This is a genomic window from Mycoplasma putrefaciens KS1, assembly GCF_000224105.1.
Taxonomy (GTDB): domain Bacteria; phylum Bacillota_I; class Bacilli_A; order Mycoplasmatales; family Mycoplasmataceae; genus Mycoplasma; species Mycoplasma putrefaciens.
Genome location: NC_015946.1, coordinates 1 through 57,671, shown reverse-complemented (window position 1 = coordinate 57,671; position 57,671 = coordinate 1). Strand labels below are relative to the sequence as shown.

Here is a 57,671-nt window from a genome sequence, read left to right as displayed (position 1 = left end):
CTGATCCATAAACAAGTTTAAGTTTTAATGTATCTGATTGCTTTTTAGTATCCATGTAATAAAAATTGTATTTTGATGATCATTTTAAGGTTTTATTTTCATTTAGATTTATATTGAATTTAAAGATATCATCTAACATTGTTTTTTCTGACACATTAAAATTCATATTTTCTTGTTTTATGTCATTACTAGAGTAAGTTATTGTTGGTTTAAATGCTTTGACGTCTGCTCCATTATTGCCAATAACATTTACTCCATAAGGATCTCTTAATGGATTTGTTCCAAAAATATATTCATCGTTATTATTATTTTTAAGAAGTTCTCCAAGGACATCTTTATCCGATTCTTTTAAATCTATTTTTTGTCCTTGAGTCGTTGGACTCGTATTTATATTTTGATCAAAAGTTAGAAATTTAGAGTTTGTTTGTTTAATATCTGAATCTAATGCAACTGATTTATAGTAAATATCGTGGGTTGAATTTATTATATCTTTAAGACCATTGGTTAAACCATCATTATCTCATTTTTCAACTTTTTCCAAATCAGTTTTTAAAGATCGTGTTCATTTCTTAGAGACTTCTTTATTTTCTGGTTTTTCAACAAATTCCTTTAATTGCAATAATCCTTTAATTGAAGAAATGTGGGTTTGAGAGTTGTCCATTTCATTATAAAAATCTGCTAAAGATGCATATTCATCTTTTGATCCCATCCATTGACCTGTAACAGTGGTTTTATTGGTTTTTCCTTTAAAAATACTATAAGCTGTTTTACTATCAGTTCCTGAAGTAGTATTAAAGTTTAATAATGTCAAGATCTTATTTATTAAATCACCATACCCTGGAGTTGAATCTAAAACGTACTTGTGCCAGTTTTTATCAGAAGCTTCTATTTTAGAAGAATTAAATTTACTTCCATTCCATTTCATTCTATTAATAGTAACTTTGTTGCTATCAAATTTTAATTCAACATCTCTAGTAACAGTTCCACAAGAAATTACACTCAAACTAGGAATTGTTGTTAAGCTAACTGACATAATTGCAGTTAATAATTTTTTCATTATTTTTCCTCTTTCATAAACGCTATGACACATCCTACTAATTATATCAAAAAGTAAAAATTGATAAAATTTATTAATTTCAGTCCATAAATCTACCAAAGTCTTTGGTAAATCTTAATTCAATAGTTCCAGTTGAACCATTTCTGTGTTTTGCAATTATTAATTCAGTTTTTTCTTTTTCAATCTCATTTAAGTCTTTATTATAATAATCTTCACGATATAAAAATGCCACTAAATCAGCATCTTGTTCAATTGCTCCTGAATCTCTTAAATCTGACATCATTGGTCTTTTGTCTTCTCTAGTTTCAGCACGTCGGCTTAATTGTGATAAACAAATGATTGGAATTTGAGTTTCTCTTGCAATTTGTTTTAGTTGTCTTGAAATTTCACTAACTTCATTTTGTCTATCTTTATGTTGAGATCCAACAATTAATTGTAAATAATCAACAATACATAACCTAATATTATGATCTCTTTTCATTTTATAAAGTTTTGATCTAATCTGTTGAACTGTAATTCCTGGAGTAGGATCAATAAAGATTGGGGTTCTATTCAATTTTTCTTTAGCAATGTATAAATTTTCTCAACCTTGCTTGTCTAAGCCTTTTCCGCTTCTTAAAATTATAGAATTAATTGATGATACTCTAGATAAAAGACGTTGAGTTAGTTGTTCAGCTGGCATTTCAAGTGAAAAAAATGCTACAGGATAACCTTTAGTTGCTGCATTATAAGCCAAATTTAAAGAAAAAGCAGTTTTTCCAACACTTGGTCTTGCAGCCAAAATAATAAAATCTGATGCTTGTCATCCACTAGTATAATTATCTAATCATAAAAAACCACTTGGTACACCTGTTAACATGTCAGGTCTTGTTTCTAGTTCTCTAATCTTGTTAACAACTTTATTAGCAGTTAATCCCACTGATTCAATTTCAAATTGTTTGGTTTGTAAATCAAGGTCTAATAATTTAGTTTGTGCTAGTTTTAACAATTCTTCAACATCAAGTTCACCACTAGCTCTTTTTTGGTCTAATTCTTTAATTACTGAATTTAGTTTTCTATCAATACTTGCTCTGTGAATTCTATCAATATATGATTCTAATCCCTGATCTGATCAGTGTTCAGCAGCAATTTGATAAATATTATTTTCACCACCAGCTTTATCTAACATATTCTTAAAATTCAAATAATCAATAATAGAAATTGGAGAAATCTCTTTTTGTCTTAAATTTAGTTCGATAATAGCTTGATAAATTAGTTTGTTAGCAGCAAAGAAAAAGTCTTCAACTTCTAGTCTACTAGTAATATCAGCTAGTGTATTAGGATTGCTAATTGCTGCAGATAACACAAATTTTTCAGCATCTAATAATTGTTGATTAGTTAATTCTTTTTTCATATTAAGATTCTCTAACTTCTACTTTGATCAAAGCTTCAATACCAAAATCTAATTTTAGTTTTATATAACTTAATCCAATACTATTAATGTTTTTAAAATTAACAAACTTTTTCTTATCGATCTCAAGTTTAAAAAGATCTTTTAGCTGGTTAACAATATCTTGATTTGAAATGCTTCCAAAAACCTTACCATCATTTGTTTGAAGTTTAAAATGTAAAGTTATTTCTTCTAAAGATTTTTTTAAAGCAAGATTTTGAGCTTTTAATAATTGTGCTTCTTCTTGTTGAGCTTTTAATTTAGTATTTAATGTATTAACACTGCTATCAGTTGCTATTTTAACTAACTTTCTAGGTAATAAAAAGTTTTTAGCATAACCATCGCTCACTTCTTTTATTTCATCTTTTTTACCTTGACCTTTAACATCTTGTAAAAAAATTACTTTCATATTAATTCCTCCATTGATTTAATTATATCAATTGTAATTATTGTTTTATAAGGCTTTAAAATATTAAGATTACTGAGTTATTAATATTAATAATTACTAATAAATGCAGTTTTAATAATAAAATTGTCATTAGTTTTTTAAAAAAATTGGTAAACAAAAATGATCGCTAGTCTCCGATCATTTTTAAAATGCTATAAACCTATCCTATTAAATCAATTATTATTCGATAACATATGGCAATAAAGCCATTTGACGTGCTCTTTTAATTGCTGTAGCTAGTTGTCTTTGGTCTTTAGGAGAAGTTCCAGTAACTCTTCTTGGTAGAATTTGTCCGTTAGGTGAAATAAATTTTTTTAATAATTCAACATCTTTATAATCTATGTATTTAATGTTGTTTTTTTGAAAGAAATTAACTTTTTTTCTTTTTTTAAATTTTTTAACTGCCATGATTGTTCCTTTCTGCTTGTTTGTTATTCTCATAAAATTGAAAAATCATCATCAGATTGATTTTGTTCTTGAACTTCTTCTGATGAATTAGAAGCTTGAACAGAGTCGTTTGTATGAAATTCATTAGAAATGGTGCTATCAAAATCATATGAATTTTTATTAACATTATTTTTAGCTGGTTCTAAAAAACTAACTCGATCAGCTGTGATGTTGACAATAGTTTCAATTCTACCATCAAGAGTTTTGTTACTTCTTGTTGTGACTCTTCCTTCAAGAGAAATTAAACTTCCTTTTGAAAGATATTTCGCCATATTTTCAGCCAGTTTATTAAAAGCTGAACAGGGAATAAAGTTAGTTCTTTCTTCACCATTTGACCCATATTCAGAAACTGCTACTGTAAAAAAAACAAACTTAGCGTCATTTTTAGTAGCCGTTCTTAGTTCTAAATCGCGTGTTAATCTGCCTACTATACAAACTCTATTCATAATTACTTTCCTATAAATTATTTAACTTCTTTAGCTGTTGGTTCTTCTTTTTTGAACGCAACTTTTTTGAAGTTTCTTTTTTCACGTTGTTCTTCTTCGAATTTTGACATATCAGTTTTTGACAATTCAACTGATTCTTCGTAATTTTTATTATTTTCAGTATTTAAAACTAAAGTTCTAACAACATTTTTATCAATTTTAGCAACACGTTCAAATTCTTTAATTGCTTCAGCTGTTGTTTCAACAATAACTACACGATAGAAACCTTTTTTCTTATGATTAATTTCATAAGCAAAGTCAATTAATCCTAAGTCTTTAGAATTAATCATTTTTCCACCTTCAGTTAAAATGTTATCTAATTTAGTTGTTAGTTCTTTTGTATCTTTTAAATCTTGATCCAAAATATACATTACTTCGTATTTTCTAATCATTTAGATAAAATCCTCCTTATGGTCTTTTGGGCTTGATTAAGCCAAGGAGCTAATTCGATTAAATTAACTCATATGGATTATATAAAAAAACAGTAATTTTTACAACTTAAAAAACATAGTTATCTATAAATCTTTAAAGAATAAATTTGCTTAAATTTTTAGTTAATTATTTTAATAAAAAGAATAAGTGATTGAAATCTTTTACAAATTTAGAATTACTATCAAGAAATTAAAAAAATATAATAAAAATGAAGATATCATGTTACCAACTAACAGATATCTATCAAGGAGATTGATATGAAAAAAATCATTAATAGTGTAGAAAATATTGTTGAAGAAATGTTACAAGGACTAGTTAAAACTTATCCTGATAAACTAAAAAGAATCACAGGTTTTGATGTAATCACAAGATCTGATGTACCAATTAAAAATAAAGTTGCGCTTGTTAGTGGCGGAGGTTCAGGACATGAACCAGCGCACGCTGGCTATGTTGGCAAAGGAATGTTAGATGCAGCAGTAGCTGGTTCTGTGTTCACTTCTCCAACTCCTGATCAAATTTATCAGGCTATTAAAGCAGTTGATGCTAAAAAAGGTGTTTTATTAATTATCAAAAACTACACTGGAGATCTTTTGAACTTTGAAATGGCTCAAGACATGGCTAGAACTGAAGGAATTGAAGTTGAAGCAGTTGTAGTAAATGATGATGTTGCTGTTGAAAATAGTTTATACACTGCAGGAAGAAGAGGAATTGCAGGAACTGTTTTTGTTCATAAAATCACAGGAGCAAAAGCTGAATTAGGTGCAGATTTACAAGAAGTTAAAAGAGTTGCTCAAAAAGTTATTGATAACACAAAAAGTATCGGTATGGCACTTAGTCCATGTATTGTTCCAGCAGTTCAAAAACCAAACTTTGAATTAAAAGACGATGAAATAGAAATTGGAATCGGAATTCACGGTGAACCTGGAACACATAAACAAAAATTAGTATCAGCTAATGAGATTGTTGAAATATTAATTTCAAAAATTTTAGAAAATATCGAAATTAAAAAAGACGATCAAGTAGCTGTTATGATTAACGGAATGGGTGCAACTCCAGAAATGGAATTATATATAACAAATAACCATTTAAATAATCTTTTAACTAAAAAAGAAATCAAAATTTATAAATCATTTGTTGGTAATTTTATGACTTCAATTGAAATGGCTGGATTTTCAATTTCACTTTTAAAATTAGATGATGAACTAAAGCAATTACTAGACCAACCATCAGATACTATTGCTTTAAAAATAATTAACTAGGAGTACTAATGAGTGTAGATATCAAAAAAGTCACAAATATTTTAATAAAAATTAGTGACAAAATAGAGCAAAATAAGCAATATTTATCACAACTAGATGCTTTAATTGGAGATGCGGATCACGGTCATAATTTAACTAAAGGATTTTTAAAAATTAAAAAAGATCTACAAACTAATTCTTATGCTGATTTAGCTAGTTTATTTAAAAGTTCTGGTATGTTATTAGTTTCTAATGTAGGTGGGGCTTCAGGTCCATTGTATGGTACAGCATTTTTAAAAGCATCGACAGTTTTAGTAGATAAACAAGAAATTGATATAAATGATTTTTCAAATTGCTTAATTCAAGCTGTTGAAGGAATTAAACTACGTGGTAAGGCCCAATTAAATGACAAAACAATATTAGATGTTTTAATTCCAGTTAGTGAGCTAATTCAAGAATTAATTAAAACAAGACTTGATGCAAAAGAAATCTTAACTAAAGCTGTTGATTTAGCTTATAAGCAAGCACTTTATACTAAAACAATTATTGCTAAAAAAGGGCGAGCTAGTTATTTAGGTCAAAGAAGTATTGATCATATTGATCCTGGGTGCTGATCAGCTTTTCTAATTTTAGAAACTATTAAGGAAAATATTTAAATATGGTTAGTATAGTTATTATTTCTCACAGTAAAAAAATTGCTGAAGGTGTTGTAGAGCTAGCAAAACAAATGGCTAGTCAAGTTCAAATTACTAGTTGTGGTGGAACTAAAGATAATCAAATTGGAACAGATTTAGATCTTATTTTAAAAGCTATTAATAAGGTTTGAAGCCAGGATGGTGTTCTAATTTTGTTTGATTTAGGTTCAGCTTTAATGAATGCTGAAATGGCTGTAGAAATGCTAGATAACAATAAAAAAGCTAATGTAAAAATTATTGATGTAGCCTTAGTTGAGGGGGCTATTTTAGCAGCAGTTAATAGTTCGATGAATAAATCTTTAGATGAAATTATCAAAGAATTAGAAGTCTTAAAACTAAACAAATTCTAAATTTATTAATTAATTTGTCTCATGAAATTTGAGACATTTTTTATTTTAATTAATAAAAAAGTATTCTATTAAAATACGGAATACTTACAATATTAATCTCTTGGTTTCATTTGTGGAAATAATAAAACATCTTTAATTGATTCGCTATTTGTTAGTAACATAACTAATCTGTCAATTCCAATCCCAATTCCTGCAGTTGGTGGCATGGCATGTTCCAAAGCTTCAATAAAATCAAGATCCATATCTGTTGCTTCACTATTTCCTTGTGCTTCTTCTTTTATTTGAACTTTAAATCTTTCGTATTGATCAATTGGATCGTTTAGTTCACTAAAAGCATTGGCATACTCGCGACCAATAATAAATAATTCAAATCGATCAGTAAATCTTGGATCTTCAAAGTTTAATTTTGCTAATGGTGAAATTTCTTTTGGATGACCATAAACAAAGGTTGGCTCAACAATGCTAGATTCAACAAATTCTTCAAAAAATAAGTTAATAATATGTCCAACACTTTCTTGGTGTTTTTCAACATGGATGTTATGTTGTTTTGCTAAACTTAATGCTTGATTAACACTCATTGGTTGTCAAAAATCAATACCTGTAATTTCTTTAATCCCATCAACCATATGCAATCTTTTAAAAGGCTTAGACAAATCTAAACTAACATCTCCATATTTAATGATTGGTGAGTCATTTACACTAGCATTACATACTCTAAAGATTTGCTCAGTTAAATCCATTAAAAAGAACATATCTTCATAAGCAACATACAATTCAATACTTGTAAATTCCGGGTTATGTCTTGTGCTCATTCCTTCGTTTCTAAAAATTCTTCCGATTTCATAAACACCTTCAAATCCACCAATTATCAAACGTTTTAAGTGTAATTCTGTAGCAATTCTTAAATAAACATCAATATCTAGTGCATTGTAATGAGTGATAAATGGTTTAGCTGCAGCTCCACCTTTTAATGAATGTAAAATTGGGGTTTCAACTTCGATATATCCTTTTTGATCTAAAAAATTTTGTAAAGTTCTAATTATTTTTGTTCTAGATTGAAATATCTTTCTAACTTCATGATTCATAATTAGATCAACATATCTTCTACGATATTTTTCTTCAATATCTTGAATTCCTGCGTGCTTATCTGGAAGTGGTCTTAAAGCTTTAGATAATAAAATTACTTTTTTACATCTAATTGATAATTGGCCGTGATCAGTTCTCATCATCACACCTTCAACACCAATGATATCTCCTAGATCTAAATTTCTAAAATCTGCAAATAACTCTTCGCCAATTTCATCTTGTCTAACATATAATTGGATGCTTGAATCTTGATCATCAATATTTACAAAAACCGCCTTTTTTCCTGCTTCACGATACAATTTAATTCTTCCAGCAACACTAATAATTTCTTGATCTTTTGATAATAATTCTTCTTTTGAATATTTTTCAAACTTAGTGTTTAATTCTTTTAATGAATTAGTTCTTTTAAACTTAGTAATTTTGTATGGATCTTTGTTTTTACTTACTAAATCGGCATGCTTTTGTCTTCTAACTAATTCTTGTTCAGTAAATTTTCTACCACTTATCATTTGCTTACTCTCTTTCATATTCTTTTATAATTTCTTTCACATCCTGTAAAGTTTGAATTTTATTTGCTTTTTCTTTTAATGAATTTAAATTTGGTTTTTTATCTAAAACATCTAAATATCAAACTAAATGTTTTCTAAATTCACGCATTGCAAATTGTTCATCTTTTAAATCTATAAACATCTCAGCATGTTGTAAAACAGTTTTTGATCATTGTTTAAAATTTGGTTTTGAAAGTTCTTGACCAGTTTCTAAAAAATAGTTGATTTGTTCAAATATTCAAGGATTACCTTGACAAGATCTTGAGACCATCACAGCATCACAACCAGTTAAATCTAACATTGCTTTTGCTGAAGGTCCGTCAACAATATCACCATTTCCTATTACAGGAATTTTTACTGCATCTTTAACTTCTTTAATTTTTTCTCAATCAGCACGACCAGTATAAAAATCACTTCTTGTTCTTCCATGTACTGCAATTGCACTTGCCCCTGCTTTTTCAATTAATCTAGCAACTTCAACCGCATTAACACTATCTTTATCTCATCCTAGTCTTATTTTTGCAGTAACTGGTTTGTTGGTATTTGCAACAACGGCTCTAACAATTTCATAAATTAGCTCAGGTGTTTTTAATAAAGCAGAACCACTAGCAGATCTTAAAGCAACTTTAGGTGCTGGACACCCCAAATTTAAATCAATAATGTCACAATCAACATGTTTATCTATTCACTTAGTGGCGTTAATAAATTCATCAACATCGTTTCCAAAAATTTGCATACTAATTGGGTGTTCATCTTTATTTACTTGTAACATACTAAAAGTTTTTTTATTTTCGTGAGCCATACCAGCAACCGAAACCATTTCAGCATAAACTAAACTAGCTCCATGCTGTTTTGAAATCACTCTAAAAGGTTCGTTGCTAACTCCAGCCATCGGACCTTGCACAACTTTACCTTTAATTTCAATATTTCCTATTTTCATTTTTAACCGACTTTTTTAGTGTGTGCGTATAGTTTAGCATTAACATCTGTAAAAAAGACTCAAACTTTAGAAGACTGATCTTTAAAAAAGTCAACAATATATTCTGCAAATATTTGCTCTTTATCTGGTCTTGCAATTCATTCTACAGTTACATAAATTGGGTTTTGATCTTGTTTTAACTGAAAAACTTTAGAATTATCATAAATAAACATAATTTTTTCAGGATCAGCTACAACAAGTTCTGCTATTTCATTAACTTTTTTACTAAAATCTAAAACTTTTTGTTCTGAAACTCCACTAAATCTAATAATTGGCATATTGATTATCTCTCCTAAGTATTCTGAGTTATATTTTATTATAATTTAAAGATAAGTAAAATGTCATTGATTGCTAGACTAGAACCAAATTACACTTGCTTTTAAAATTAAAAAACAACTTCTTTTGAAGTTGTTATCAAGATTAATTTAATTCTTGTAATAGTTCATGCACATGAGTAATATGATCAACATTTCGCATTTCTTTAATTATATTTAAATCTCTATCTAAAACAAATGTTGAACGTTCATATTTCTTTCATGGTTTTCCGTCTAATTCAATTTCAACAAATGTTAATTTAAATTGATCTGTTAATTCTTTATTTACATCTGATAATAGCGGGAATGTTAATTCTTGTTCACAACAAAATTCATTATTGTATTCTGGTTGATCTTGACTTACGCCAACAACATTATAGCCCTTGTTTTTAAAATCAGCTAAATGCTTTTGGTATTCTAATGCTTCAAGAGTACATAATCCTGTTTTAGCTTTAGGATAGAAAAATACTATTAATCCTTTTTCTGCTACTAAATCAGCTAAACTTACTAAATTGTTGTTGTTGTCTTGTAATTTAATCTTTTGCATAATTTATTCTTCTTTCTAGTTTTATCAGTGCTATTAAATTATTATTTAATTCTAACAAATAAAACTCTTTTGTCACCTAGTTTGTTAAATTTAAGATCTTTAAAGGTTTTTAAATTATTGAAGTCAAGCTTAACATTTTTTAATCCACACTGTTCAATCATATCGTCATATTTTTCTACTAAAATGGGTTTTAGTAAATAACTAATAATTGACATAGATCTTTGAAGTGTAGCCAAAACATTTTTTAATTGATAAGTGTTTTGTTCTTTTGCTAGATTTCAAGGTGCCTGATCTTCAATAAACTTATTACATGCTGCAGATAAATTTAAAACATTTCTAACTGCACTACTTATTTTATATTGATCCATATTTTCAATGTATTGATCAATTGTTCGCATACTTAGATTAATTAACTCGCTATCATATTCAACATCAGTTAGATCTATATAACCATCAAAATACTTAGTAATCATATTGTGAGTTCTGCTTATTAAGTTGCCAACATTATTAGCAAGATGTGCATTAAATGATTCTAAAAATAACTCTAGACTAAAGTTACCATCTTTTTCGGTTGGTAAATCATTGGCAATGTAAAATCTTAATGCGTCTGATGAATAAAGTTCAATAATTTTCATTGGGTCAATTACATTTCCTAGTGACTTACTCATCTTGGTATTTTTATTTAAAATTCATCCGTGACCTAGCAAATGAGTTGGTTGTCTTAAATCTAAGGCTTTTAATATTACTGGTCAATATATCGAGTGAAATCTAATAATTTCTTTACCCGCTAATTGTAAAATTTCTGTCTCTGGATCTGCTCAAAATTTTTTAAATGAATGATCATCATCTTGTAAGTAACCTAAAGCAGTTATATAGTTGCTTAAAGCATCTAATCACACATAAATAATGTGATTTGGGTCTTGATCAATTGGAATACCTCACTTAAAACTTACTCTTGTTACTGAAAGATCTTTTAAACCTGGTTTAACAAAATTTTTTAACATTTCGTTTCTTCTATAATCAGGAATTAAAAATTCTGTTTTTAATAACTCTTCAACAAAATTTTGAAACTCACTAACCTTTAAAAAATAAGTATCTTCATTAACTTTTTGGGGTTGAGTATTTGAAATTTTACAAAACCCATTTTCATCTACTTGTTCAGCTGTTAAGAATTCTTCACAACTAACACAATAAATACCTTCGTATTGACCCTTATAAATTAAACCTTTTTCATATAACTTAGTAAAAAGTTTTTTAACGGCCTGTTCATGATAATCATCAGTTGTTCTTATAAATTTGTCATAAACAATATTTAATTTTGTTCATAATTGTTTAAAATTCTCAACTTTAGGATTTAGATACTCTAAGGGGGTAAGTTTTGCTTCTTTTGCTTTGGCTTCAATTTTTTGTCCGTGTTCATCACTTCCAGTTAAAAAGTAAGTTTCATATCCTTGTTCTTTTTTATACCTATTTAAAATGTCAGCTAGTGTTGTTGTATAAGCGTGTCCTAGATGTAAATTACCACTAGGATAATAAATTGGTGTGGTTACATAAAATTTTTTACTCATGTTTTTCTTCTCCGAAAAGCAATTTAAATTATTATACTAATTTAAAAGTTTTATTTAACTCTTTAATTATAAAACTAGATTGTGAATTTTGTTTTTATGTCAAATAGTATTGACTAGTTATTTTTAATTTTTAGAATACTTTTTATTTTAAATATCTCTATATTTTTAATAATTACTAAACACCAGTACTATTGAAATATCTATTAGAATAAAAACTAAAAAAGAGTCTTTTTTGACTCAATTTTAAAATTTATTTAAATATTTCTTTCATTTCATTAATTAAATTATTTAAAGAACTTCCACCATTTTTAAATTCTTTTAATAAATCTTTTTTAAATATTAAATCAAGTTTTTCTCTTGCTTCTTTTATTTGTTTATCATCTAAAGAACCAATTTTACTATTATATTTTTCGTATAATTCGTCTATTTCTTTTGTCGAAATTTCACCATTTGGAGTCTTGACTGATTTATCTCCTATAAAGTCTCTAAGAGATTTTATTCTTTGTTCGATAGCTTGTTTGTTTTCTTCTTTAGTAGGTTCTTTTTCTTGTGGTTTTGGAAATAAAGGTTTAGATAATACACTACAACTAGTTGTAAAATATCCTGTAAAACCAATACCTAAAGCTAGTAAGAATGGTGTTAAAATTTTTTTCATCATAACTTTACTTAATTATATTTTCTTAGTTTGTTTTGCTTTTTTTCTTCTTACTGCTCATTTACTAATTAAAACAATGTATCAAACAATTCCTACTAAAACACCAATTGGAATAGCATATAAAATTATTCCAATACCGATTTTTTGATTTAGTAATTCCACTTTAAATGTTAATAGATCAGTTAATGTTTTTCCGCTTACAGCACTAGTAGCACTGTTTCAGAAAAAATTAAAATCAGAAGTTTTTAAAGCTTGTTGAAGGTTGGTTATGTAATCTAAATCTGCTTTAAATCCTATTAAAAAGACTGCAAAAGCAAATAAAACGACACCAATTAAAATTCAAAATAATGTTTTTAAAACGTGTCCAAGAATTCTTAGCATTTTTTATACCTTTCTATTTTTACACTTTTATTTGATTTGATCTACGAAATAATTTTATATCAACAAAAATAAAAGTTCAAAGCAAGAAATTAAACAAAATCTTTTAGAATTTGTCAATTAGACGATCTTTTTTATACTAAGCTGTTAAGCTTAAACTTAAAAATATAAAAAAACGAACTGTATTTAAACAATCCGTTTTTAGCTATTAGACCATTTGATTTGTGTGAGTAATCATTAATTCTTTGATACAAACATCTTGTGGTAGTTGATAAACATATAAAATGGTTTTTGCAATTTGTTCAGGTTTTAGACCACCATTAATTCTATCAACTGCTTTCATATAATTATCTAAAATATCTTTTCTAGTAGTTGATGATAATAAGTTAGTTTTAACTATTGCAGGCTCAATTAAAGTAAATCTAATATTACTATGTGCTAACTCTCGTCTTACTTGTTGAGTAATGGCATTTACCGCAAACTTAGAACCGTTGTAGATTGCAAGATTTTCATAAGTATATCTTCCTGCAACACTTGAAATATTAACAACAGTTCCATGGTTTTGTTTTAACATCGATGGTAAAACTGCATCCATCCCATTAATAACACCTTTAATGTTGGTATCTAAGATATCGTATTTTTGTTCAAGTGGTTGATCAACATATTTATCTAAAGGCATAATTCCTGCATTATTGATCATTAAATCAACTGGTCCAAATTGTTGTTCAGCTAGACTAATAGCTTGTTTGATCTCTTCAATATTTTTAACATCAACTTTAGCAGTTAAGCAGTTTGGCAAGTTTAAATCATCTAAAATTTCTTTTCTTCTTGCCATAATTAGTAAAGGATGACCATTTTTTGAAAATAATTTAGCACATTCTAGTCCAATTCCTGAACTAGCCCCAGTAATTGCCACTAATTTTTTCATATTTTCACCTCTCTTGATATCCTAATTTATTATACTACTGTGACTTTATTCAATCTTTTAGTGCTTTTGATAAAAACTAGCAACTATCACAATAAACTTTTTTATTTATAAATATTTATTTAATCTGAACTAAACAAAAAAAGACCTTATGTAGTTAACATAAAGCCTTCTATTTTAAATATTAATTATTTTTGATTAATAATGTCTTTAACTGAATCTATAGTTTTTGCTAATGTTTCACATGAACTATCAAATCTTTGTTGTTCTTTTTCATTTAAATCCCATTCAATGATTTGTTCTCAACCATTTGCTCCAATGACTGCTGGAACTCCAGTGTATAGTCCTTTATTTTTGTATTCACCGTTTAATCTAGCACCAACCATTAAACAAGCTTTTTCATCTTTTAAAACTGCACGTACAATTCTAGTCAAACATGCACCAATTCCATAGAATGTAGCACGTTTTAGGTTAATAATCTTATACGCCATCATAATAGCTTCTTTTTCAATTTCTTCTAAATCTTGTTGTGTAATTTGTTTAGTTTCTAGATAGTAAGAAATTGGTTGACCCATAACATTTGCTTTTGATCAAATAGCAACTGATGAATCTCCGTGTTCTCCAGCTAAATAAGCATTAACACTTGAAACTTGAACATTCAATTTAGCAGCTAATAATCTTCTTAGTCTTGCTGAGTCTAAAGTTGTTCCTGAACCAATAACTTTGTGTTGATCAAATCCTGTAATTTGTTGATAAACGTGGGTAATAACATCTACTGGGTTTGAAGCAATTACAGTAATTCCGTCAAATCCTGACTTTTTAACTTCTAAAGCGATATTTCTCATGATTTCAGCATTTCCTGCAACCATTTCTAATCTTGTTTCACCTGGTTTTTGAGGTCTTCCAGCTGTAATAACAATAATATCAGCATCTTTACAATCTTCATAACTTCCGGCTTTAATTGAACTAAATGATTGAGGTAATACAGCTAAAGTATCAGCTAAATCTAAAGCGTTTCCTTGTGCAGGTTCAGCAAAAGCATCGATTAATACGTATTCTTCAGCAATTCCTTGATTAATAGCTGCATATAAAAATGATGTTCCAACAGCTCCAGCACCTATTAAAACTACTTTATTTGTTGTTTTTTTCATATTTTATAATTCTCCTTATTTATTTAACTTTTATCAAAGTTAAATTTTGTTAGTTTATTCTAATTTTACTCTTATATTACTCTAATTTGTCAAATTTATTGACAAAACAGGATCAGAAAACCTACACTAAAGAACTTAATTTTTTGTCTAAAAAATTAGAAAAATTTAAGTAAATAAAGAACTTAATTATATTTATTCATTATGTATAAAAAGCTCTTATTTTCGACAAAATCAATGACAAAATCTGATTTTTGCTGAACAAGATTTTTGATTGATAAAAGATCGTTATCACTAAATTTAGATAAAACTCAATCAATGATTTTTCATCCATCTCTAGGACTATCGATTCCGATCCTTAACCTATAAAAATCTTGAGTTGAAAGGTGTTGAATAATAGATTTAATCCCATTGTGACCAGCAGCAGATCCAGTCTTTTTAAATTGAAGTCTTGAAATGCTTAAATCTTTGTCATCATGAATCACAATTAAATCATTAATATTGATCTTGTAGTAATTCATAATTTGAAAAATTGCAATTCCGGAGTTATTCATAAAAGTTAAAGGTTTAACAAACAATACTTTTTCATTACCAACTAAACTTGTATAAATTTCTGAATTAAATTCTTGTCTAACAGAGTTATAACCATATCTTTCAAGCAAAATATCAAGAACTATCCAACCAGCGTTATGTCTTGTTGATTGGTACTGTTTACCGGGATTACCTAATCCAACAATTAATTTCATTAATTGGCCTTTTCAATAAATTTTTCAATTTTGCTTCTAATCTGATCTTTATTTTTGTTATAAACTTCTGTTAATGAATTATGATCTTGAGAAGTTTTTATCATATCAGCTAATAAACTAGCAACTGAGACTATTTTTAAACCATCGAATTTTTTTTCTTCTGAAATTTCAATTGTGTTAGTTACCACAACATTTTTAACAATCCCCTGTTTGATAGCTTGAACCATTCTTTCTCTAGCTGGACCATTAAATAAACCATGACAAGCAAAGATATAAACATCTTTAGCACCATTATCTTTTAATGCTTTAGCACCACTAATAATAGTTCCTCCAGTGTCAATCATATCATCAATAATAAAACAAATTTTATCTTGAATATCTCCTAAAATAAATTCAATTTCTGCTTTATTTGGCTCTGGTCTTCTCTTTCCAATTACAGCAATACCATTAGTCATATTAGTTGTGTATGAATCAACTTTATGCACTCTATTTAATCCTCCATAATCAGGTGAAACTAGAATACATTTTTCACGATCAAAACCTTCATTAATAATTGTATCTACAATTTCATTTGCAAGAATTTGTGATGTTTGAAAGTTATCCATTGGTATATCAAAAAATCCCATAGTTTGTGGAGAGTGAATATCAAACACAATTACTCGATCTGCTCCGGCTTTAGTTAGTAAATCGGCAACTAGTTTTGAAGTAATAGGTTGACGACCTTTTGCTTTTCTATCTTGACGAGCATATCCATAATAAGGAATTACAACATTAATTTTTTCTGCACTTCCTCTTTTAAAAGCATCAATTGCAATTAATAATTCCATTAAGTTTTCATTTACAGGAGTGCTTGTTGACTGAATTACATAAATTTCTTTACCTCTGACTGAGTCAACTGATTCAACGATAATTTCTCCATCAGCAAATTTAGTTGTTTTAGCTTGCTTTTGTTCAATTCCTAAAATGTCACAAACTTCTTTAGCTAGTTTTTGACCCGCAGAAAGACCAAATATATAAATATCTTTATTGTTCATTGTTTATTAAACCTCACTATAAAATAATGATAACAAAAAACAGTATCTTTTCATGTCTGATCATTGTTGTTAATTTTGTAAAATTTCTAATAACTTATAGAGTTTAAAACTAATCGTTTTGACAAAAATTAATAGTTTGAAAATAATTTAAATCTTGGTTATATAATTATAATTTGTATATTGTTGGAGGTAAAAAATGAGTTTAATAGTTTTAGAAAATATCTCTCATCAAAATGGAGCTAAAATTTTATATAAAAATTCTGAAATGAGAATTAATAAAAATGAGCATGTTGCATTAGTAGGTCCTAATGGTGTTGGAAAGACTACTTTGTTAAACATCATTGCTCAAAAAATAACTCCAGATCACGGCACAATTGAATGACACCCTAAAGCAAAAATTGGCTATTTAGATCAACATCAAGAAGTTGACATGAATATTACTAGTCAAGATTATCTAAAAGATGCTTTTAAAGATTTATATGAAATTGAAGCTAAAATTAATCAAATCTATGAAAATATGGCTGTGGAATACAAAGAAGAAGATTTAATAAAAGCATTAGAATTGCAAGATTATCTATCTAGTCATGGTTTTGATACAATTGATAAAACTATTGGAAATTTAGTTGCTGGATTAGGAATCAATCCTGAAAATATGTCAAAAAAATTGGGTCAATTATCAGGTGGACAAAGAGGAAAGATTTTACTAGCTAAATTACTGTTAAAAAATGATGATTTTATTTTACTAGATGAGCCAACTAACTTTTTAGATGTTGATCAAGTAGAATGATTAGCTAACTTTTTAAATAACTATGAACACGCATTTTTAATAGTAAGTCATGATGTTGATTTTATTAATAAAGTTTCTAAAATCATTTTTGCTATTGAAAACCAACAAATTAATCGTTATGTAGGGGATTACAACAAATATTTAGAACTATCAGCACTAAAAGCTGAACAATATGATAAAGCAAGAGAGTCTCAACAGCAACAAATTGCAAAATTAAAAGATTATATTTCTCGAAACGCAGCAAGAGCATCAACAGCACGTAGCGCCCAATCTCGTCAGAAACAATTAGAAAAAATTGATGTTATGAATCAACGTCAAAAACTAGTGAAACCAAAAATGAGTTTTAAATATAAAAGACCTAATTCAGCAATTGTTGTTAAAGCTCAAAATTTAACAATTGGTTATGGTTTTGCTTTAACTGAACCTTTAACTTTTGAATTACGAGAAGGACAAAAATGTATTGTTAAAGGTTATAACGGTATTGGTAAAACTACCTTTTTAAAAACTGTTGCAAATGAAATTTCACCAATTAGTGGTTCAGTGAAACTAGGTGAAGGTGTTGAAATTAGATACTTTCACCAAACTGAAGATTTTGCTAATCAAGAAACACCTATATCTTATCTAATGACTAGACATCCAAAAATGTTAGAACCAGAAATAAGAGCAACAATCTCAAGATTTGGAGTTAAATCAGAGTTAATGTTAAATCCCTTAAAACAACTTTCTGGAGGAGAACAAACAAAAGTAAGACTAGCTTCACTCAGTTTAGAACCAGCCAGTTTATTAATACTAGATGAACCAACTAATCACATTGATGTTTTAGCAAAAGAATCATTACTAGAAGCAATTCAACAATTTCAAGGAACTGTATTAATAACTACTCATGATATTAACTTTGAAACAAATTGAGCCGATAAAGTACTAAACTTTGAAAACTTAGTAGAATAAAAAAGACGTTCGGATGAACGTCTTTCTTTATTTTTATAACGCACTCTAAAAGATAAGCGGTTCTAAAAATAGTTGGTCGTTTTTAGAAAATAAGAAAGGAGACAAATCTATATCGAGATAATATAGATGAAATCTATGTAGACATAATAAATAAAAAGTAATTTAAATGTATTATAAAAAGAATTTGGAATAATAGAATTTTTAAAATTATGTATAAAAAACGACCTTTGCAAATGTCATATACATATATCCAAAATGAATAATGATTTAAAAAATATAACTATAAGAAATATTTAGAGTATTTAAAATATATTCAAATATATAAGAATTTTTGTGAGGAATCCGGTTAGGGCTTCCTCAAAATTAATTATATATAAAGATTAAAATTAACACAATATCAAATTTCACATCAAAATCATAAAACTTTAGACAACTTTTATACTACTAGTTAAGTTAATGATAATAAGTTTGATGCTATTAACTATTAACCTTGTCTTTTAAAAATAACTTTTTGGCATTTGATCTGGTAGTTTGAGCAACTACTAGTTCAGAAACCTTTTTTAATCTAGCAACATATTTAACAGTTAGTGGTAAAAACTTTGGATAATTTAAACTATTTTTATAAGGAGTAGGCAAATAATAAGGAGCATCAGATTCAACAACTAAACTATTTAATGAAATTTCACTAATCACTGACTGAACTTTTTTATTGTGAGTAACAATCCCACTTACTGAAATTAAAAATCCTAATTTAACAAATTTTTTAGCTCATTCTAAAGGCCCTTCATATGAATGAATGACAGCTTTTTTGACTTGTTTTTCCTTTAATAATTTATATGCCAATTCATAAACTTTGACTTGTTCTGAATGATCTTTTAAATGTATCATTAAAGGTAAATCTAATTTTTTAGCTAGATCAATTTGTCTTTCAAATGCTTCTAATTGTTGTTTTTGATACTTATCAGTCTTAGAAAAATCTAAACCAGTTTCACCTATTCCAACAACTTCATTAGACTGAGCTAGTTCTTCAATTATTTCATAAGCTTCATGGGTAAATAAATGAGCATAATTTGGATGAATCCCAACTACGGCAAAAACACTTGATGATAAATTTGCTTGAATCACTGCAGTTTTAGATGATTTAACATCATAACCAATATTGTTAATAAAATCCACACCTGCTTCTTTTGCTTCCAATATTATCTCAGTTGAAGTCATATCTAAGTCAAAATACTTAGGATCGTTCAAATGACAGTGAACATCATAAAGTCCAGATATTGTCATAAAGTTCACCACCTCTACTTATAATTATAGATGATATGTAACTACATTTTGAACCTCTAAAAATATTTTGTCACTACTACGATTACTATAATCAAAATGAAAAGTAGAAAGGCAAAAAAACATAAATGACTACAAAACAAAACTCATTTAAAAAGTTTTTTGACAATACTTTAAAAGTACTAGATAAAGAAACCTTATTTATCATTTTATTAATAGCTGTTACTGATGCATTAGTTTATGTTTTTCCATCATATCTAAGAAATGTTATGAGTCCAGAAATAATTTCATTATATTTAGGTGTTAAAACAGAGTATTTATTACAAGCAAGTGCAATTTATGGTTATATTTTCATTGTAATTTATTTTCTTGGAAGTATTTTAGGAGATAAATTCAGTGTTAAATGACTAACGATTTCTGGGCTATCTACATTTGGTATTTAAGGAATTTGGTGCGGTTCAATTGGACTAACAGCTGATGGAGCGTTGATTCATACTACTAATAGTGTCCAGCTAAATCTGATTAGAGTAGAGTCTAGATATACTCATCTATGTATAATTTATTCAATTTAAGCTTTTGCTAAGATCATTTTTTAAGTACCGCTATCAAAATCACTCGCTCAACAAGGAAAACCAGAACAAAACGAATTTTAAATGGAATTCACAGAAGTTTTAATGAATTCACAGGTGCAGTTTTAGTATTTTTTGGATACTTAGTATTATGATTTATATTTTTTGTGGGCTAATTGCTTTAACTGTTTTACTATTAACTATCTTTGCTAAAGAAGACAAAAATGAAAAATTAGAAAATAAGAGTTTTAATTTAAAAGATATCTTAAGAGTTCTTAAAAATTACAAAATTTGATTAGTCTCATTAGCTGTGATGGGAGTTTATATGTATCAAATGGAACTAAGTATTTTAGTTTCATATCTTGAAATTTCACTAGCTGTAGCAGCTGGAGCTATTTTTTAGGGGTTTTAGAACTTATCTATTTAGATTTATATTTTCAGCTCCTGCATGATAAAACTAAAAAATACATTAGATTCTTAATGATCGGTATTTTTAATTGGAATAGTTTTATTAACTATAGTTATGTTATTGCTTGGATTTAAAGTTGGGTGACTTTTACATCAAGCCCCTAGATGATACTTTAGATTTGTTCAAGTGGTTATTTATCTATTTTTTATGTTTAGAAGCGTTGTGTTAAGCAATGATAACTAATCGTTGAGCAACATTATTTAAAATAGGAATTTCTAAAAATACTATGCGATTGCAGTTGATTTAGTATCAGTGATGGCTTTTACTCCAGATGCCTAATTTCAACAACTACAAAGCTATTTAGTGAAACAATATAAAGTAATTGATCCTAATCTGCCAAAAGCAAAAAACAATCAAACAGCATATCAAATACTTATGTTTACCATCATCATTTTTGGTTCAATTAGTATGGGTGCTGGATTTTTATTAACATATTTAAACAACAGACAAAAATTACAAATTAATACAAAAATTGTTAAAACTACTTAATACTAAGAAAAAGTGATGAACCTTTTTATTATTAATTTATAAATTTCTAAAATCTTATAAAAAATCCTTATTAATAAAACTTCTCAGTTTCAACAGATAAGACTATATAATAATTTTGATGATAGCTTACTAATAAACTTTCATCAATCATTCAAGACATATTCGATTAAGATTAAAATATCAAAATCATAAGTAAATAAAATATATCAAAGTAGAAAATTAAAGGTGAAATAATATGATTTTAGTGGCTCATCGTGGTTTTAGAGGTTTATATGGAGAAAACAGAGTCTATGATTTTAAAAATGCCTTAAAAATCACTAAAGCTGTAGAATTTGATATCAGACTAACAAGAGACGATAAAATTATCATTTTTCATGATCATCATTTTAAAAGAATTGGAAACTTAGATAAAACTGTTAAATCTTTAACCTACAATGAAATTAAACAAATTCCTTTTTTTGTTGAAAACCCTGATTCATTACCCGCCTTATTTGAAGAATTTATGGATCAATACTTTAAACAATATCAAATGATCAACATAGAAATTAAGCCTGATAACTTCACTGATAAACAATTAGATATCGTATTTAACGCAATTAAAAAATATACTAATCAGGGTGTTGAAATTATTGTTTCTTCATTTTCAACAAATGTTTTACACGAGATTTTAAAAAGAAGCAGTAATGATGGCTTTAAAACAGGATACTTATTTGAAAAAATGTCTTTATTTGATATTGAATTAGCTAAAAAATTTGACTTTCTACATCCACCAATCAGCTTATTAAAAAAACCAAAAAATCAAGAGTTATTTTTAAACTTAAACATTCCTTTAAATGTTTGAACTTTTAAAAAAATGAGTGATGTAGAAAAAATGCATTCAATGTATAAACAATTAATTAATGGTTACATATCAGATTATCCTGATTTATATCCAAGAGATTAGTAAATATTCGAAGAGATTAAACCGACTTTATTCGGTTTTTATTTATGTTTTATTAACTAGCTTACTTCTAATTTAACTAGTAAATAATATAAAATTAGATTAAGCACCGTCGGTGTTAAAAGAAATTAAAAAAATAGAATTTACTAGGAGAGAAAATGGAATTAAAAAGACAGCAGAAAAAGTCGTTAATTGTTTTAATAGTTTTCTGAATACTTGTTGGAGTCACATCTTCAATGATTTATGATCTTGAATGATTTGTTCAAAAAGTCGTTTTATTTAATGGCTGATTAAAAGCAGATTTGACAAAAGAATCAGTAAATATTTCCGGAATTGAATCTTTTAGTTTTAAAAAAATAGGAATTAATAGTATTGATCAATTCTACAAAATTTTAACTAGCAATCAGAATCAAACAGATCATACTTTTAAAATTGTAAATCAGTATTATAACAATAACATTGACAGTGCTTTTAAAATAGAAGGAATACTATTTGCTGCAGCAGGTCTTGCCGCTTCTTTTATTTCTGGACCTTTATTAGTTTTTGCTATTACTAAAAAGAAAAAGTATAAGATTTTTATTCTTCCGCTTCTTCTTGCTTTTTCATTAGTAATGTTTGTAGTTATGCCTGTTATTTCTACACTTTCATTATTAATTTTTATCTTTACTCCACTATTTGCATTACTATATTCATATCGAACAGCTTTAGATCCATGAGCAACTTCAATTGCAAGAAGAACAAATGTTAAAATTGCATTTGTTAGAAACTTCTATGCTGTTGGAGCTTCACTGGGTTCATTTGGATTAACTCAAATGCTATTTAGGTTAAATTCATACAAATCAACTATTAGCTGATCAACTGCTTATCCTTATTACTTGGTAGGAGTTTTTATTCTAATTTTAGCTATATTTTTAGCAATTTTTATGCCTGACAATGCTTTTCAAGAACTACATGTTAATCAAGATCAAGTTAGTGAAAAGAAATTTAAAGAAGTTAATCAAACAATAGAAAAAAATAAACAGTTTACATTAAAAGATATTGTTAAAAATAAAAATTTTATTGTAGGGATTGTTGTGTTTTTAATTCTAATTGGTGGTGTTCAAGCGTTTAACTCAATTTGAATTAATACAGTTGAAAACTTAACTAGTTCACAAAAACAAGTTAATGCCCCAGATCAATTAGGATATCAAAAAATGTTTTCTTTAGGTCCTCAATTACTATTAACTTTTTTAATACTAAAAATTATTTCTAAAATTAGTTTGAAAAAATTCTTAATTTTAGCCGCCTTTCTAGCTTCAATAAGCTTTTTGTCAATAGGAATAGTGGCTTATGTTGTTAAACCAGATCAAGTAATAATCAACAGTTTAATTGGTGGAATTGGTGGAGGAATTACTGGGACATTGTCAGTAGCTTTAGGCTATGAATTTATTTCAAGAGTTACCACCCCAAACACTAGACCAGCAACTTTTGTTGTCTTTAACTCAATTACTTATGGTTTTGGTGGAATTATCTTTGTACTTATTAACTCATTTTTATCACGTGTTGCATTTTTTGGTATTGATGGAACACAAGGTTTATGAGTTTGAATAATCTGTTCAATTTCTATGCTTGTAGCTATGTTGATTCTAATCTTTATGTTTAAAGAACCTGAATTTATAACAAGAGAAATTGATGATCACACATTTAATGAAAAGCACCAAAAAACTAAAAAAGGAAAAATAAAATAACATTATAGAAAATAGGTGATTAGAAATGATCTCATTTTATATTTGAAAACGCGTAAGTGAAAAATTAAATACAAAAGTAACTTATCAAGACTCAATTGATTTTGAAAACAGAATTGCAAAAGAAAATGGTTATAACTTTGATCATTTAGACTTATCAGGATTAGATAAACCTTATAAGACAATTAAAACTCGTTTTGGTGACTTAAATCTTTTTAAACATGGAAATAGTAAAAAAGTAGTTGTTTACTGTCATGGAGTTTTATCAAATAACCGTAATGCAATTAAGCTTTTAGATTATTTCATACCAAGAGGATATTCAGTAATTGCTTATGATAATTTTGGTTGAGGAGAATCTGAAAAATTTGGTAAATGTACATTAGGTGTTAAAGAAGCAGATCTTTTAAAAGATGTAATTGATGCTGTTAAAACTAACCTAAATCCAAAAGAATTAGTTGTTTATGGAGAATCAATGGGTGGAGGAACTGTATATAATTATTTACACAAATACTCAAACCAAGGTGTTGACAAATTTATTGTTGATGCCGGGTATAACTCATTTTTTGAAAATATAGTTAATGATTCATTTCCTATGTTTTGATACTTTATGTATCTATCTTATCTATTCTTACCATTGTTCTGTCTTGCATCAAAATGACCAATTAAAAGATTCAATCGTTTAGAAGACTTTGAAAAATGAGACAATGTTTTGCACATTCATTCTAAACAAGACGAATTAGTTTCATATAGACATGCTAAAACATTCATTGAGCATTTAAAAAATACTCACATATATGAACAACCAACTGTTCATTGCTTAGGAATTTATTATGCAAGAGATGAACATTATAAAGTTTTAGATTCATGATTAAATGTTCAAAGAATTGAGCCAAAAGAAGTTAAGCCAATGGAAACTAAAACAATGAAGTCTCCAGCAAAAAAAGCTCCAGTTAAGAAAACTCCAGCAAAAAAAGCTCCAGTTAAAAAGACTCAATCAAAAGAAAATAAACCAATGGAAGTTAAGCCAATGGAAGTTCAAACAATAAAAACTGAACCAAAAGAGGTTAAACAAGAAACACCAATTGAACCAAAAGAATAATAAATTTGCCTCCTTGTTACAAGGAGGTTTAATTTTGCTTATAAATCTAGTTATGAATTAAAAAGAAAAACTATAACAGAGTTACTAATAAAATAATTAACAACATTAAAAATTCAAGAGTTGTTTTATACCAATAACTACAGTGTTGCATATCAAAGTTCACATCAGTTAGAGATACAAGATTGTAAAATAAATAGATAATGTTTTACAAAAGTTATAATTAAACCTAAATCTATAGCGTCTTTAAAAACAAAACAACACTTATAATTGTTGTGGTAAAAACTTAATAAATACTGATTCTAAGTTGCTAAGATTTTTTAAAAGTTTAATACTTAACTAAATTTAATTAAGTTATTGATAAAAGATCTTATCAATAACTATTTTAAAATCTCATTGATAGTCAAAAGTTAATTCAAGTCGTTAAATACATCGGTATAGAAATGTTGAAAGATTATTAATCTGTTCACAGTGTAAATAAAATATTAATTTATTAGATAGTAGACAATCTAATTTTTTAAATCTAAATAAATTGTAATTTAGTCTAAATACACAAGTCTAGCTCTTACTTAATTCTGTTTAAGTTTTGAATGCTATTATGACTACAAACAAAAGCACATATGTGCTTTTTTTAAAAGTTCATTTCTTATTGTAATAATCAAAATTATCAATGATAATAAGATTGATATTAAGATAAAATCAAATTTCTATTTTGAATATAAATTTGACTAATTGAACTAGTTGTAATTACAAATTTATAACTAATTACTTAATTTAATAATAACTTTAAATAACATTAACTCAATTTAGCGACGAAAAATAAAACAACTTGCTAAAATGTCAAATTAAAGTTAATTTAATTTAATATGATGTGATGAGCATTATAAACGCTAATAGCTAAGAAAACATATAGGTATAAATTATAGTAATTCTCTCTAAATTTAAATTATAAAATTAACTATTAATTAAGATAAAATCAGATATTTTATTGATAAAATGTTCAATTTATTACAAATAGCTTTTCAAACTTATGAAGAAAACAAAAGGGTAGTTTTAGTTACAAGTCCTACTAAAGCAATACATTTGAAACTAATTTTTTTATTTAAAAGATAAAAATTTCTAACAAAACTACTAAAGATAAAAACATCAATAATACTAACTGTAAAATATTTTTTTAGTAATAAACAATACTTTACAATTTAATTTATTGGTACAAATATTCAATAAGAAGTAGTCAAGGAAAATATTTTGAGCAGATAGTTGATTAATTATGTTCAAATTATTAACTAAAATTAAAAATATTTTTTTACTAAGATTTTGAATTAAATTTCAATTTAAATTCTATAAAGTTAAAAAACAACTATTTAAAAATAATAAAAATATTTTTAATCATACAAATTAATTACTCATATAATACAAATCTATTACTTTGATTGAAATAATATTTAAAATTTCTGTAATTCTAGCTCTAATTCTAATAAGAATAATATCTAGTTTATTTTTAAATCTAAATTCCTATATTAGACTAGGAAATATGCTAATTTACTAGCTTTAGAAAAATCTATAATGGTTTGTTTTTGATCTAATAAATTAAAGTTTAGAATTATATTTAAGTTAAGTTTTTCGATAAAATGAGAGAAATTCAATATAAATTTAATCAATAATATAAAAATAAGCAAAATCTAATAATCTAATAAAACTAAGTAATGGATAATCAAAATTAGCATTATCTGTCTGTTTAATGTGTCAAATCATAAAAATAAAATAAGCTTTTTGCTTAAAATAAATTACTGTTTTTTAAAATATATGACGAATAGTGTAATTAATATAAATATCTAGATTATTTTTTAACTTGTTATTTTAATTAATACCAATTTTTAACAATGCGGTATTATAGTTCATTTTATTTTATCTGTTTTAATTGCATGTAAAATTACTAGTATTTTACATATTTTGTATTAATTAAGCACATTTTAATTAACTAAAATAGTAGTTTAATTTCACTTTTGACAAACACATATAGAGATAATTCAACAACCTAAAAATAGCAAGTAAATTGATAAAAGTTACGAACAAGTTGGTAAAAACCAAATAAGAGCGACTAATATTTTAAAAATTTTAAGAAATAGTAATAGGAATAAAAAGAGAATAACAAAAAGATTTAAACTCCAAAAATGAAGAGTCTATAATTGCTTTAAAAGAATAAAACTATTTAAAATTAGTTAGCATTTATAATAAATAGAAAATATTTTAATAAAAAGAGCTTTATAATTAATCTATAAATAATCCTTTTTAAATAACAAAAAATATAAGTTTAAGACTATATAGAATATTATAAAAATTAATCAAATTTGAATAATAACCCACTTATTTTAAAAGTAATAAATACTAGAAGTATCATTAGAAAATATAATATTTACTAATAAAATAAACACATAAATTAGCTATTTAATATTTAACTTAGTAGGTATATATACTCTAAATATAAATTAATTTGTCTTGGTACAATTTTACTGTTAATTTTTTTACCTGCATCACAACAATCTTAATATTTTATAAATATCTATAAGATATATAGCTAAATATTTATTCTATAGGGTTGAAAATATTAATTATTGATTATTAATTTAATTACAATAGGTAGGTATTGGAAATCAATTCAAAGGTACAAAGTAAATATTAGAACAAAAATAAAAATCATAGTTATGGCAAGTTTATCTATGAAATAAGAGAAATTTAATATAAATTTGATCAATATTTAAAAAATGAACTAAATAAATTCTAATAAATAATTAACATAACACATTTTTCTTAATTACCAAGCCTTAAAAGGTCGTAAATAAAGAATCAATTGCTCACTTAATAAAACTAATAAACACTATTTAATAACCTAGACTAACAAATAAATTAAAATGTGCATAACTCAAGTGATTTGAGTTGCAAAATATTAAATCTAAAAAGACGTAAATATATAGCAAACAATCAATAATATCTTAAAAAATATTTAATAATTTCAAGCATTAAATAACGCTTCAAAAGAATTAAGAATTTTAAAAAAATGCAAGGTTTGAATAGATTTAATTAACAGAGTAAATAAATAAAGCGTATTAATTAGCAAAGATAAATGTAAATGAAAGCAAGTTAACTCAAATTAAAATGGGTCTTTAAGATAAACTAATTATATTTATTTTTATCTCGTAATCTTATCTCTATAGTATCTAGTTATATTTGATAAACTCCCTTATATAAGTTATCTATAATATTCCTTTTTTGATCATAAATTAAGGTAACTTTTTGTAGTAAAAACTTTTAGAAATTTATAGTACAAAATAAATTATCAAACAAATTTTAGATAGATATTTATTAATTTCTAGTTCAAATCGGTTGCTAAGTTAATCTTCCAAGTTTGAAAGCTAAAAATCTTATTTAAAGTATTTTTTCGATAAAATGAGAGAAATTTAATATAAATTTAGTCAATAATATAAAAATGAGTAAATTAATTTAGCACTTAAAAAAGAGAATTGTTTTCAAACCAAGTAGAGATTTACATATGCTTTTTAGATTCTAAAGATTAAAAAATATTTTGGTTATTTAACTTAACTTTATATTAATTAAATTCTAAAGATTCAAATTGCTATGAATAAATATAAGGAGTTTTCTCTCTTTTTGTTAACTAAAACTATCTATTCTTGCAAAAACCTTAAACTTAATTTATTATGTTAATCGCGCGCAAATCTACTGTTATTTTGCATGTTTTGTCTTTTAAACATTTAATGGTTTATTAAACACAAAATAGATAAAACAAATAAAAAAACATTTTAACTATTCATAAAAATTAGTAAAAACTTTCTTATATTAATTACACACAAACTATTTAAATAAAATTTAGTTTGACTAATGTCTAAATAGCTAAAATCATTTAATCAGGCTTTATTTGCAAGAACTAGAAAGTCTTTTATTATTAATAAAATAATCCACTCTTGTATTTATTAATCAATAAGTAATAGGGTTTGGTACATTAAATTTTGAACTGAAAAACATATACTTTAATGTACATTCCGTCTCTAATGATTTTTAAAAGGTTACTAAAAGTGAGTTTAATTTATTAGAAAAATAATAAAAAGCTAAGATTTATAAAATAATAACTTAGTCAATATAAGTTAAGTTATAAAATACAAAAAAACATTAATTGAGAGATTTGACTGACCGCAATCAAGTAATATAAATTAAAGTTTTTAAATTATAAAGTATTATGATAAATACTAAGTATTTTGATTATAAATAACATAAAAAGATATAGATTAAAGTTATAAGATGAATATAATGATATTCGTATTAAAAAGTTAAAATATCTATCCAAAAATAAAAGATAACTAAGTTCTTATAAACTAATAATTTATTAATGTCAAAGGGGGCATCTTGCTATCTAAAATAGCTAATTCTAATGAAATTATACTTAAAAATTTTAGTCATTAGTTTTGTTAAATTCTATTAATTCAACTAGATTAAATCTCCCATAATATTTAGTTTTTGGTTTTGAGTTTTAACAAGAATAATATTTCAATTTAACTAGAATTTAGATAGGTTCGATAAATATTCTTGACTGATTCTATATTAAAAGTAAATACTAAATCAAAAATAAAAAATATCAGTTAAGCTAAGTTTTACTATAAAATGAGAGAAATTTAATGTAAATTTAGTCAATAATATAAAAATAGATAAATAATAACTAAATAAAATTAAACATAACTTATGCGATCAATAGACCTTAAAAAATTAAATACTGTATTAATAATTAATAAAAAAATTATTTTATCAGTGACTATAATTATCGGTTCACCAAACAAGTAAAAATAGTCTAATAATTTTCTATATTAATTTAATAGGAAGCTAACAATAATTTATAGAATCTAAAGTTTTAAAAAACCAAATGATAATACAAGTAAGAATCTTAAATCATTTATTAAATGCTAATAAGATTCCAAATCTAAATAAGTATTTAGTAATTTAAACAGTATTAAAATTAATTCTTCAAATAGTTTTAAATACATATTTAGACTTCTTTTAAGCACATAAATATATGAAAACTAATAGTTACCAATAAATTTAGAATAATATTTAATCCAAGTTTTACGATAAAATGAGAGAAATTTAATATAAATTTAGTCAATATTTTAAAAATATAAAAACTAGTAAATTACTTCAACACTAAAAAGAAAATTACTTCCATATAAACTATTTAAATTACATACAAAACTAACATTATTTTATATATCTGAATGTTTATTAAAGTTTTAGTGAGAATAAATGTAAAAAATAAATAATAAGTATTTTAAAAAAATAAAAAAACTGTTTTTAAATTGAGTAACCAAAATTTTTTTGAGAAAGGACTTTATAAAACCTTTATCTATTAATTAAAGAATTAATTGTAGGTCACATGCCTTAATACAAGCTTATTTATTGAAATAAATTCACACTTTGTGTACATCTAAAATATGAGTTACTTTAATACACTAAAAAAGTATATTTTAAATATGCATTTAATTCTAATATTTTTAAAATAACTAATAATAGACTTAGTTAGATAAAAATATTGAAGCTTCTAAATAATAGATTAAGACGGGACAAAAATGCGCAAAATATTAACTGAAAACTTTTACTAACTCCAATGAAGTAGTTCAAACTAAAATTTTAAAATATGAGCAGTATTTATCATAAATACTGAGTATTTTGAATGTAAAATACTCAAATAAATAAAAAAAGAATATAAATTTCAGTTATAAAATAAGTAATGATTTTTTATATTAAAAGTTAAAAGATTTAAATAAATAACTAGTAATTGATAATAACGTTATTGAAATCATCACAATAAAAGAAGAAAGGAAAACAAATATATTATTATAACTTATAAAATTAATAATTTATTAATGTTAAAATAGTATTTTTCTATATAAATCAGCAAATTATAGTGCAATTTTATTTATGTATTTTAGTAATTTCTTTTGTTATCTTTTGAAAAAATTAGCTAAATTAAATTCTTAACTTTATAAGTTTTCATACTCAAAAATCTATTAGTAAATTTTTGAATAAGTGAATAGATGTTTAAGTTAAATATTACAAATATTATTTAAGCTAAGTTTTTCGATAAAATGAGAGAAATTTAATATAAATTTAACCTATACTATAAAAATGATTAAAATAACTAAACATTTAAAAAAAGAGCAATCTATATTTAATAAACTTTAAATATTCAGATTAGTAAGAAATCCAATATCTTGTTTAAGTTTTTATTTTTAAAGCTAACAATAGATAAAACTATTAAATAATCATTGTACGCTGAACAATTTAATCTTGATGGCAGTTACTCTTGAATTGTTTTTTATTACTTGTTTGCTAACTAACACTACTAAAATTCTAAAATCTTAATAAAACAGATGAACATATTTATCTACTTTAAATACTTATAAGACTACTAACTACTAATATTTTAAGTTTTGTTGGAGTTAGATATAACTATTTAATAATGTTTAAATAACAAAATCCCATAGCAATTAAAACTAATCATTTAATAAAAAATAGTTAACAATCTACTGTTGGTATTTGTATATTTGTCCAAAACAGGTGTTAAGCATTAATTCTTAGATACTTGAATTAAGGCTTAAATAACATAGATTAAAAGAAAAAATCAAGTCAAAGAAACAACTTAATAAAAAAATAAATAATTAACTATGTCTAATATGCTATAGACACTAAAATAATCAATATTTACTATAAATAATAGTTGTTTTGATACTAAAATACTCCGTATTTTGTAATTTAAACTTTATTAAATATCAAAGCAATCTAACTTAAAGATTAAGTTTAAATAGTATCTTTGATCTTTAACATTTAATGGAAATATTCTATTCATTTGAAATTCATTACATTAAACAATGTCTAAAATATATAAAAACTTAATTAATTATTTCTTTGTTGCAAATGTAAAAATAATTATCATTACTTTATATCAAAGAATAAAAATTAATATTTAATCCAAGTTTTACGATAAAATGAGAGAAATTTAATATAAATTTAGTCAATATTATAAAAATAAAATAATCTAATAAATTAATTTAAAAAAAGAAAACTAATTAATAGTAAAGTTAAAATAATAAATTAATTAATATTCCTAAGAAAGAGAAAAGAAGAAATGATAACTAGAAAAAGAATGAATATACTTAATTGATTCTCACTCTTAAAAGATTTGAAATACATTATAACAACTGCAATAATAACCGCTTTATTAGTCACAATAGCTATAACCACTTCGATGATTGAAATTGGTATAGCTAAATTTCAAATAGCTGATGGTTTATTTTTAAGTCTTACATTTTTTATAAATGGACCTATGATGGCAATAAGCGGTATTTTATATTCAACAATATTTGATTTAGTTTCTGGAGGAGCAATTTTTATTCCTGCTTCGATTGTTATTCACTTACTAATGTTTATTGTTATAAAACTTTTAAATAAAAAAATTAATTTTATTTTAACTATTCTAACTGCTGAGCTAATGATATTTTTATACGTTTTATATGGTTTTTTACTAACTTGAGGGTCTCAAGATCTTTTAACAGCAAAATCTGAAGCAACTAAAGAGTTGATTGTTGATCTAATTCAATACTCTATTTCAGTTGCTTCAGCAATCGTTTTATACATATCTTTTTCAAACAAAAACGTGGTAAAAATCTTTGATAAAGTAAATCCAAATAACCAAGTGAATGACCTCAAAACTAAACTTTAGCTTAACTTTATTTTTAATTTGATATTTTAAAATTTAATTATTGCTTTATAATACATTAACAAGGAAAGAGAATAAAAGGGGGTTATATGAAAAAATTTATTATAGATTTAAAAGTAAATCATAAAAAGTATCTAATTAAGCTTGCTTGCTTAATTTTAGGTATATATATATTTTCACTTTCTATTGCAGTTTATGCAGTAACTGCAGTTGGAGCAAGCCAAGTGGATTTTACAAATTTTGCAATTTTAGGAATTTTTAGTAAATGAGACATGAGTACAGGTCTTGTAAATTTAGATTCATACAAATGAGCTTTATTTGCTTTATATGGATCTTTGCTAGTTTTGTCTGCTATATTTTTATCAGTTTCAATTTTCAGAAAGTATAAAAAAAATAAAGATAAAAAACTATGACTAGAATTAGTTGTTTTAATTGTTTTAGACTTAATTATTATTTTTACAATTCCTTTTGCAATTGATGGTCAAATAGCAATGTTAGGTGCAATTGGTTATAATGATTGAATGATTAAAACAACAGTATATCAGTATAGAACAATTTTCTTTTTGATTGCTTATATTCTATACATTGTTGGATTAACTTTCTGAGTTCATTCAGGATGATTAATAAGTCCGTACAACTCAATTAATACAAGTTTTATGAAGATGACTAATTTACCGTTCAACACTTCAAGAGTTTTAATGGATCTATTAATATTTTTACCAGGGTTAATATTACTTCTAGTAAATCCTGTTGCTTGAGAATTAAAGGGAAAATTCTTATTAAACTACCTAAATATAGGAACAATTATTTTTGTGTTTGCAACAGGGCCAATATTATCAAAGACATTAACGATGTTAAATAAAGTCACAAAAATATATTAAGAAGTTTAAAGTAGCTAAGACTACTTTTTTTAAATTAAACTTTATATTATTAATTTCAAAACTAAGATCACTTTTTTATGATCACAAAATACATTTATTAGTCTAACAAATTAATATTTCTAAACAATAATTAGTAATTGTTTATTACAGAACCTATAATTATCTATTAAGAAATTTTGTTATTAAAATATAAATTATATTATTTATAATATAAACATGTATTTAGCGTAAAATGACAAGGAGTTAAAGTGATGTTGGATATAAATTATATAGAACAGAACTTTGAAAAAGTTCTTGAGAAATTAAACATTCGTAATCAACAAGATTATAGAAACGATTTAGAATTTGTTGTTAATCAAAATAAACAAAGAAAAGAATTAATAATAAAAGTTGAAAAGATCAAAGCAGAAAAAAATCAACTTTCTAAAGAAATTGCTAATTTAGTTCGTCAACAAAATCAAGTTCAAGTATACCAACTTAAGCAAAAAATTTCTGAGATGAATTTAGAAATTGAACTACTAGATAATCAACTAAAAATAGTTAATCAACAATTAAATACTAAATTGTTATACATTCCAAATATTCCACACGAAAATATTTATTTTGGACATGATGATAATGATAATCTTGAAATTAAAAAATCTAAACACACTAAACTTGTAAAACACAATACAGCTCATTGAGAGATTGCAACAAAACTAGGATTAGTTGATTTTGAAAAAGCTACAAAATTAAGTGGATCAAGATTTTTGATCTATACAGGTTTAGGTTCTAAACTAGTTAGAGCTGTTGCTGATATTTTATTAACAAGACATGAAAAATATGGTTATAAAGAAATCTTCTGTCCCCTAATTGTGAATAGTGAAATTATGCAAGGAACTGGTCAATTACCAAAATTTGCTGAAGATATGTACAAAGCTGGAGAGCAATGATTAATTCCAACAAGTGAAGTTCCGCTAACAAACCTACATGCTGGTGAAATTCTTTCAAATGAAGCTCTACCAATTAAATATACTTCATTTACACAATGCTTTAGACAAGAAGCAGGAAGTGCTGGACGTGATACTAAAGGTATGATTAGGCTTCACCAGTTCAATAAAGTTGAGTTAGTTAAAATTGTTCATCCCAATCAATCTATGCAAGAACTAGAATTATTAGTTCAAGATGCTGAAGATATCTTAAATATTTTTGATTTACCATATCGTATTGTTGAACTATGTAGTGGTGATATTGGATTTAGTGCAACAAAAACTTATGATCTAGAAGTTTGATTCCCAGAACAAAATAAATACCGTGAAATATCATCTTGTTCAAATTGTTGAGATTTTCAAGCAAGAAGAATGCAAACAAGATTTAGAGATACTGATGGTGAAGTTAAACTTGTTCACACTTTAAATGGTAGTGGAGTTGCTATTGATCGTTTAATCGCAGCTATGCTAGAAAATTATTGAGATGGAGAAAAATTAATCCTGCCAATGATTCTAAGACCATACTTTGATAACCAAGAATTTATTAAGTAGCTAAGCAGCTACTTTTTATTTACAATTTATTCTAAAATTATTGTAGTAAATTAATCAAGTGTAAAAAGGAGTATTTTAATGGAAAATCAAGACAATTTCACTAAAAAACCGACTTTTTGAAATATCTTTTTTTTCATCCTTGCTATTACTTTTATAAGTTTTGGCGGTGGTAATGCAGTGATGCCTGTGATTAAACGTTATGCTGTTGATAAGTATCAATGATTAGACGAAAATGAATTTGAACATAACGTTATTTTAACAAATATGTTACCTGGACCTGCTGCAATTCAAACTACAGCTTATATTGCTTTTAAATCACTAAGTAAGTTTAAAGCTTATCTAGTTGTTAGTCTAGCAGCATTACCTCATACCTTGTTTGCTGTTGGTTTAATTTTTGCTTCTAATTATATTCCCACAAACTATTTAATAGCGATTCAAGTAGGAGTTTTAGTTGCAATTAGCGGTGCTTTAATTGGCTTTGGATGAAATTATTTTAAAAGAGGAATTAAAACAATGAAAATAAGTCTTTGAATATCTTTATTTTCAATTTCTTTAGCTTTTTCATTATTTATACCAAAACCATATAACATTCCAATACTAGTGATGATTTTAGTAATTGCAATTTATTCAACAGTTTTTATAATTAGATCTAAAAATTCAAATAAAAACAAAACTAAAAATGATAAGGAGACTAACTAATGATTTTAGCTCTTCTAGTTTCTCTTGTTATGATTACATTTATCTCTTTATCTGTTTTTGGTGGAGGACAAGTGTTTATGCCGATCTTTGCGTGATTATGAAGGTCATTGGCAACTTGATTTAATGTAAAAATTGATGAGGAATTTATAAACAATATTTTTGCTATTGCAAATTCAACTCCAGGTATTTTAAGTCCTAAGTTTGCTACAATTACCGGGTACATTGTTGCTAATGGTCAATGATGAGGATATTTTGCAATGATTCTGACTTATCTAGCTTTTGTTATTCCACCAATTTTTATGATGCAAATTGCTTTAAAATATTCAGAAAAATTTAGTGATTCGACTTTTTTTAAAAACTTAATTAAATTAATGAATCCTGTTGTTGCTGGAATCATTATCGCTCTAGCAATAGAATTAATTATTGGCACTATGTTTCCATTTATTGTTTTTAATCAATCAGCAGCAAATTATTGAGGGTTTGTTGATCCAAAAAGCCCAACAAATAAAATAAAATTTTTAAAGGGTTGAAGACAAATTGTTTTATGAATTTATGTACCTATAGGAGTTAGTTTAAGTACTTTTTTATATCTTAAAAAGATACAGGTTTTTGGATTAGTATTAGCAAATGTAATAATTGCTTTAATATTATTTCAACCTTGGTTAAACTAACTATTTTAAATTAAATTAAAAAAACTAAGTGTAAATCTATAAATTTCAGCTTAGTTTTTCGTATTAATAGATAAAGTATAATTTTATAAGAAAAGAGATAGTTTTATGATTAGTTTACAAGATACAATAGTGGCTCCTGCAACAAATATTTCAACTCAAGCAATTGCTTTAATTAGAGTTAGTGGAGATCAAGCTTTTAATGTGGTTAATAAACTTTTAAAACCAGAAAAACAACTAGCTACTAAAAAAGGAATCTTTTTAAGAAAGCTTTATTTTAATAACGAATTAATTGATGAAGTTGTGCTCACTTGTTTTGTTGCTCCTTACTCTTTTACTGGAGAAAATGTTGTTGAAATTGCTTGTCATGGCGGGATTTTAAATACTAATAAAATTATTAATATAATCATTCAATCAGGAGCTAGAATGGCATTAAAAGGTGAATTTAGTCAACGCTCTTTTATTAATGGAAAAATTGATTTAATTCAAGCAGAAGGAATTAATAATTTAATTCATGCTAAAAATGAACTAGCTTTAAAAATTGGTGTATCTAATATGAGTGGGGCTAACAATAAAGCTATTATCCAATTAAAAGACAATCTTTTAGATATTATTAGTCGAATACAAGTGTCAATTGATTATCCTGATTATGATGATGTTGAAGGATCAAGTGTTGAAGATTTAACTAAATTGTTAGAAGTAATTAACAATCAAATCAATAAATTACTAGTTAGATCTAAAATAGCGTTTAAAAACTCAGAAGGAATTCAAACAGCTATTGTTGGTCAAACTAATGTTGGTAAATCATCTATTTTAAATACTTTAATTAATGAAGATAAAGCAATTGTAACTGATATACCCGGAACAACTCGTGATATTGTTGAAGGTCAAATTAACTTAGAAAATGTTACTTTAAACTTAATTGATACTGCAGGAATTAGAAAAACTGATGATTTAGTTGAAAGTTTAGGAATCAAAAAATCTAAAGATTTAATTAATCAAGCTGATCTAATTTTATTTGTTGTTAATAAAGATAATATTGATGATCAAAATAATCAAGAGATTTTTGAATTATTAAATGATAAACCTTATATTTTAATAGTTAATAAAGCTGATCAATTAACAGAACAAGACAAAGAAAATCTGTTAGTTAAATATCAAAACATTGTCTTTACAAGTGCTAAAAATCAAGATATTGATCAATTATTATTTAAAATTAATCACATGTTTACAAATGAAGAAATTAAAAAAAATGATGAGTTAATTTTAATTGGATTAAACCAAATCGCTCTAGTTGAACAAATTAAAAATAAACTATCAACAGCACTTGATGTTATTAAGTCAAAAATGCCAATTGACATAGTTAATGTTGATTTGTATGATGCGTGAAATTTGTTAAACCAATTAATTGGTATTGAATATGAAGATGAAATTATTGATAACATCTTTAGAAAGTATTGTCTAGGTAAATAACATACATTAAAAAACAATCTTTTTGAAAGTGATAATATAAATAACGAGGAATGTTATAAATAAATGAAATTATGAAGAAATTGTTATCGATTTTAGGATCAGTTGGAATTATGACTTTAACTGGTATGGCTGCGGTTGCTTATCAAAATACAAATCGCACTAATAAACCTATAGCAAAAGTTTTGACTGATGAAGAAAACTTTCAGTTTATTAAAGATAAAGGACCAAAAATAGAAAAATTGTTACATAAAGTGAGTGAAGGCTCAGGTGAAACTAATCCTAATTTCACAGAATCTGAACACGACATATTGTCAATTCTTGCGAAAGTATATGAAATATATAAAGAAGCTAAGGGAATTAAAACGTTTAGTCAAGCATTAGAAGTTTTAAATAAAAAGGGAAATGGTTCATCACAAGATAAACAAGAATCACGAAGAGAGTTGTCAAATTTTTTAAAAGGTTTGGTTGGAAGTTATAATAGTAAAGAAAAAGAAATAGAGAGTTTCTTTCAAAAATATAATGTATCTTAATCTCAGCTCATCACTATTCATATTATGTTCCAAAGATCAACACATAATATGTTAAGCACATGAAATTAAGGTACTTTTATTTTGTAATATCTACTTTTATCCATGGTTTCTTACAAATAACTACTTATAGCAATTATTATATAACTACAAAATCTCTTTAATTTAAGCATTAAAAAGTAAAAATATTTAAAAGCGATGTTTATAAAAATAAAGAAGACGGGTTGGGGTTAAGTTATGAAAAAGTTATTATCAATTTTAGGAGAAATGACAATGATAATTTCATCAGGAGTGCTTGCAGTTGCCTGTACAAAAGTTGTTGGTTCTAGTAAAAATCATAAAGATAATAAAGATATGAAAAGAGAACTAACTGACGAAGAAAACTTTAAGTTTATTAAGAAAAAAGAACCAATGGTAGAAGAATTTATAATCAAATTGAGCGATAGCTCAAGCGATAATATACCCACTTTTACTGAATCAGAAAATGATCTAATATTAATTCTCGGAGATATCTACAATATATATGGAGAAGCCAAGGAAATAAATACATTTGAGAAAGCTGTGGAAATTCTAAGCAAAAAAGCTGGTTCATCTAAGGATAAAATTGAATCACGAAGAGAGTTGTCAAACTATTTAAAAAAGGTTAGTCAAAAGATATATTAGTAAAGAAAATCAAATAAAAGAATTATTTAAAAAGTATAAAATCTCCGTATCATAAGTTTTAGTTCGTAGTTAATTGAGATAGAAGCATAATATTAGAGCAGCTTGTAAGTTAATTTGTTTTGAATATTATAGAACTTTTATCTATTACATGATTTTTTGCTATTTGAAAGTAATTTTGCTGTTTATTTTACAAGGAAAATTTTTAATACATGCCAACCATTAACATAAATATCACTAATGATAAAAGAATCTAAACGCATAGATAATTCTTGCTTATCCTAAATATAGATAGTAATAAATATTAGTATAAATAATAAAAATAATAGAATAGGATGAAATAATGAAAAGATTTTTACCTGTTTTGGGAACAATAGGAATAATATCTTCAACTGGAATGATTGCAGTTGCTTGTACAAAAGTTGTTAAAATTTCAAGCAACGATGGCAATACAGACTATAAAATTTTTAAAGAAGTTGGTTCTTGATCTGAAAAATTAGTAGAAAAATTACTAAAAGAAGAAGAGAAAGCTAAAAAAATACTAGAAAGTGAAGAAGCAAGTGTATTATTTGAAATTTATACATTTTATACCAAGTCTAAGTCTTTTGATAGTTTAGAAAAAGCTGTTGAAACATTGACAAAAGGTATGACAAAAACCAAGGAAGAAATTAAAAAGCAACTACTAGAAGGAATAACAAAAATTTTAGAAAAATATAATAAATATAAGGATAAAATTGAAACATTACTTAAAAACAATCATATTTTTTAAATATAAAACACATTAGTACTTAGGAGACATAAATCTTTAATAAAGACAAGATAATTGCTTAAAAGATTAGTTATACGAGCGTTGCTGTTGTTATATTTAAAATTTGTCATATTTCCAAACATGCTGCAAAAATATTTCTAATAATCATTAATCATTTTAAAGAATTTAAAAATCTTTCTTTCTAAAAATCAAAGAGTGATTTTGTTGTTAATCAAAAATAGAAAAAAGTCTTGAGTGTTACAACTAAAGCAAAAAGTTGTTGATCAACACTTTAAAACTGGACAAAGTTATTAAACTCTCTAAGGCTAGTCGTCATCAACCTTATTTATTTTATTCCTATGAATTTAAAAACTAAGAGAGCCCACTCTAAATGAGCTAGTATTTTATCTTAGACTTAAAATTTCTAATACTTCTTTCATTAATTATTTAATATATTATTTTTCAATCTAAGAACATTTTTACCATAATAGCAGCTAAATTAAAGTCTTTATTTGATTATATATTATATAGATAAAAGTCATATAATTAGTTAAACATTTATTCTCCCTAACTTGTTGCACACTTGATTAGTATGAATTCTAAATTTTAAAATATGATATTATATGTATTGGTCGATAGAATGGAATGAAAATATGAAAAAAATGTTAACCTTCTTTGGAGAAATTGGAATGATAGCTTCAACTAGTGCGGTTGCAGTTTCATGCACAACTAAAGAACGTACACCTGAACAAGACTTTAAAATAATTAATGCTTTTGGAGAGAGACTAGAAAAATTGATTGAATCTGTAGAAAAAAAGGAGAAGAAGAAAAGAAGTAAAATTAAGAGTTCGAAATTAAGTAGCTTCAATGAATTTATAGAAAAGTTCAAAAAACCAATACAGATACTACTAAAACAACAAAATTTAAAGATGAATTAATAAAAGGCATGAGAAGTGCTATTAATGATTATTTTAAACACAAAGATGAAATAGAAAAATTATTTCAAAAATACAAAATTAACTAAACTATTATAATTAACAAAATATTTAATATTTAATAAATCAAAGGAGTGCTAATTGTGAAAAAAGCAGGATTACTTAGAAGAATACTTACCAATTTAATTGATGGATTATTAACTATAGTTACCTTAGGAATTTATCTTGTTGTTAGAATTGTTCTTTTCTTGCAAGGAAAACCAACAGTTGGAATGAAAGCAGCAAATTTAAACTACAGTAGTCCAAATAGAATGCTTTCTTTATTCGGTTTTTACATACTAGAGTCTCTATTTTTTATAGTGACTTTAGGTATTGGAATCATTATTGATTTTGTTAGAATAATACTTAAAAAAGGAACATTCGCTGAAAAGTGAGCAGATAACTACATTATTGTTAATAGTTAATTGGACTTGAATCTCTGGTGATTCAAGTTTTTTTATTAATTAAATTAATTAAATAAAAAGGACAAGATAACACTGGTATACTTGGCCTTTGTTATGGAATTAATTAAAAATGATTAGTCTTTTTATATCTGACTTTGTTATTAGTACTTTAAATTAAACTTGGATATTTAAAATATTTAATAAATTCTTCTATTAATTTATTAGTTCTTTCATCAATTTGAGCAAAACCTCAAATTTCATTTTCTTTAATATCCTTGGTTAAGCTTAATCCAAATAATTTATCTTCAATTTTTTCTTTTTTATACTTTCATTCTCTATTACTTATTGAAGAATTGATCTTACTAGTAACGAGTGTTAAGTTCCCAATTTTATTTAGATATTCTTTATGTTTCCTGTCTAATTCCGCCTCACTTAGTCCTTCAACATTTAGGTCTTTTATTCATTTTTCATTAAGAGTCTGAGGCATTAAATGTTCAATACTCAAAATATCTAAATTAGGTTGAGATGGGTTATCGATCTCTATTTTATTTAGAAATACTCTTAGATTTTTAGAATAAGCATTTATTCCATGCATTAATCTTCTTACTTGTTCATCATTTGGTATCATATCGGGTTCTTCAACTAGTAATTTTAATAATCTTTTTTCAAAATCAAAATAATCTGAAGATGATCTTTTAACATCTCTAAGTACTCTTAGAAAAAATTTAGAAAGTCTGTTGGTACTCTTATCGCAAAAATCTCTTCGCATTAATAAACTATTTATAAACTTTAATGCTCTTATGACCTGAGCTTCTTGTAAAACTTTGTCTTTTTGTCACAATCTAAACATTTCTATAATAAGAACCAAAGGAGCATTAATTTTTATGTTTCTAAACTCACTAATAAGTTCTCATAACTCATTTGAAAATTCTCGTTCTTTTTTGTCTTTGATTTTTATTTGTGAGTAGTATATAGCATAATCTGAAATTTGAGTTAATACTTCATTGGTAAAGTCTTCTATTTTCTTAATTTGATTTTTTTCTTGTTCTTTTTTAAATCAATCAACAAAAGCATTATAAATATTATCTATGTTATCGTATTTGTATGCATCTTTTTTAATAGCTAAAAATAGTTTTAGAAGTTCGTGAATATGATTATAGTCATTATTAAGTTTATCTTCTACTGATCATTTTAGGTTACGATTAAATTTCTCTTGATCATCGTTATCTTTAAGCTTCATTAATAAGAAGTTCTTTACTAAATCAAAAGTGTATAACCTTACACCAGTTGAATTAATTTTTTGAAATATTATCTGCGCATCATCAGCACTTTGTATTGATATAGAAACGATGTTTATTTTTTTAAAAATAGATAAAAGTTCTTCTCAACTGTATTTTTTTCTAAGTTCTTTAATTTGCTTGTAAACAGATTCAAAATTTTTATACGTGTTGGTGTCTTTTTCGGCTTGCTCTATTATTTCTAATCTTTCATCAGATATTTTTTTATAAACTTCATCATCACTAGTTTTATGAAATAGCATATTTTTTGAAGTAATTTGATTGTCTTTATTAGTAACTTTTAAATACTTAATTATAGTCTCGTTTAATGCTATGTTATTGATTTTTTCTTCATCTATTAGTTTTTTAATAGCATGTAAGATTAAAAATAAACTTGTTATTCTTTGTTGACCATCTATTATTTGTACTTGGTGATATTTTCTGTCATATTTTGGTTCTTGCAAATAAAATATCACTCCCAAAAAGTATTCTTTATCTTTTTGAATTAACACGCTTGTAATATCTTCTAATAATCTTTCAATGTGTTTTGTTGTTCACGTATATCTTCTTTGAAAAATAGGTATGTAAAAACACTTTTCTTTCATAGTGAAAAAATCATCTAAAGACTGTCTTATCGGATCTTCAATCACTTGTTGAATCATATAAACTCCACTTTTCTAATATTTCCTATTATTTTATAAAAATACAGATATCCAATTCAAGACAAATAATCAGATGAATAACAGTGTTTTTAACAATATTAAGCAAATATTAAAAAACCCAAATTTCAAAATCATAAGAAATCTGGGATTAAGATTTATTTAATTAAAATGTTTTAGCAGCTTGTTTAATTTCATCAATAATTGATTCTACACGTTCTGCTGGAGATAACTGACCAAATTCTCCGACTTTAACACCTGCTAATAAAACTGTTTTATTGAATTTTATTCCTAAAAATCCTAAAGCACCTTCAAGATATTGAGTGTGTGCTCCTCATGGATATCAACCTAGGGGCGCTCCTTGAACTCCTAGAATTTGGGCTTTTAAATTAGTAACTAACCCAATAGCATCACCTTTTTTAGAATACTTATATGAAAATGTTTCATTAGCTAAAGAAACATGATCAATAAAGGTTTTTAAAGTTGCAGGAGTTGAAAAATTATACATAGGACAAGCAATCACTAACTTATCAACACTTTTTAATAATTTAATATATTTAATAGAAGCTTCTTGTTTAAAAAAGGTTGGAAATTTTTGTTGAGTTAAAATATTAGTCCCAACTTCTTCTTTGTTTAAATCTATTTCAATAATTTCATCATTAGGATTTAATTTTTTATATTCTTCTAAAAATCTATTTGTTAAAGCAACCGAATTAGAAACCTCATCAGCTTGCACAGTTGTTTTTAAAACAAGAACTTTACTCATTTTATTCTCCTTATTATCTATTTATAGATATTATATGTTATTTGCTATAATTTTATTATATTGGGGTAAATTTATTTTATGCAGAATGATAAGATTTTTGACGCTCACATTCACTTAAATGATGACTATAAATACCAAGATATTAATATAAAACAAGTCTTAAATGAAGCTTATCAAAATCACGTTGGAGCTTGATTGTGCGCTAGTTATGATTTAACTAGTTCAAAAAAAGCCATAGAATTATCTGAAGAATTTGATGATGTTTATGCAGCTGTAGCTATTCATCCTAATAATGTTTCTAGTTATGATGATTTGGTGTTTGAACAACTAGATCAATTAGCAAAACATAAAAAAGTAATATCAATAGGTGAAACTGGTTTAGACTATTTTTATTCAAGAAAGAATATCGCTAAACAAAAAGATTTTTTCAAAAAGCATATCCAGTTAGCTATTAAACATAATAAAGTATTACAAATACATATTAGAGATGAAAAGAATCTTTACTCAGCATATGATGATGTCATTGAAATTATTAAAGGCTTAGATCATGTCGCTAAAGTTGTTGTACATTGTTTTTCAGCTAATGAAGAATACGCTAAAAAGTTTTTAGATTTAGGTTGTTATATCAATATTGGTGGGGCGGTTACTTTTCAAAATGCTAAGACATTACAACACGCAGTCAAAGCAATTCCTTTAGATAGATTATTGTTAGAAACCGATGCTCCTTATCTAACTCCACATCCCTTTAGAGGACAGATAAATTTTCCTAAATTTATTTACCTTACAGCTTTAAAGGTTGCTGAATTAAAAGGTATTAGTGTTGAACAAGTTATAAAACAAACAACTTTAAATGCTAAGAAATTATTTATAATTGATTAAAATTTGAAAGGTATTTATGTATAACAAAGAATATAAAAAAATAGCTAAAGTATTTATTATTATTTCGATGGTTCTTAAAGCAATTTTAATTATTCCCTTAGTTATGGGAATAATTACTTTAAAACAAATTGAAAAGAAATACATGACAGAAGAAGATAAAACTTTGATGGGGATTTTAAATATTTTATTTGGATCTACCATAGCTGGCATTTTCATATTAGTTGGCAAACCAATAAAAGATTTATCAGAAAGTTAATATAATAAAAAATCAAGCAATCCATACTTAAAACTTCTGTTTTCATTAATTATTAAAACAGTTGTTTTTTAGTTTATAAATTTCATTTGAAACTCTTAGAAAAATAAATATTTAAGTATTTCTACTATCAAAATATTATCTAAAAATCTACTAACTATATTATCTTTTGTAACTATACTGTTAAATACAATGAAATACTAAAATCTATCAAATTTTAAAATATAAAATATATATTTGAAAGGGAAAAACTAAAATAGATAAATAATTATAAAGAATATAAGAAATTAAAGAAACATTATAATATGAGAGTGTTTAGAACAAAAAAAGAACTAAGAAATCCACAATTAAAAATCTTAAATTTAAATGATTTACTTAATTAGTAGGAGAAATTAATATGATTTATACAATAACTTTAAATCCAGCAATTGACTATACTATAGAAACTAATGGTTTTAGTCTAAACGAAACTAACTATTATGATAATGCTTATTCACTGATTGGAGGCAAAGGAATCAATGTTGCGTTTGTTCTTAATAATCTAAAAAATAACGTTTTAGCAACAGGATTTCTTGGTGATGAAAACTTTGAAAAATTTAATAAGAAATTTAAAGAATTAAAATTAAAAAATAATTTTTTTCTATATCCGGGTAACACTAGAACCAATTTTAAGATTAAAGATTTATCTAATAATTTAGAAGTAGAGTTAAATGGATATGGACAAAAAATTGATAAAAACTATGTTAATAAGTTAATGAATTATTTAAAGAATAATTTAACAAAAAACGATATAGTTGTTGTCTCTGGTAGCATACCTAAAAACCTAGATTCAAAAATATATCAAGAACTTGGTCAAGTAATCAATCAAAAGCAGGCCTTATTTATTTTAGATAGTTCTAAAAGCGCTCTATTAAATGGTTTAAAATCTAAACCCTATTTAATTAAACCTAATATTGGTGAATTGTGTGCTATATTTGAAAAACAAGTTAAAGACTATGATTTTATAGAGATTCAGAAAATGATTTTAAAACTACGTCGCCTTGGAGCTAGAAATATCTTATTAAGTATGGGTTCTAATGGAAGCTATTTTTTCTCAGAAGATAACTCGATTTACAAGATAGGTATAGGTAAAGGTAAACTGATTAATTCTGTTGGAGCAGGAGATTCTATGCTAGCTGGTTTTGTTCATGGAATTGAGAATAATTTATCTCTAATTGAAACTCTAAAATACGCATCAGCGTGTGGTTCAGCAACGGCTTTTAACAAATGATTAGCGACAAGCAAAGACATAAAAAAACAAATTATAGAGATCGAAATTTGGAAAATAGAAGAAGGATTATGCAAGTAAAAAATTTATTTAATAAAAATACATCTTTTTTTAATAAAGATTTCAAAACTAAAGATGAAGTAATTGATTTTTTGAGTTCAGTTTTATTTGAACAAAATTTTATTTCTAACAAAAACGATTTTATAAAAGCAATTTATACAAGAGAAAAACAGGGATCTACTGGGGTTGGTGATGGTATTGCTATTCCTCATGCACTTAATAGTAATGTAAAAAAATCAGTTATAGCTTATATCAGTTTAAAACAACCTATTCATTGAGATAGTTTTGATAATAAACCTGTTGATTTAATTTTTATGATAGCAACTGATGGTAACGATACAAATGAACATCTAGATTCATTAGCTTCAATTTCAAGTTACTTAATGAATCCTGAATTTACAAACACACTTAGACAATCTAAAAAATTTTCAGATTTTACAAAAGTATTTGCCAACTTTAAGAATGAAAATAAAGAGTCAAAGGCTCAAAATAATAATTTTAAAAATAATTATGATGTTATAGCTATTACTGCTTGTCCTACCGGAATTGCACACACATACTTAGCTCAAGAAAAAATTTTAGAATATGCCCACAGTCTAGGAATGAATGTAAAAATTGAAACACAAGGTAGACGTGGTATCGAAAATGCTTTAACTGAAGAAGACATTAAAAATGCTAAGGTAATTATTCTTGCTCACGACAAAGCTATTGAAGGGATGTCTCGTTTTAACGGATATAAGGTTCTTGACACAAGCACTAAAGATGCTATTTACAATGGTAAAGAATTGATTAGTAATTTTGAAACCAACTCTAAAACAAAGTTGGTGAAAAATGTCAAAAAAGAAAGTTCAGCTGTTGGTGAACTAAGCTTGAAAAAATTTAAAGATTTTAAAAGTAATTTGCTTGGCGGAGTTTCTAGAATGCTTCCATTTGTTGTTGCAGGAGGAATTATATTAGGACTTGGATTTTTAATTGATTTTATTGCAGGTAATGCAACAATAGAAAATTCTTCAAACTTCGGAACTGTTAACCGTGTGGCTGGATGATTCTCTGCTGCTGGTAAAACTGCTATGATGATGATGGTTCCCATCCTTGGTGGATATATTGCTTATTCTATAGTTGGAGCACAAGGATTAATGCCAGGAATTGTTGCAGGATTATTAGCAGATGGTACTGGCTCATTTGCTTATGGAGCAAGTGGCAGTTGATCTGGATTATGAACAAGATTACTACCTAAAGGGTTTATTCAAACTAACTCTGGTTTTATAGGAGCTATGGTTGGTGGATATATTGCAGCATTTATAGTTTTTAGTTTAACAAAACTAATGACAAATTTCAAAAAATCATTTCAAGGAATAAGAGACATAGTGTTTATACCAATACTTTCACTATTACTAATATCTGTAACTATGTTTATTATTAACATACCTTTAGGATACGTAACACATGGTATTAAACTTGGTTTAACTTGAATGGCTAAAAATAATCTTTTAGTTATTTTAGGAGCAGTAATTGGTCTAATGATGTGTATTGATATGGGTGGACCTATTAATAAAATAGCATACGTGTTAGGTGTTGCATCAGTGAATCAAGAATTAGGTTCACAACCTATTATGACAAATATTATGGCTTCTTCTATGGCGGGTGGAATGGTTCCACCATTAGGAATTGCATTATGTACTATTTTATTTAAAAATGTTTGATCTTCAAAAGAAAGAGATGCTGCAAAAACTAATTGACTTATGGGTTCATTCTTTATTAGTGAAGGTGCTATTCCATTTATGATAGTAGATCCAAAACGTATTTCTGTTTCTTCTTTATCAGGTGGATTTATTACTGGGTTACTAGTTGGATTATTTAAAATCACCTTGCCAGCTCCACATGGTGGAATATTTGTTTTTCCTTTACTAAACTCAGAACTATTTAAAAACCCAAATACTGCTAAAGCTTTAGGAATTGCTTTATTTATAGTTGCAATTATCATAGGAACTTTATCTATGTCTCTTATCTTAGGTTTTTGAAAGAAATTTGACATACGAAAAGGTAAATTGCAAATTGTTGAAATTAAATAATCTAATTAAAACCTCAATTTAATACTACATATTAGCATTTTAGTAAGATTTTTAAAGTATTTAAGAATCTTACTTTTTATTTGTTTTTTATTCTTTTTTTAAAAACAAATAAAAAAACCGCTAATCTTAGCGGTTAAGTTATTATTCTTCATCTTCAAAATCGTCAAAATCTTGCTGGTTTTTACGATATTCTAAAGTAATTGCTTTAATTTCTTGACCTTCATCTAGTCTAATCGCTTTAACTCCTGTAGCTGTTCTAGATAAAGTTGGGATGCTAGAAACTTTAGTTTTAATAATATTTCCATCACTTGAAACAATAACAATTAAATCGCTTTCTCTAGCAGGTATTAAGGCTTTGAATTTACCTGTCTTATCATTTAAATTCATTACTTTGATACCTTTGGTGTTTCTATTACTAATTCTATAATCATCAACTGAAGTCTTTTTAAAAATCCCTTTACTTGAAACAGTAGTAATATGAGTTAATTTAAATGAACTTACAGCCCCAACTACAACATCATTATCTTCTAATTTAATAGATTTAACTCCAGCTCCAGTTCTAGACATTGATCTTATTTTATCTTCTTGAACTCTAATTACTTTTCCTGATTGGTTAGCAACAAAAACACTATCTTGACCAGTTGTTACAAATACTGAAACTAGTTGATCATTTTCTTTTAAAGTAATAGCTTTTTTTCCATTTCGATTAATATTATCAAATTCAGCAATTTTAGTTCTTTTAATCATTCCATTTTGAGTTACAAAAGTTAAATAGTTAAATTTTTGTTTAGTATTTCTTAAACATAAAATAGCAGTTATTTTATCTTCAGCTGTTAAGTCATTTAAAAAGTTAACAATTGGTAATCCTCTTGAAGTTCTTGAATATTGTCTGATGTTATACATTTTTGTTCTAAACACTTTTCCTGAATTAGTGAAAAATAATACTCAGTCTCTTGCCTTGCCCATTGTAATAATATCAATAGGGTCATTTGGTTCAGCATTCACACTAACTCCACGTCCACCACGTTTTTGCGTTCTAAATTCATCAGGATCAATTCTTCTGATATAACCTTCTTCAGATAATAAAATCATTGTTTTAACATCAGGAATTAGTTCTTCATCTTGAATGTTAATTAACTTATCATCAATGATTGATGTTCTTCTCTGATCACCATATCTAGCAACTATCTCATCTAACTGCTCTTTAAGAACATGGTTTTGTTCATCTTTATTATTAATTAACTTATCTAAATAAGTTAAACGTTCTTGAATAGATTGCATTTCATTTCAGATTTTTTCTCTTTCTAAAGCAACTAATCTTTGTAAACGCATTTCTAAAATAGCTTTATTCTGCTCATCATCAAATTGATATCTATCAGTTAGTAATTGTTTAGCTTCTTCAGTAGTTTTTGCTGATTTAATAATTTCAATAACTTCATCAACATTACTTAACACTTGATGTAAAGCTTGAAGAATATGATGACGTTTATTTAATTTATTTTGTTCAAATATAGAACGTCTAATAATAACTTGAATTTGAAATTCTACATAGTTTTTAATAATTGACTTTAAATCTAATAGTACAGGTAAATTATTATGTAACGATAATAAATTAATAGTAAAACTTGATTGTAAGCCAGTGAATTTATAAAGCTTAGATAAAACTACATCTGGATTTGCATCGCGTTTTAAATCGATTACAATTCTAATTCCTTCATAGTTAGATTCATCTCTAATATCAGCAATACCTATAATTGTTTTAGTTTTAACTAGCTCAGCAATTTTTTCAATAATTTTTGACTTGTTGACTTGATAAGGAATTTCAGTAATCACAAAACGATTGTGTTTAGCAGTTTCTTCTAATTCTACTTTGGCACGAATAATTACTCCACCACGACCTGTTTTATAACCATCTCGCATTTTTTGACCATTAGTCATTAATGCTCCTGTCGGAAAATCAGGACCTAAAATATGATTATCTAGAATTTCATCAATTGAGATGTCATTATTATCGATATAAGCTTTAAGAGCGCTGACAACTTCACCTAAATTATGAGGTGGAATAGAAGTAGCCATACCAACAGCAATCCCAGTCGCTCCATTAACTAACAAGTTAGGTAAATAACCTGGTAAATAAGCAGGTTCTTTTTCACTAGCATCATAATTATCAACAAAAGGAACAGTTTCCATATCAATGTCTTTGATAATGTAGTTTGAAATTTTTGCTAGTCTTGCTTCAGTATAACGCATTGCAGCAGCACCATCACCATCAATTGAACCAAAGTTACCATGTCCATCAATTAAAGGATAACGATAAGAAAAGTCTTGAGCCATTCTCACCATTGATTCATAAACTGCACTATCTCCATGTGGATGATACTTACCAATTACTTCTCCGACAATTCTTGCTGATTTTTTGTGCGGCTTATCTGCTGTAATTCCTAAATCATTCATAGCATAAATTATACGTCTGTGAACTGGTTTTAAACCATCTTTTAGATCAGGCAAAGCACGACTAACAATAACACTCATTGCGTATTCTAAAAAGTCTTTTCGAACTTCTGCTGCTATATCAATTGGTGATATTTTTCCATGATAGTGATCTTGGTTATTATTTTGATTATCCATTATCGCTTTTCCCTTCTAAATATCAATGTTTTCAACAAATCTGGCATTTTCTTGAATGTAATTTTTTCTTAGTTCTGGATCTTCACCCATTAAATCAGAAAAAACTTCATTAGCTAGAGCTGCATCTTCTAAAGAAATTTGAAGCATTGTTCTTTGTTGGGGATCCATTGTTGTTTCTCATAATTGTAAAGGATCCATTTCACCAAGACCTTTGTAACGCTGAATGCTAAATTTTGTGTCTTTAAAGGTATTATTTTTTAGTTCTTCTAATTCTAAGTCAGTATAAGCGTATTCAACATGTTTTGAAGATTCAATTTTATATAATGGCGGCTGAGCAATATAAACGTTTCCGTTTTTGATCAACTCTTTCATATATCTATAAAAAAATGTTAATAACAGAATTCTAATGTGTGCTCCGTCAACATCAGCATCAGTCATAATTACAATTTTTCCATATCTTAATTTTGAAAGATCTAGTTCTTCTTTAATACCTGTTCCAATTGCTGTAATAATTGATTTAATTTCATTATTCGCAAAAGCTCTAGCTTCAGTAACACGCTCAACATTTAAAACTTTACCTCTTAAAGGTAAGATTGCTTGAAAACGTCTGTTTCTTCCTGTTTTAGCACTACCACCTGCTGAATCTCCTTCAACTAAATATAATTCAGCAATACTTACATCTTTACTTTCACAATCTGCTAGTTTACCTGGTAGAGAAAATGAATCTAAAGCAGATTTTCTTCTTGTTTCTTCTCTTGCTCTTTGAGCAGCAATTCTTGCTTTTTGAGCATTAGCATTTTTATCTAAAATTGCTTTAGCATCTTCGGGTGATTTTAATAAAAATTCTTCAAATGCTTGACCAACTATTTCATTGACAGCTTCTTTAGCATCAGGGTTAGCTAACTTTGTTTTAGTTTGTCCTTCGTATTGAGGATCTGTATGTCTTACTGAGACAATACATACCATTCCCTCTTTGATATCATCTCAAGAGTACTTACCATTAGACTTATTATTTTTAATAACATTATCAGCATATCTATTAATATCTCTAATTAGTGCTTGTTTTAAGCCATCTTCATGACTTCCACCTTCCATAGTATTAATATTGTTAACAAATGTCACTAGGTTTTCTTGATAATCTGAGTTATATTGCAAAGCTACTTCAACTTCGATATCCTTATATTTTGCATCAACATAAAAAATGCTTGGATTAATAACAGTTTTAGATTCATTTTTTTCTTTGATATAATCTAAAATTCCATTTACAAAAAGATAATCAACAGTTTTATCAATTCTTTGATCAGTTAAAGTAATTTTTAAACCTTTATTTAAGTAGGCTAATTGCTTTGCTTTGTTTCTAATAACTTCATAATCAAAAGTAGTAGTTTCTAAAAAAATTTCTGGATCTGGTTTGAATCGAACTCTGGTACCTTTTAATTGGGTAAAGCCTAAATTTTCTAGTTCTGTTTCTTCAGTTCCACCTTTACTAAACACTTGATGATAATGTGTATTTTCTCTATAAACATCAACATCAACATATAAAGATAAAGCATTAACTACACTTGCTCCAACTCCGTGAAGTCCACCTGAAATCTTATAACTTTCAGAGTCAAATTTTCCTCCTGCGTGTAATTGAGTAAATACTAATGAAAGTGCAGATTTACCAGTTTCAGCATTAATCCCAGTAGGAATACCTCTACCATTATCTTGAATAATGATTTCACCATCAACAGTAATAGTAATATCAATTTTATTAGCATAACCATCCATTGCTTCGTCAACTGAGTTATCTAATATCTCTCAGACTAGATGATGTAATCCTGTTTTTGAAGTTGAACCAATATACATTCCGGGACGTTTTCTAACAGCTTCTAAACCTTTTAAAACTTTTATCGATTCAGCACCATATTCTGCAGACATTTTCTTCATCCTTTCATTTAATTTTCTTTTAAAATGACATTAAAAAATAACGCAATAAAAACGCTTTTAATACATTATAATTATACCCCAAAACCACTATAAAATATCTTTTAAATTTATAGCTAGCAAGCTTAAAAAAGACCTTATTTATTCCTAAAAAAATAAGAATAAATAAGGTCTAAAATTATGAAATATTTTTGATAAATTAAAATTTATATTTTTATTATAAGAAATTAAAATACTAATTATTAAATCTTTTAATCTGTATTAGACAAACTGTATATAAAGGAATTACAAGACAGTGAGTTAAAATTTTTCTAAACGAAAATAAATGTAAGAGAAAATTAATTAAATATTGAAAAACATAAATAAAATTTAAATATTTAAAGAAAACAAATGAAATTATTAAAAATATATAAAATTTTTAAGGATAACTAAAACTAAAAATAAAGAATATTAAGGTTAAGAGTTTAAAAAGAACTATGTTTATTATTGTATAAAGATTCAGCTTAATTATCCTTAGTATTTAATTATACACTTATTTTTTGCTTTTTAGAAATCCTTGGCACTAAAGTTTTAAGTAGTTAGTGATTTAGCGATCATGATAAATAGTTACACTCATCAAATAAAGGTTTTACAAACTAAATTTGAGCTTGTTTTATATGATATTAAATAAGCTAATAAACTCGTCTAGACTTAATTGTTCTGGACGTTTTTTATAATCAATTGCTACTTTATTTAGATAAGCTAAAGCCTTGTTCTTATCATTTGTTAGATTCGTTAAATTGTTTAAAATGGTTTTTCTTTTATTGTTAAAAAGTTTACGAACAAATTCAATAAATTCTTGTTGATCTTTAACTTTAGTTTTGTGTTGATTGTTAAAAGTTAAAGAAACAATTGCTGAATCAACTTTAGGAATTGGTCTAAACATTCCTTTAACTACAGTAAACTGATATTTTCTATCAGCAAAAAATTGGCTAACAACAGAAAGATTATTATAGTTTTTTTGTCCTTGAGTAGCACATATTCTTAAAGCTACTTCTTTTTGCATCATAAATACGGCTTTAGTTAATAAGTGACTAACATTAAAAGTTTTAAATAAAATTTCACCAGTTATATAATAAGGCATATTAGAAATTACTGAAACATTTTTAAAGTGATATTTTTCAATAATTGTTTTAAAATTAATAGTTAAAACATCAGCTAAAACAATTTCAAAATTAGCAGAATTAATTTTATTTTTCAAAACCATTTCTAAGTCGGGATCTATTTCAATAACAACAACTTTTTTAAAACGTTTGACTAACTCTGCAGTCAAAGCTCCTGTTCCAGGACCTATTTCAATAACTAACTGATCAAATTCATTGCCTAAAACATCAACAATTTTACTAATCAATTTAGGATCAGAAATAAAATTTTGACCAAAGTGTTTTTTAGCTTTTATTTGCATTTGCCTCTCCTAAGATTTCTTTAATTTTATCTACATCTAAGTTCATTCAATTCAACCACTTAAATAATGTTTTAGAATTAATAGTTGACTCGAAATTAAAATGATCACAAATTTTAACTCTATTGGCTTTTAAATAAAAATCATTTTCAAGATATTCATTTCAAGAAATAGAATTATTATTTTTATCATAAGTGACTAACTTTGATAAAGCATTTTTAATAGAATGTTCATCAGCTTGAGCAAGTCCAATTTTTTTAGCTTTTTTATTGATATCTTGTTTGGTAATAAAAGCATTTAAAACTTTATTATCTAAATAAGCGATGATTTGTTCTCTTATCTTTTTACCTGGACCATCTGGATCAGTAAAAATAATTATTCCAACTGTATTATTAAATTCTTTAATCAAATCTAAAGTTTTTTGATTTAAACTTAATCCCTTAGTTTCAATTGTTTTAATTTCATTTCCATAAATTTGTTTAAGTTTTTGAGTATCGGTTTTACCTTCAACTACAATCACTTGTTTAATTTTATTAGTCATATATTCATATTCTATATAAGTATTTAACTTTATCAAATAAAAAATCCAGCTAGTGGACTAGTTAGCTATAAATGTTGGAAGAATCACTTGTTTTAAATCTTGATCTTTTGAGTTATTTAAAACCATTGGCTTAGTTGGATTAATTAATTTTAGTTCAATTTTTTCTTCATCTAATGTTTTAATAGCATCAATTAAAAATCTAGTGTTAAAACTTATGGAAATATTTTTATTTCCTTGAATTAAGAAATTATCAAATTCTTCTTCATATTTTCCTACTTCAGTAATAGAAGTTTTAAAGTAAATTTTATGATCATCTACTTTAATGTTTACAACGTTTGGCGTACCATCATCAGTTGGAAAATCAAATCTTGATAATACTTTTAAAATTACTTTTTGTTTTACAGTAATAATTGTTTCAAATTCTTTAGGAAGTGCAGATTCAACATTAGGAAATTTTGCATCTATTAGATTTGATTGGAAAACTACATTATCAATAACAAAAGTAATATAACCTTCAAATAAAACAATTTTTAGACTTTTAGCATTATCTAATAATTTAGGTAATTCATTAGCAGTTTTAAAAGGAATTGTAATATCTATACTTTGATTGTGTTTTGAGCTTGTTGATAAAACTTTTTGACTTATTCTAAACGAATCAGTTGCTGAAAAAATTACTTTTTCTTGATTAAGTTTTAAATTTAACCCTGTAAAAATTAGTTTTTTACTATATTCATTCATAGAAATATTTACTTGATAAATCGTTTTTTTAACTTCATTAGGATCTAGAACTATTTCTATGCCTTTTTCTCTGAAACCAATTAAAGGAAAATCTTCAGCATTTAATACACTAACATTAAAATCAGAATTATTAGTTTTAATAATTAGTTCATTATCTTCAATCATTGATATGTTAATTAATTGATCATCTAATTTTCTTAGCATTTCTAAAACGTATTTAGGTTTAATTAAAACTTTACCTTCTTTTTTAATTTCTAAATCAGAATTATTTGTATCTAAAATACTTTTAAAAGATAAAATACCATTACTTGAAATAATACTTATTTTTTGATCTTCAGCACTCAAAAAAATACCTGTCAAGCTAGGATTACTACTTTTTGGATCAATAACTTTATAAGCTTTTTGCAAATTATCTAATAACATAATTCTATTAATTGAAAAATTCATGTTTTGATACCTCGTTAATTGATTTAATTATCTCATAATCAAATATTCTATTTATTTGTTTGAACTTAAGAAACAAATTTTAATCAAAACTATCAAATAATCAAAAAATATCTTATTACTCTTTCTTATTTACTAATTATCTAATATTTATTCTTATTAAGGTGCCCATATGTGGATAAGAATTAAAATATTAGATACTAATTAGAGTTTCTTAATTATTTTGTTAAGATTTTACTTCTTAAGTTATCCACAGTTTTTTTGAATTGTTTATCTTCTTTTAAAAGTCTAAGGATTTTTCTTTCTGCACTTATAACTGTTGTATGATCTCTGCTTCCAAATTCTTCACCAATTTGTACTAAAGTATGGTTTAGAATGTCTTTAGTTAAATACATGGCAACATGTCTTGCAATAACAACTTGTTTTGCTCTGCCTTTACCTTCAATAGCATTAACACTAACTCCATATTTTTCAGAAACAACTTCTTTGATTTTTTTAACGTTTAAAATTCCGAATTTAGAAGTAGGAATCCCTTTAAATAACTCAGTTACAGTATCGATTGTTATAATTGTTTGATCGGGATTTAGTTGTGATCAAAAATTTAATTGAGCAATTGATCCTTTAATTTTTCTGACATCATCAGCATAATAATTTGATAAAAAGTTAATTGCTTCAGCAGTAACTTCTAAGCTAATATTTTGATCTTTTATTTCTTTTTTAATGATAGCAGTAGCTGTTTTAATATCTAGACTTTTAATAGGTAAACTTAATCCCATATTAAATCTTGTGATTAATCTATTATCAAACCCGTTTAACAGTTCGGGAGACTTATCACTCGAAAAAATAAGTTGTTTGTCATTTTCTATAAAATTGTTAAAAACTGTGAAAAAAATTTCATTTGTTTTTTCTTTTTTGCTTAAAAATTGGATATCATCTATGATTAAAACATCATTTTCTAGTAAATCTTTTTTGAACTCTTCGATCTCTTTATGTGTTTTTTGCAAAACATCAGCTACTTTTCTAGCAAATTCTTCAGCGTTCATATAAGCAATTTTTAATTCTAAAAAATTAGTTTGCATATAGTTTTTAGCTGATTTTAGAATGTGAGTTTTTCCCATTCCAGATTCACCATAAATAAATAAAGGATTATAAACAACTCCTGGTTCATTAGAAACTGTTTTAGCTGCTATAAAAACTTGTTCATTACTAGGCCCAACCACAAAATTATCAAAAGTGTTTTGATTAGTTTTTTTAGATTTTTTAATAAAGTTATTATTAGCTTGCTTTATTGTGTTTATTTGTTGATCAGTTTGTTCTTTTTTATATTTTTTTTCATCTATAAAACTTAAAAAAATATTATGACCTAACTCTTGTTTAATAGCTTCTTCAATAATTCCTTCAATATGTTTAATTGTTTTAAGACCAAAAGAAGATTTTACAACTAAAAGATAATCTACCGTATCTTTTTTATACAACTTAGAAGTAGAAATATATTCGTTATAAACATCAACATCAATATTTTCATTTTTCGATAGCGATAGTTTAATTTTTCTTAATAATTCCTTATCTTCCAT

The 57,671-nt window shown here is 25.9% G+C and carries 51 protein-coding genes (1 of these 51 running past the window's edge); 25 read left to right on the top strand and 26 right to left on the bottom strand.

The features are described 5' to 3' along the window. The 6 genes from MPUT_RS00250 to rpsF form a co-directional block, all read right to left on the bottom strand. Positions 1-1,057, bottom strand: partial view of a hypothetical protein gene (locus MPUT_RS00250; protein WP_014034812.1) — the 5' portion only. 218 nt of this gene lie to the left of the window's left edge; the window shows 1,057 of its 1,275 coding nt (coding positions 1-1,057); its start codon is at positions 1,055-1,057; the stop codon falls past the left edge of the window. A gap of 73 nt (positions 1,058-1,130) precedes the next feature. Beyond that, positions 1,131-2,450 (bottom strand): replicative DNA helicase, encoded by a 1,320-nt coding sequence (gene dnaB / locus MPUT_RS00245; protein ID WP_014034811.1) that lies wholly within the window; start codon positions 2,448-2,450, stop codon positions 1,131-1,133. 1 nt (position 2,451) lies between these two features. Then, a complete protein-coding gene (gene rplI, locus MPUT_RS00240) occupies positions 2,452-2,895 on the bottom strand; it encodes a 50S ribosomal protein L9 (protein ID WP_014034810.1) in 444 nt (147 codons plus the stop codon). A gap of 219 nt (positions 2,896-3,114) precedes the next feature. Further along, positions 3,115-3,342, bottom strand: coding sequence for a 30S ribosomal protein S18 (gene rpsR / locus MPUT_RS00235; protein ID WP_014034809.1), 228 nt, complete (start codon positions 3,340-3,342; stop codon positions 3,115-3,117). 23 nt (positions 3,343-3,365) lie between these two features. Then, on the bottom strand, positions 3,366-3,827 hold the full coding sequence (locus MPUT_RS00230; RefSeq protein ID WP_014034808.1) for a single-stranded DNA-binding protein: 462 nt from the start codon (positions 3,825-3,827) through the stop codon (positions 3,366-3,368). 17 nt (positions 3,828-3,844) lie between these two features. Then, a complete protein-coding gene (rpsF, locus tag MPUT_RS00225) occupies positions 3,845-4,258 on the bottom strand; it encodes a 30S ribosomal protein S6 (RefSeq protein ID WP_014034807.1) in 414 nt (137 codons plus the stop codon). A 297-nt stretch (positions 4,259-4,555) separates the two neighbouring features. Between rpsF and dhaK the strand changes: the two genes are divergently transcribed. The 3 genes from dhaK to dhaM are packed head-to-tail and all read left to right on the top strand — an operon-like array spanning position 4,556 to position 6,581. Continuing rightward, complete coding sequence (gene dhaK, locus MPUT_RS00220; protein WP_014034806.1) at positions 4,556-5,557, top strand: dihydroxyacetone kinase subunit DhaK; 1,002 nt, start codon at positions 4,556-4,558, stop codon at positions 5,555-5,557. Positions 5,558-5,565: 8 nt separating this feature from the next. Next, the gene (gene dhaL, locus MPUT_RS00215; RefSeq protein ID WP_014034805.1) at positions 5,566-6,192 is read left to right on the top strand and encodes a dihydroxyacetone kinase subunit DhaL; all 627 of its coding nucleotides are present in this window, start codon (positions 5,566-5,568) and stop codon (positions 6,190-6,192) included. A 2-nt stretch (positions 6,193-6,194) separates the two neighbouring features. Next, complete coding sequence (gene dhaM, locus MPUT_RS00210; protein ID WP_014034804.1) at positions 6,195-6,581, top strand: dihydroxyacetone kinase phosphoryl donor subunit DhaM; 387 nt, start codon at positions 6,195-6,197, stop codon at positions 6,579-6,581. Positions 6,582-6,673: 92 nt separating this feature from the next. On the opposite strand, the gene lysS is transcribed toward dhaM, so the two are convergent. The 11 genes from lysS to MPUT_RS00155 form a co-directional block, all read right to left on the bottom strand. Beyond that, complete coding sequence (gene lysS / locus MPUT_RS00205) at positions 6,674-8,176, bottom strand: lysine--tRNA ligase (protein WP_014034803.1); 1,503 nt, start codon at positions 8,174-8,176, stop codon at positions 6,674-6,676. A gap of 4 nt (positions 8,177-8,180) precedes the next feature. Then, positions 8,181-9,155, bottom strand: coding sequence for a tRNA dihydrouridine synthase DusB (gene dusB, locus MPUT_RS00200; RefSeq protein ID WP_014034802.1), 975 nt, complete (start codon positions 9,153-9,155; stop codon positions 8,181-8,183). 2 nt (positions 9,156-9,157) lie between these two features. Next, complete coding sequence (locus MPUT_RS00195) at positions 9,158-9,472, bottom strand: DUF1904 family protein (RefSeq protein ID WP_014034801.1); 315 nt, start codon at positions 9,470-9,472, stop codon at positions 9,158-9,160. 142 nt (positions 9,473-9,614) lie between these two features. Continuing rightward, complete coding sequence (locus tag MPUT_RS00190; protein ID WP_014034800.1) at positions 9,615-10,055, bottom strand: peroxiredoxin; 441 nt, start codon at positions 10,053-10,055, stop codon at positions 9,615-9,617. Between the two features lie 41 nt (positions 10,056-10,096). Beyond that, positions 10,097-11,623, bottom strand: a complete 1,527-nt coding sequence (gene metG / locus MPUT_RS00185) for a methionine--tRNA ligase (protein ID WP_014034799.1) — start codon at positions 11,621-11,623, stop codon at positions 10,097-10,099. Positions 11,624-11,873: 250 nt separating this feature from the next. After that, on the bottom strand, positions 11,874-12,281 hold the full coding sequence (locus MPUT_RS00180; RefSeq protein WP_014034798.1) for a hypothetical protein: 408 nt from the start codon (positions 12,279-12,281) through the stop codon (positions 11,874-11,876). A gap of 12 nt (positions 12,282-12,293) precedes the next feature. Further along, positions 12,294-12,659: a hypothetical protein gene (locus MPUT_RS00175; protein WP_014034797.1), complete on the bottom strand. Its 366-nt coding sequence runs from the start codon at positions 12,657-12,659 to the stop codon at positions 12,294-12,296. A 205-nt stretch (positions 12,660-12,864) separates the two neighbouring features. After that, positions 12,865-13,584 (bottom strand): SDR family oxidoreductase, encoded by a 720-nt coding sequence (locus tag MPUT_RS00170; protein WP_014034796.1) that lies wholly within the window; start codon positions 13,582-13,584, stop codon positions 12,865-12,867. A gap of 185 nt (positions 13,585-13,769) precedes the next feature. Then, entirely contained in the window at positions 13,770-14,732 is a 963-nt protein-coding gene (locus tag MPUT_RS00165) for an L-lactate dehydrogenase (RefSeq protein ID WP_014034795.1), read from the bottom strand. A gap of 182 nt (positions 14,733-14,914) precedes the next feature. Continuing rightward, complete coding sequence (gene pth, locus MPUT_RS00160; RefSeq protein WP_014034794.1) at positions 14,915-15,475, bottom strand: aminoacyl-tRNA hydrolase; 561 nt, start codon at positions 15,473-15,475, stop codon at positions 14,915-14,917. After that, positions 15,475-16,509: a ribose-phosphate diphosphokinase gene (locus tag MPUT_RS00155; RefSeq protein WP_014034793.1), complete on the bottom strand. Its 1,035-nt coding sequence runs from the start codon at positions 16,507-16,509 to the stop codon at positions 15,475-15,477. The genes pth and MPUT_RS00155 overlap by 1 nt, the downstream gene beginning before the upstream one ends. Positions 16,510-16,705: 196 nt before the next feature. Here MPUT_RS00155 and MPUT_RS00150 point away from each other — a divergent pair, with 196 nt between their 5' ends. Then, positions 16,706-18,244 (top strand): ABC-F family ATP-binding cassette domain-containing protein, encoded by a 1,539-nt coding sequence (locus MPUT_RS00150; protein WP_014034792.1) that lies wholly within the window; start codon positions 16,706-16,708, stop codon positions 18,242-18,244. A gap of 477 nt (positions 18,245-18,721) precedes the next feature. Here the strand turns inward: MPUT_RS00150 and MPUT_RS00145 are convergent, their stop codons facing one another. Continuing rightward, complete coding sequence (locus MPUT_RS00145; RefSeq protein ID WP_014034791.1) at positions 18,722-19,528, bottom strand: TatD family hydrolase; 807 nt, start codon at positions 19,526-19,528, stop codon at positions 18,722-18,724. A gap of 125 nt (positions 19,529-19,653) precedes the next feature. Between MPUT_RS00145 and MPUT_RS03765 the strand changes: the two genes are divergently transcribed. The 17 genes from MPUT_RS03765 (at position 19,654) to MPUT_RS00070 (ending at position 41,167) form a co-directional block, all read left to right on the top strand. Next, positions 19,654-19,968 (top strand): hypothetical protein, encoded by a 315-nt coding sequence (locus MPUT_RS03765; RefSeq protein ID WP_231992257.1) that lies wholly within the window; start codon positions 19,654-19,656, stop codon positions 19,966-19,968. Positions 19,969-20,245: 277 nt separating this feature from the next. Further along, positions 20,246-20,497 (top strand): hypothetical protein, encoded by a 252-nt coding sequence (locus MPUT_RS03760; protein ID WP_231992256.1) that lies wholly within the window; start codon positions 20,246-20,248, stop codon positions 20,495-20,497. A gap of 369 nt (positions 20,498-20,866) precedes the next feature. Next, a complete protein-coding gene (locus MPUT_RS03755; protein WP_231992255.1) occupies positions 20,867-21,052 on the top strand; it encodes a hypothetical protein in 186 nt (61 codons plus the stop codon). Between the two features lie 235 nt (positions 21,053-21,287). Beyond that, entirely contained in the window at positions 21,288-21,995 is a 708-nt protein-coding gene (locus tag MPUT_RS00135) for a glycerophosphodiester phosphodiesterase (protein ID WP_014034790.1), read from the top strand. Positions 21,996-22,150: 155 nt separating this feature from the next. After that, positions 22,151-23,719: an MFS transporter gene (locus MPUT_RS00130; protein ID WP_014034789.1), complete on the top strand. Its 1,569-nt coding sequence runs from the start codon at positions 22,151-22,153 to the stop codon at positions 23,717-23,719. A 25-nt stretch (positions 23,720-23,744) separates the two neighbouring features. After that, the gene (locus MPUT_RS00125; RefSeq protein ID WP_014034788.1) at positions 23,745-24,815 is read left to right on the top strand and encodes an alpha/beta fold hydrolase; all 1,071 of its coding nucleotides are present in this window, start codon (positions 23,745-23,747) and stop codon (positions 24,813-24,815) included. Between the two features lie 7,186 nt (positions 24,816-32,001). Continuing rightward, positions 32,002-32,595, top strand: a complete 594-nt coding sequence (locus tag MPUT_RS00120; protein WP_014034787.1) for an ECF transporter S component family protein — start codon at positions 32,002-32,004, stop codon at positions 32,593-32,595. Between the two features lie 86 nt (positions 32,596-32,681). Beyond that, positions 32,682-33,473, top strand: coding sequence for an SPE_1075/MLC_0560 family membrane protein (locus MPUT_RS00115; protein WP_014034786.1), 792 nt, complete (start codon positions 32,682-32,684; stop codon positions 33,471-33,473). Between the two features lie 251 nt (positions 33,474-33,724). Beyond that, entirely contained in the window at positions 33,725-34,993 is a 1,269-nt protein-coding gene (gene serS, locus MPUT_RS00110; protein ID WP_014034785.1) for a serine--tRNA ligase, read from the top strand. Between the two features lie 78 nt (positions 34,994-35,071). Beyond that, entirely contained in the window at positions 35,072-35,692 is a 621-nt protein-coding gene (locus MPUT_RS00105) for a chromate transporter (protein WP_014034784.1), read from the top strand. Further along, positions 35,692-36,363 carry a chromate transporter gene (locus MPUT_RS00100; protein ID WP_014034783.1) on the top strand — a complete coding sequence of 224 codons (672 nt, stop codon included), beginning with the start codon at positions 35,692-35,694 and terminating at the stop codon, positions 36,361-36,363. Before MPUT_RS00105 ends, MPUT_RS00100 begins: the two co-directional genes overlap by 1 nt. Positions 36,364-36,468: 105 nt before the next feature. Further along, on the top strand, positions 36,469-37,833 hold the full coding sequence (mnmE, locus tag MPUT_RS00095; RefSeq protein WP_014034782.1) for a tRNA uridine-5-carboxymethylaminomethyl(34) synthesis GTPase MnmE: 1,365 nt from the start codon (positions 36,469-36,471) through the stop codon (positions 37,831-37,833). Between the two features lie 71 nt (positions 37,834-37,904). Beyond that, the gene (locus MPUT_RS00090; protein ID WP_014034781.1) at positions 37,905-38,363 is read left to right on the top strand and encodes a hypothetical protein; all 459 of its coding nucleotides are present in this window, start codon (positions 37,905-37,907) and stop codon (positions 38,361-38,363) included. Between the two features lie 264 nt (positions 38,364-38,627). After that, positions 38,628-39,023, top strand: coding sequence for a hypothetical protein (locus MPUT_RS00085; RefSeq protein ID WP_238523147.1), 396 nt, complete (start codon positions 38,628-38,630; stop codon positions 39,021-39,023). Positions 39,024-39,363: 340 nt separating this feature from the next. Continuing rightward, a complete protein-coding gene (locus tag MPUT_RS00080; RefSeq protein WP_014034779.1) occupies positions 39,364-39,789 on the top strand; it encodes a lipoprotein in 426 nt (141 codons plus the stop codon). 632 nt (positions 39,790-40,421) lie between these two features. Continuing rightward, the gene (locus tag MPUT_RS00075) at positions 40,422-40,706 is read left to right on the top strand and encodes a lipoprotein (protein ID WP_014034778.1); all 285 of its coding nucleotides are present in this window, start codon (positions 40,422-40,424) and stop codon (positions 40,704-40,706) included. A gap of 140 nt (positions 40,707-40,846) precedes the next feature. Further along, entirely contained in the window at positions 40,847-41,167 is a 321-nt protein-coding gene (locus tag MPUT_RS00070) for a hypothetical protein (protein WP_014034777.1), read from the top strand. Positions 41,168-41,315: 148 nt separating this feature from the next. Here MPUT_RS00070 and MPUT_RS00065 read toward each other — a convergent pair whose 3' ends face one another. Next, positions 41,316-43,085 carry a DUF262 domain-containing protein gene (locus MPUT_RS00065; protein ID WP_014034776.1) on the bottom strand — a complete coding sequence of 590 codons (1,770 nt, stop codon included), beginning with the start codon at positions 43,083-43,085 and terminating at the stop codon, positions 41,316-41,318. Positions 43,086-43,248: 163 nt separating this feature from the next. Further along, positions 43,249-43,848, bottom strand: coding sequence for an FMN-dependent NADH-azoreductase (locus MPUT_RS00060; RefSeq protein WP_014034775.1), 600 nt, complete (start codon positions 43,846-43,848; stop codon positions 43,249-43,251). 78 nt (positions 43,849-43,926) lie between these two features. Between MPUT_RS00060 and MPUT_RS00055 the strand changes: the two genes are divergently transcribed. From MPUT_RS00055 to MPUT_RS00040, 4 genes are all read left to right on the top strand, one after another. Beyond that, the gene (locus MPUT_RS00055) at positions 43,927-44,727 is read left to right on the top strand and encodes a TatD family hydrolase (protein ID WP_014034774.1); all 801 of its coding nucleotides are present in this window, start codon (positions 43,927-43,929) and stop codon (positions 44,725-44,727) included. A 16-nt stretch (positions 44,728-44,743) separates the two neighbouring features. Then, positions 44,744-44,983 carry a hypothetical protein gene (locus MPUT_RS00050; protein WP_014034773.1) on the top strand — a complete coding sequence of 80 codons (240 nt, stop codon included), beginning with the start codon at positions 44,744-44,746 and terminating at the stop codon, positions 44,981-44,983. 394 nt (positions 44,984-45,377) lie between these two features. Further along, positions 45,378-46,328: a 1-phosphofructokinase gene (gene pfkB, locus MPUT_RS00045; protein ID WP_014034772.1), complete on the top strand. Its 951-nt coding sequence runs from the start codon at positions 45,378-45,380 to the stop codon at positions 46,326-46,328. Continuing rightward, positions 46,319-48,379 (top strand): PTS fructose transporter subunit IIABC, encoded by a 2,061-nt coding sequence (locus tag MPUT_RS00040; protein WP_014034771.1) that lies wholly within the window; start codon positions 46,319-46,321, stop codon positions 48,377-48,379. Before pfkB ends, MPUT_RS00040 begins: the two co-directional genes overlap by 10 nt. 141 nt (positions 48,380-48,520) lie before the next feature. On the opposite strand, the gene gyrA is transcribed toward MPUT_RS00040, so the two are convergent. From gyrA to dnaA, 6 genes are all read right to left on the bottom strand, one after another. Further along, positions 48,521-51,007, bottom strand: a complete 2,487-nt coding sequence (gene gyrA, locus MPUT_RS00035; RefSeq protein ID WP_014034770.1) for a DNA gyrase subunit A — start codon at positions 51,005-51,007, stop codon at positions 48,521-48,523. A 15-nt stretch (positions 51,008-51,022) separates the two neighbouring features. Then, complete coding sequence (gene gyrB / locus MPUT_RS00030) at positions 51,023-52,927, bottom strand: DNA topoisomerase (ATP-hydrolyzing) subunit B (RefSeq protein ID WP_014034769.1); 1,905 nt, start codon at positions 52,925-52,927, stop codon at positions 51,023-51,025. A gap of 658 nt (positions 52,928-53,585) precedes the next feature. Continuing rightward, entirely contained in the window at positions 53,586-54,377 is a 792-nt protein-coding gene (gene rsmA, locus MPUT_RS00025) for a 16S rRNA (adenine(1518)-N(6)/adenine(1519)-N(6))-dimethyltransferase RsmA (protein WP_014034768.1), read from the bottom strand. Then, complete coding sequence (gene rnmV, locus MPUT_RS00020) at positions 54,361-54,915, bottom strand: ribonuclease M5 (RefSeq protein ID WP_014034767.1); 555 nt, start codon at positions 54,913-54,915, stop codon at positions 54,361-54,363. Before rnmV ends, rsmA begins: the two co-directional genes overlap by 17 nt. A gap of 57 nt (positions 54,916-54,972) precedes the next feature. After that, positions 54,973-56,100 carry a DNA polymerase III subunit beta gene (gene dnaN, locus MPUT_RS00015; protein ID WP_014034766.1) on the bottom strand — a complete coding sequence of 376 codons (1,128 nt, stop codon included), beginning with the start codon at positions 56,098-56,100 and terminating at the stop codon, positions 54,973-54,975. A gap of 215 nt (positions 56,101-56,315) precedes the next feature. Next, positions 56,316-57,671 (bottom strand): chromosomal replication initiator protein DnaA, encoded by a 1,356-nt coding sequence (dnaA, locus tag MPUT_RS00010; RefSeq protein ID WP_014034765.1) that lies wholly within the window; start codon positions 57,669-57,671, stop codon positions 56,316-56,318.